Genomic DNA, 55105 nt, shown 5'->3' on the forward strand with positions numbered 1-55105 from the left:
TCGTGAATCCAGAAACGCCCGAAATACCGTTTTATCGTGCGCCTCTCAGGTCTGCTGCCGCTCACAGGATAATTCATGCAAATGAATATCGAGGGCATGAGCGTGTTTTTCCTGCCAAGCCGATCGGCGCGGCTATTTTCGCTCGGTTCCCGGACGGCCGTGTGATCGACGTTGCCAATATAGCGATTCGGAAATAAGAATTCCGTAAAGATTCGGGCAGCCTGGCCAGCGGCCAATAAGGACGACAGCCTAAAACATCCGTAAAAAAGCACCGGTATTGAATGCCGGTGCTTGCCATCCGCGACAATTGACGATCAGAAAGTGCGCGAAACGGAGAATACGACGGTGGCGCGACCTGCATCCATGCGTTTGGAACCGGTCTGGCTGCCCGTATTGTCGATATCGTTGCTGAAACAGTAGAACTCGCCGCGACCGCAATCGCCCTTGGCATTGGTGTCGATGTAGCTCAATCCGAGCAGCCAGCCGTTGATATCCTTGGTTACGCCCAGTTTCCAGTCGGTATAGCTGGCATTCGCCACCTTGCGGAAAAACAGGTGACCGACATGGGCGTTGAGGCCCCAGCCAGCGCCCAGATCAAAGTTGGTTGCGACATCCAGATAGCCCGTGCCGTCGGTTTTCTCGCCGTTGGGTCCCTTGGCGTTGAAATAGTCGGTCATGGCGTAGTAATACTTGGCCGACAGGAATTTCCAGCTGGCACCAGCATACAGTTCGCCGTTTTTCACGCGCTTGCCGTTCAGGTCGGAACCCGGATAGGCGTAGTAGATGCCGCCGATATCCAGTCCGACATCGCCGATGGAGACTTTGTAACCGCCGTAGAAGTCCATTTCCAGATTGCCGTTGGGATAGCCGGCACCGGCGTTGACGTTGGAGTTCCAGTTGCCGACATAAAGGCCGCTGCCGTGGGCGTAATCGATGCCGCCCTGGAGCGCCGGTTGGCCAAAGGTCTGGGCAATGCCGCGGAAACGGTATTGGCTGAACAGCCCCGCATTGCCGGTCAAGGCCTGTGGCGTCGTTTCAAGCGCTCCGGTTGTCGATTGAGCCAATGCCGGCAGGCTGAAACTGCCGGCCAAAGCGGCAGCGATGATGATTTTCTTCAAGAGATCTCTCCTGTCTTTTGTCTATGAGCGCCCGGCCATGGCCGGGCATGAGGGTTATCGGGTAGCAGCCAGCTTGTCGAGGGCCAGGTTGAGTTCCAGGACATTGACGCGTGGTTCGCCGAGAACGCCGAGTTGGCGGCCTTCCGTATGGCTGGCGATCAGTTCGCGGACCTGCTCTTCCGGCAGATGGCGGTGGCGGGCGATGCGCGGCGCCTGCCAGCGCGCGGCAGCAACGCTGATGTGCGGGTCGAGGCCGCTGCCGGAGGCGGTAACCAGGTCGACCGGAATGGCGGCCGTCTGGGTCGGGTCGCTCGCCTTGAGCGCTTCGATGCGATTGTTGACGGATTCTTCCAGCGCCGGATTCAGCGGCCCTTGATTGGAAGCGCCGGATGAGGCCGCGTTGAAGGGCATCGGCGCGGTCGCCGACGGCCGACCCCAGAAATGGCCGGGATCGGAAAACGCCTGTCCGATCAGGCGCGATCCGCGTGTCTTGCCATCCTGGACAATCAGGCTGCCGTTGGCCTGATCCTGAAAAGCCGTCTGCGCGATGCCGGTAATCAGCGCCGGGTAGGCTGCACCGGTCAACACCGTCAGCAGGCCGAAAACGACGAATGCGGGTTTGAGTTCCTTGAGCATTTCAGGCTCCTCCGTTAAGCGAGATTGAGGCCGACCAGGATCAGGTCGATCAGCTTGATGCCGATGAAAGGCACGATCAGGCCGCCAATGCCGTAGACCAGCAGGTTGCGGCGCAGGATGGTGGCCGCGCCGAGGGGGCGATAGGCAACACCCTTCAAGGCCAGCGGAATCAGCGCGATGATGACCAGGGCGTTGAAAATGACCGCCGACAGGATGGCCGAATCGGGCGTCGCCAGCCCCATGACGTTCAAGGTGTTGAGCGCCGGATAGGTCGAGGCGAAAGCGGCCGGGATGATGGCGAAATACTTGGCCACGTCGTTGGCGATGGAGAAGGTGGTCAGCGCGCCGCGTGTCATCAGCATCTGCTTGCCGGTCTCGACGACCTCGATCAGCTTGGTCGGGTTGGAGTCGAGGTCGACCATGTTGCCGGCCTCCTTGGCGGCCTGGGTGCCGGTATTCATGGCCACCGCGACGTCGGCCTGGGCCAGTGCCGGCGCGTCGTTGGTGCCGTCGCCGGTCATCGCCACCAGGCGGCCCTCGGCCTGGTACTGGCGGATCAGCTTGAGCTTGGCTTCGGGGGTTGCCTCGGCCAGGAAGTCGTCCACCCCGGCCTCGCCGGCGATGGCGGCGGCGGTCAGGCGGTTGTCGCCGGTGATCATCACCGTCTTGATGCCCATCCGGCGCAATTCGGCGAACCGTTCCTTGATGCCGCCCTTGACGATGTCCTTGAGCTCGACAGCCCCGAGGACCTGCGCATTTCCCTGATTGACTTCGACGACGACCAGCGGCGTCGAGCCGTGGCGGGCGATATCGTCCACCGCTTCCTGTACCTTCGCCGGCCACTGAGCGCCCAGTGCCGTGACATGGGCCTTGACCGCTTCGGCGGCACCCTTGCGGATACTCCTGCCTTGCCAGTCGATGCCACTCATGCGCGTCTGAGCGGTGAAGTGCACGAACGTCGCCCCTTCGGCCTGGATATCGCGGCCGCGCTGATGCAGCACTTCCTTGGCCAGGTGCACGATGGAGCGGCCTTCTGGTGTCTCATCGGCCAACGAGGCGTAGAGCGCGGCGTCAGCCAACTGCTTTTCGGAGAAGCCGGGGGCGGCGACGAATTTGGCCGCCTGACGGTTGCCCAGCGTGATCGTGCCGGTCTTGTCGAGCATGAGTACGTCGACATCGCCGGCCGCCTCGACGGCGCGGCCGGAGGTGGCGATGACGTTCTTGGCCATCATGCGGCTCATGCCGGCGACGCCGATGGCCGACAGCAGGCCGCCGATGGTTGTCGGTATCAGGCACACGAGCAGCGCGACCAGCACGGTCACCGTGATCGGCGAGCCGGCACCGGCAGCCTCGACGCTGAACAGCGAGAACGGCAGCAGCGTCGTCGTGGCAAGCAGGAAGGCGATGGTCAGCGCGACGAGCAGGATGGTCAGGGCGATTTCGTTCGGCGTCTTCTGGCGCTTGGCTGCTTCGACCATGCCGATCATCCGGTCGAGGAAGGTTTCGCCGGGATTGACCGAGATACGCACGACCAGCCAGTCGGACAGAACGCGGGTGCCGCCGGTGATGGAAGAAAAGTCACCGCCAGCCTCGCGGATGACCGGAGCCGATTCACCGGTGATCGCCGACTCGTCGACCGAGGCGACGCCTTCGATGACCTCGCCGTCGCCGGGGATCACCTCGCCGGACGTGACGATGACGACATCGCCTTTGCGCAGGTCTTCCGAAGGGACCGTATGCATCTTGGCGCCGTGGCGGGGCTCCTGCAGTTTCTTGGCCCAGACCGTCTTGCGCAGGCCGCGCAGCGCGGCAGCCTGGGCTTTGCCCCGGCCCTCGGCGAGCGCTTCGGCGAAGTTGGCGAAGAGCACGGTGAACCACAGCCACAGCGCGATGGCCAGGATGAAGCCGGCCGATGCCTCGCCTTTGCCGCCGAGCGCCTGGAAGAACAAGCCGGTAGTCAGCACGCTGCCCAGCCAGACCACGAACATCACCGGATTCTTGACCTGGTAGCGCGGCGACAGCCGTTTGAGGGATTCGACCGCGGCTTCGCGCAGCAGCGCCGGATCGAGCATGGATTGCGACGTTTGCATCAAATTCTCCTTAGCGGGCGCCGATCATTTGCAGGTGTTCAACGATGGGGCCCAGGGCCAATGCAGGCAGGAAGGTCAGCGCGCCGACCACGACGACGGTGCCGATCAGCAGCATGACGAAGAGCGGGCCATGCGTCGGCAGCGTCCCGGCACCCGGCCGGATGCTCTTCTTGGCAGCCAGCGAACCGGCGATGGCGAGTACCGGAACGATCAGCCAGAACCGCGAGAACAGCATGGCGAAGCCGAGCAGCGTGTTGTAGAAGGGTGTGTTGGCCGACAATCCGCCGAACGCACTGCCGTTGTTGTTGCCGGCCGACGACAGGGCGTACAGGATTTCCGAGAAGCCGTGCGCACCCGGATTGGCGATGCCGGCCCGGCCGGCATCGGCCGTAACGGCGATGGCCGTGCCGAGCAGCACCACCAGCGGCGGCACCAGGATGGCGACAGCGGCCATCTTGACCTCGAAGGCTTCGATCTTCTTGCCCAGGTATTCCGGCGTGCGGCCAATCATCAGGCCGGCGACGAAGACGGCGACCAGCGCGAAGATGATCATGCCGTAGAGCCCCGAACCGACACCCCCGAAAACCACCTCGCCCAACTGCATCATCCACATGGGTACCAGGCCGCCGAGCGGCGTGAAGGAGTCGTGCATGGCATTGACCGAACCGTTCGAGGCGGCGGTGGTCACCGTTGCCCACAGCGCCGAGTTGACGACACCGAAGCGGGTTTCCTTGCCTTCCATGTTGCCGCCGGCTTGCAGTTCCGACGCCTGGGTGTCCAGGCCCAGGCGCTCGAACAGCGGGTTGCCCGACTGCTCTGCCCAGACGCAGACGGCCAGCATGGCAACGAAGATGAGGGTCATCGCCGAAAGGATGGTCAAGCCTTGGCGCCGGTCGCCGACATAAATTCCGAAGGTGATGCACAGGGCGGCCGGAATCAGGAAAATGGCCAGCACTTCCAGGAAATTGGCCAGTGGCGTCGGATTCTCGAACGGGTGGGCCGAGTTGACGCCGAAGAAACCGCCGCCGTTGGTACCCAGCTGCTTGATGGCGATCTGCGAAGCGGCCGGACCGACTGCGATGCGCTGTTCCCCGGTCGTTGCTTTTTCCACAATCGGCAGGCCTTGCGCATCCTTCAGCGGTTGGCCGTCGTCACCCAGCTTGGGTTGCTCGAAATCGAGCTGCTCAACGAGGTGGGCGGTAGCGTGTGCGTTGAACGTCTGTACGACGCCTTGGCTGACCAGGGCTGTCGACAGCAGGATGCTCAGCGGCAACAGAACGTAGAGCGTCGAACGTACCAGATCGACCCAGAAATTGCCCAAGGCAGCGGTTTCGCGTTGCATGAAGCCGCGTGCGAGGGCAACGAGTACTGCCATGCCGGTGGCGGCGGACAGGAAATTCTGTACGCCAAGTCCGAGCATCTGGGTCAGATAGCTCATCGTCGACTCGCCGCCGTAAGACTGCCAGTTCGTGTTGGAAGCAAAACTGGCAGCGGTATTGAAGGCCAGATCGGCTGTCGTTGCCATCATGCCGTCTGGATTGAAGGGCAACACGTCTTGCAGGCGCTGCAGCGCGTATACGGCCAGGAAACCAATCAGGTTGAAGATCAGGACGGCCAATGCATAGCGTGTCCAGGACATCGAGTCGTCGCCACGCACTCCTGCCAGGCGATAGATGCCTCGCTCCAGCGGGCGCAACCAGCGTACGGGGAGCGGAATGTCGCCTTGATAGACGCGCGCCATGTAGCGGCCCAGCGGCCAGGCACAGGCAAAGAGAACGGCCAGATACAGGCCGATTTGCAGATAGCCGTTGCCAGTCATGAGAAATTCTCCGGGAAGAACAGGACGGCAATCAGATAGCCGAATACGCCAATGGCAACTGCCAGGGCGATCAGGTAGAGCGGATTCATCACTTCCTCCGAATCTTTTCAAACAGAGGGACGAGGCCGGCCGTTACAGCGAAAAACGCGACGACAAGCAGCAGGTAGAGCGGGTCCATGAAACCTCCCATAGGGACAAGTTGCGACAAGCGCTACGTTAATTTTTCGCGTGTTAAGAAAGCGCTAAAGAGGACCATCAGCGCGTTAAGCGCGCATAAAGAGCGCAGAGACGAGGGGAATTGATGACAGCGGTTTGCCGAGCCGGCATGATGGCTTGGCGGCTATGCACGATCAGCCGCAGGGCGCCGGCTTTAGCGATTTCGGGCGGCGGGCTTCGAGGCGGCAAATGCCGCTCGGGATTCAGGCTGTGGCGCGGGAAGCAAGGGGTCGATCACCGTGCCCTCTTTGGCTGGTCGGTGAGCGGAAGCGTGGTCAAATACCGGTCGTTGTGCCGGTTCCACGCAATAAAGTGAAGTATCCGGGGATGGGCCGCGGCATGGCCGTAGCAGACTCCGGAAAGACCGTCAGTCGAACATCAGACGCGGACGGCGACACCCTTGATGTTGCCGTAGGTCGTGGTCAGCGTGCGCAGGACGCTGGCGCCGGCATCGAGCAGCAGCATGAACAGGTTGCGCTCGGTGTACAGGCAGACCGGGTGGCGTATGTCGTATTTGTCGGCGAGCGGGGGGGCCAGCGGCGCAAAGCGCTGCTCGATCAGGGCATCGCCTCCGGCATAGTCCTGGCCCAGCTCCGAGTGCAGGCCGAGGACCGAGACGTAGAGCTTGCCGCCGATACGCAATTGCAGGAGCAGGCGGCGGACGGTTTGCCGGGCTTGCCCGTAGGGCAGGCCGCACAGGCCGCGGCGGACGATGATCATGTCGAAGGGTTGGCCCGGGAACACCTCGGGCAGCGCATTCAGTTCCGAGGCCATGACGGTAATCTGGTCCTTGTAGCCGGAGGCCAGGACACGGCCTTCGATTTCCTGCTGAAATGCCGGGCGGTCGACCACAAGCACCTGCGCGCCGAGGTTGGCCAGTTTGGGCGCCAGTTCGCATCGCTTGTCGGAGACGATGAGGACGGCGACGCGATGATCGATGCGCTGGCGCTTGACGCACTCTTCCAGCGCGAAGCGTTCCAGCTCGTCCGTCCCGTTGTCCCAGGGATTGGCGTTAATATGTGTTGTCATGCGTGTCGTCTCCCTCCGTTTCAATTTACCCGAATGCCGGCTTGGATGACAACGAGGATGTTATCGATCGAAAGGAAAAATCATGTTGGTTCGCTTTATCTCCAGCGAAACCGGTGAAATTCTGATGTTCGCCGAAGCGGCCAGAAGCCTGTTGCAGGTTCTCGGCAAGGAAACGACGGCCAAAGGGGCCTTTCTGCCTGACGAAATGATGGCGGCCGCCCAAACGCTGAAGGACGCGGTGAGCCGCGCCGAGGCGCCCCCCGTGGAGGATGAGGTCGATGCCGATGGGCGGAAAAAGGAGCCGGTGGTTGCGCTGGGTCAGCGCGCCTGGCCATTGATCGACATGCTGGAACGGACGGCCAAGGGGGGGCGCAAGGCCAATATCGTCTGGGAGGCACCCGCCGCTTTCTGAGCGGCTTCAGTTGTCGGCAGGGATGTCGAAGCCTTGGGCGATGCCGGTAAGCACCAGGGTGAGTTCCTGTTCGAAGCCGGCGAAATAGTCTTCCCACAGCGGGTCGTCGTCATGCAGGGCGCGTTCCAGCAGAAGGGCGATGTCCTGCAGGCCGACGGCGCCGATCGTTCCGGCCAGCCCCTTGGCGCTGTGCGCCAGCCGTTCGGCGGTGACCAGGTCGCCGCGGTCGATGGCCGCGCGCAGCGTCTGCGTTTCGTGGTGGAAGCGAGCGTGAAAATCGCGCAGGACCTTCTCATAGAGGCTCGGCTTGTTCATCAGGCGTCGCAGGCCTGCGGCCTTGTCGATACCAGGGAGGTCCGGTAGTGCGTCGGTGGCGTCTGTCATGTGAGTGGCCTCCTGGGTTGTCGTGCGGACCGGGTCCGCGTCTGACGGAATTGTGCGTGGACTAGAACAGCTCGATGTCGTCGCTCTTGTCCTTCATGTCGGCCATGAATTTGTCGACCGCCTCGTGGACGGGGACACCCTGCATGACCGCATCGAACATGGCGATTTCCTCGCGGGTGGTGTACTTGGTCTTGATCTTGTCCTGCAGGCCAACCCACTCGCCGGGATTGAAGAGGCGGCGCGGGTCGGAGACCAGGTCGCTGAGGTCGCCGAGGCTGAGGCCGACGTGGGCCAGTCGTTGAACCAGCTTGTCGTAGAACTGAAAAGCGATGATGGTTTGGTGCACCATGCCCGAAACGTGCCCGGAGACGCCGCTCAGGTTCCGCTTGGCGACACCGACTTCTCCGTCGTCGGGCAGCGTCTCGACGGTGTCGGCTATTGTCCGCATGTAGCTCGCCATGGTCGTGAACGAATCGGTCAGCACCTCGACGGAGGCATTGCTGTCCTTCATTGCCGATTCGATCTGGACGGCCGCCAATTCGAGCATCAGCACGGTTTCCCGGACCTGGCTCCAGTTGAGGTCCGGCATATGGGCGCTGGTGCCTCTCGGTTGGCTACTTTCCTTTGTCATTTTTTCCCCCTTGCGTCGGCAAAACTATAGCGCAATTCACGAGGGGCGATCTATTAACACATAGTGTTTGCGTACCGACTCGAGGACTTCGAATGTTCCCGTGAATCCGGACGGAATAACGCAGGCCTCTCCAGGCCCGAATTCGGCGGCGTTTCCCGCATCGTCGGAAATGCGTAACCGGCCTTCGATGACGCAGAAAAATTCATCTTTTCCGGGGGCGAAGGCGATGTTCCAGGCGCCAGGTTCGCAGGCCCAGATACCGGCCGAGAGGTCGCCATTGGCGCTCAGGAAATGTTCCCAGGTGGTGCGTTGAGGATTCCCGCGGACCAGCCGGTCCGGACGGGGATGGTCGTGGCTGGGGTCGGGGGTTTGGGCGGCGAAAATAGCCAACTTCGCGGTCGGTTGCGGCATGTCATTTCTTCTTTCGTTTGTCGGCTTTTTGGCGCCAACGGGCGAGGTCGGCCTCGGTGGGTTCGCTGAAGCGGCCACCGCCGGCGTTGGCCATGTAGATGACCGCCCGGGCGACCTCGGCGTCGCTCAAGGCCGGATTGCCGCCTTTGGCGGGCATCTTGCGGATACCGGCAAGCGCGCTCGGCACCAGGTCGTTCAATCCTTCGCGGACCAGTTTTCCCCAGCGCTTGGTGTCGCCGAATACCGGGGCCTTGTCCTTGCCGCTGCCGTGGCATTCCTGGCAGGTGCTTTCATAAACCTCGGCTCCCGTCTTCTCCGCGGCGAATGCCGGGAGTGACAGCGCAGCCAGCAGGATCAAGCTTGGGCGCATCGCTTACCTTTCAACAGATGGAGGCGACATGTTAATTTGCCGCGATAATTCGTGCATGAAAACCATCCTGCCGCTCGTAGTCCTGGCTCTTTCAACGACCGTCGCCGCCGCGCCGCTGGTGGCCGTCGATGTCGGCCATGGCATCCAGGACAGCGGCGCGATCAGCGCCCGGGGGCGCACGGAGTTCGCGTTCAATCGCGATTTCGCCGGCCTGCTGGCGACGACCCTGCGGCAGCGGGAACTCGGCGTCCGGGAGGTCAATTTCGACGGCCGGATCGGCAGCCTGCATGCCCGGCCGCAGGCCGCCGAGGGCAGCGATTTCTTCATTTCCATCCATCACGATTCGATCGGCGAAGCCTGGCTGCTCGACTGGGAATGGGAAGGCAAGCCGCAGCGCTATACCGAGGTCAAGCGCGGCTACGGCATTTTCGTCTCGGCGCAGAATCCCGATCCGGCAACGAGTTTGCGCTGTGCGTCGGCCATCGGCGCGATGATGCGGCGTGCCGGCTTCGAGCCCTCCACCTGGCACGCCCGCAAGCACCAGCCAGCCGATGCGGAAAACGGTGTTTGGTACTACGACAATCTGGTCGTGCTGTACCGGACCGGCTTGCCCGCCGTATTGTTCGAGGCCGGTGTGATCAAGCATCGCGACGAGGAGCTGGAGTTGCTCGATCCCGTACGCCAGGCGCGCATGGCCGATGCCGTGGCGACCGGTATTGCTGCCTGCCTCTACGTCAAGGCCGCCGACTAGGCGGACGGTTCATAGAAAGATCGGTTCCGGCGTCAGCGCGACACCGAATTTTTCCCTGACCGACGCCTGCACGGCAGCCATGGTCTGCTTGACGTCGTGGCCGGTGGCGCCGCCGTGATTCACCAGCACCAGTGCCTGTTTCTCATACATGCCAACCGGGCCGAGCGACCGGCCCTTCCAGCCGGCCTGTTCGATCAGCCAGCCGGCAGCCAGCTTGACGCGGCCGTCGGGCTGCGGGTAGCAGGGCAGGCCGGGATGGGCGGCCTTCAGCGCGTCGGCCTGGGCGGCGGCGACCACGGGGTTGTGGAAGAAACTCCCTGCGTTCGGCATGTGGGCCGGATCGGGCAGCTTGCGCTGCCGAACGGCGATGACGGCATCGGCGATGTCGCGTGCAGTCGGTTCGGCGATGTCGCGGGCAGCCAGTTCCTGCGCCACGTCCGCATAACGGCAGTTGGGCTGCCAGGCTTTGGGCAGCCGGAACAGGACCGAGGTGATCGCCATCCGTCCGCTCAGATGCCAGCCTTCCTGCTTGAACCGGCTGTCGCGATAGCCGAAGCGACAGTCGTCGCGGTTGAAGCCGACGAAGGCCTGACGCTCGAAATCCCAGGCCGTCACGGACTGCAGCCGTTCGCCGACTTCCAGTCCGTAAGCACCGATATTCTGGATCGGCGCCGCGCCGACCGTACCCGGGATCAGGCTGAGGTTTTCCAGCCCCGGCCAGCCCTGGGCCAGGGTCCATTGCACGAAATCGTGCCAGTTCTCGCCAGCCCCGGCTTCGACGTAAACGGCTTCGGCATCTTCCCCGACCAAGTGTTTTCCGGGGATCGCCATGTGCAGGACCAGCCGGTCGACATCGCCGCTCAGCACCAGGTTGCTGCCGCCGCCGAGGATGAAACGCGGCCCCGACGCGAGGGCCGGGTCGCGCAGGGCATCGGCATTGGCAATGCGGGCGAAGCGAGCCGCCCGCCCCGGCAGGGCCAGGGTGTTGAGCGGTCCGAGTTCGCGCTGGGTCTGCAGGGTCACAGCAACGGGGCCAGCCAGTATTCGGCATCCTTGATCGACAGGCCTTTGCGTTTTGCCCAGTCTTCGAGCTGGTCGCGGCCGATCTTGGGAATGGCGAAGTAGCTGGCTGCCGGGTGGCCGATGTAGAAGCCGGACACCGCCGCTGCCGGCGTCATGGCGCAGGACTCGGTGAGGTTCATTCCGGCGTTGGCCGGGGCATCGAGCAGGGCGAACAGCTCGCGCTTGGCGGTGTGATCCGGGCAGGCCGGGTAGCCGGGGGCGGGGCGGATGCCCTGGTATGCCTCGGCGACCAGCGCGTCGTTGTCGAATGACTCGTCGGCGGCATAGCCCCAATAGTCGGTGCGCACCCGCATGTGCAGCCACTCGGCGGCGGCTTCGGCCAGGCGGTCGGCCAAGGCCTTGAGCATGATTGCCGAGTAGTCGTCGTGGGCCGCCTCGAATTCGGCGACCCTGGCCTCGATGCCGAGGCCCGCGGTGACAGCGAAGGCGCCGACATAATCGCGTTCGCCGACGTAATCGGCGAGGGCGACGTTGTAGCGGCCTTTCGGCTGCTTGTGCTGCTGGCGCAGGCCGACCCACCGGGCGATTTCCTGCGTGCGGCTCTCGTCTCCGTAGATCACGATGTCCTCGTTTTCGCCCCGGGCCGGATAGAGACCGAACACGGCGCGGGCGTGGAGCCAGTCCTCGCTGATGATCCGGCCGAGCATGTCCTTGGCGTCGGCGAACAGCTGGCGGGCGGTTTCGCCGACCGTTTCGTTGTCGAGGATGGCCGGGTAGCGGCCGGCCAGATCCCAGCTCTGGAAGAAGGGCGACCAGTCGATGAACAGCGACAGGGTCTCGAGGTCGAGATCGAGGGTGTGCAGGCCCAATGCCTTGGGGGCGACCGCGGTGAAATCCGCGCCGGGTACGAAGCGATTGGCGCGGGCTTCATCCAGCGTCACCAGCGTGGCGCCTTTGCGGCCGGCGTGTTCGGCACGCACGGTTTCGTATTCGGCGGCGATTTCGGCGACATAAGCCGCCTTTTGCTCGACGGACAGCAGTTTGGTGGCGACGCCGACGGCGCGCGAGGCATCCGGCACGTAGACCACCGGGCTGTCGGTGTTGGTGGCGATCTTGATCGCCGTGTGGGCGCGGCTGGTCGTGGCGCCGCCGATGAGCAGCGGCTGGCTCATGCCCTGGCGCTTCATCTCGGCCGCGACGTGGGCCATTTCCTCGAGCGACGGGGTGATCAGGCCGGACAGGCCGATGATGTCCACGCGATGTTCGAGCGCCGCCTTCAGGATGTTGTCGCAGGAGACCATGACGCCGAGGTCGACGATGTCGTAGCCGTTGCAGCCGAGGACGACGCCGACGATGTTCTTGCCGATGTCGTGCACGTCGCCCTTGACGGTGGCCATCAGGATCTTGCCCTTGGAGCCGAGGCCGGTGCGGGATTTCTCGGCTTCGATGAAGGGCAGCAGATGGGCGACCGCCTGTTTCATGACGCGGGCCGATTTGACCACCTGCGGCAGGAACATCTTGCCGGCGCCGAACAGGTCACCGACGTGGTTCATGCCGGCCATCAGCGGGCCTTCGATGACGGCGAGCGGCGGTTTGCCCTCGCTTTCCAGCTTGGCGCGCACTTCCTCGGTATCGGCCACGACGAAGTCGGTGATGCCCTTGATCAGCGCGTGCTCCAAGCGCTTTTCGACGGACTGCTCGCGCCAGCTCAGGTCGGGGCCGCTGTCCTTGGCCTTGCCTTCCTTGACGGTCTGGGCGAAATCGACCAGCGCCTCGCCGGCGCCCGGGTGGCGGTTGAGCACCACGTCCTCGACCTTGCCGCGCAATTCCGGCTCCAGGTCGTCATAGACGCCGAGCATGCCGGCGTTGACGATGCCCATGGTCATGCCGTTCTGGATGGCGTGGTAGAGGAAGACGGTGTGGATTGCCTCGCGCACTGGGTCGTTGCCGCGGAAGCTGAACGAGACGTTGGAGACGCCGCCGGAAATGTGGGCGTGCGGCAGGTTCTGCTTGATCCAGCGCACCGACTCGATGAAATCGACCGCGTAGTTGTCGTGTTCCGGGATGCCGGTGGCGATGGCGAAGATGTTCGGATCGAAGATGATGTCTTCGGCCGGGAAGCCGATGCCGGTCAGCAGTTCGTAGGCCTTGCCGCAAATCTCGGTCTTGCGCGCATAGGTGTCGGCCTGGCCCTTCTCGTCGAAGGCCATGACGATCACCGCGGCGCCGTAGCGGCGGGCGAGCTTGGCCTGTTCCAGGAACTTGGCTTCGCCTTCCTTCATCGAGATCGAATTGACGATGCCCTTGCCCTGGATGCACTTCAGGCCGGCCTCGATGACCTCCCATTTCGACGAGTCGATCATGATCGGCACGCGCGAAATGTCCGGTTCGGAGGCGATCAGCTTGAGGAACTTGTCCATCGCGGCGAGCGAATCGAGCATCGCCTCGTCCATGTTGATGTCGATGACCTGCGCGCCATTCTCGACCTGCTGGCGGGCGACGGCCAGCGCGTCGTCGAAGCGGCCTTCGAGGATCATGCGGGCGAAAGCCTTGGAGCCGGTGACGTTGGTCCGTTCGCCGACGTTGACGTACAGCGACTCGTGCGTGACGTTGAAGGCCTCCAGCCCGGACAGGCGCAGCGCCGGTTCGATCTGCGGAAGCGGGCGCGGCGCGACCGGCGCGACGCGGCGGGCGATGGCGGCGATGTGCTCCGGCGAGGTGCCGCAGCAGCCGCCGACGATATTGACGATGCCGGCCTTGGCCCAGCTCTCGATCTCGTCGGCCAGCATGTCGGCGGTTTCGTCGTAGCCGCCGAAGGCGTTCGGCAGGCCGGCGTTCGGGTGGGCCGAGACGTAGCAGTCGCAGACGCGGGACAGTTCCTCGACGTACTGACGCAGTTCCTTGGCGCCGAGCGCGCAGTTTAGGCCGAAGGACAGCGGCTGGACATGGCGCAGCGAGTTCCAGAAGGCCTCGGCGGTCTGGCCGGACAGCGTGCGCCCGGAGGCGTCGGTAATGGTGCCGGAAATCATCACCGGCCAGCGGCGGCCGGCGGCATCGAAGAATTGTTCGATGGCGAACAGCGCGGCCTTGGCGTTCAGCGTGTCGAAGACGGTTTCGACGAGCAGGATGTCGGCGCCGCCATCGGTCAGGCCGCGGATGGCCTCGACGTAGTCGGTCACCAGTTCGTCGAAGGACACGTTGCGGTAGCCGGGGTCGTTGACGTCCGGCGAGATCGACGCGGTGCGGCTGGTCGGACCGAGCACGCCGGCGACGAAGCGCGGCTTGGCCGGGTTGGCGGCGGTGAATTCGTCGCACAGCCGGCGGGCCAGCGCGGCGCCTTCCTTGTTCAACTCGTAGACGATGCTTTCCAGCTTGTAATCGGCCTGCGACACGGCGGTCGAGTTGAAGGTGCAGGTTTCGAGGATGTCGGCGCCGGCTTCCAGGTATTCGCGGTGAATGCCGCCGATGATGTCGGGGCGGGTCAGCACCAGCAGGTCGTTGTTGCCCTTCAGGTCATGCGCGTGATCGGCGAAGCGCGTGCCCCGGTAGTCCGCTTCCTGCAGGCCGTGGCGCTGGATCATGGTGCCCATGGCGCCGTCGAGGACGAGCAGGCGTTGCTGGAGCAGGGTGGAGAGTTCGGACGTACGATCGGGCTGCATGGATCACCTCGGCAAAGCGGTTTGTTACCAGAATTCGCACCGGGGGCTCCGCAATAGCAAACGGCGCCACAAACCGGGACTAGGAGAAACTAGGGGTTTGCGAGCGCCGTTGATCGTTGCCGAGCCTGGCCCCTTGAATGGAAGGGTCGCAGCGCTCCTCGGCAGAGGTGCTAGTTTACCGGGGGCGGCCCGGACTGCCAAGTGTATTGATTTTGGAGACGTTTTCACCGGCAGGGCCGGCGTCCCGTGCTGTCTTCCCGCCAGGGCGGCGACGGCGGAAATGTCCCTAGCCCTTGACGGCGACACGCTTGGAGGTTTTCTTGACCCCGCCGTTGTCGGTATCGAAATGCACCATGAAGTAGGTTTCGTCCATCGGCGGCATGCCTTCGATACGCCACTCCCAGATTTCCTCGCGCAGGTTGTTGAAGGTCTGCTTGCTGCCCGGTGCGCCGAGCAGGCGACGGATGTCGTCCTTGCTCATGCCGACGCGGACCCTGGCGTAATTGGCATCGTTGAGCACCTGCTCGACCTGGGTGACCACGTGGTCCTGGCCAAAGGTGATCATGTAGCAACTGCTGCCGTTCGGCTGCCGGGCGTATTCCCAGGTTGCCGTGCCATCGTCGTTCCAGTGGATGAAGCCGGGCTCGCCCATGCGCGAGCGGACATCGGCCTGCGTCGTGACGCCCGGCTTGATCTCCTTTAGGTTGACGAAGTCGCAGGCCGGTAGTGCGGCGGCGATGATGGCCGAGGCGGCGGCGGATATCCAGGCGGGCAGTTTCATGCGAACTCCGGTCGATGGGGAAAGGCAAGTTTACGCCCGGGCGGGCTCTCTTTCATAATATCCATCCCCACTAATTTTCGGATATGCCGATGCAGCACCTCGATCCCCGGGCCGCCTACGAATTTCTGCAGCAGGATGCGCAAGCCGTCCTGATCGACTGTCGGGCGGAAACCGAGTTCATGTATGTCGGTTTTCCAGTCGGAGCCGAGCATGTGGCCTGGCAAGAGGGGCCGGATTGGGAAATCGACCCGCAGTTTGCCGCCAAGGTGGCGCGGGTGGTGAAAGGCGATCTGGCACGGCCGGTCCTGCTCATCTGCCGCAGCGGCAATCGTTCGGTCGATGCCGGGCAGGCGCTGGAAGCGGCCGGGTTTACGCAGGTGATCAACGTGCTCGAAGGGTTCGAAGGCCCGCTCGATGAGAATTACCATCGCGGCACGCTGGGCGGCTGGCGTTTTCGCGGCCTACCGTGGTACCAGACGTAAGCGCTGGTGGAGCAGGGCGGCGCTGCCGCCGACCAGCATCAGGCCGGCCATGCCGAGCGACAGCGTCAGCGTCGAACCCCACAGGGCCGGGGCGATCAGTGCCGCGGTGATGCCGTTGAAGCCTGACTGGAAGAAGGTCTGGCACGAGGCGGCCAGTCCGCGCTGAGCGGGGAAGGGATCGAGCGCGAAGAGACTCAGACAGGGCATGGCCAGCGACATGCCCAGCGTGTAGAGAAAAATGGGCAGGACGCTCCACGGCAGCCCCGGTGGCAGCGCAATATTGAGCAGCAGGTTGATGCCGGCGGCGCTGCCCATCACGGCATAGCCGATGGCGATGGTGCGCGACAGCTGCACCTTGCCGGCCAGGCGGCCGGAAAGCCACGAACCGCCGATCAGTCCGGCCATGGCCGGGCCGAACAGCCAGAGAAAGCCGGTTTCCGGCACCCCGAGGTGGGTCATCAGAAAGACCGGGGCGGACAGGATATAGATGAAGAAGCCGCTGAAGTTGAGCGCCAGTGCCGCGCAGGCGGTCAGGAAGGCCGGCGAGGTCATAACCTTCCAGTAGGTGCTGGCCAGGTAGGCCGGGCGCAGGGATTGGCGTTTTTCCGGCGGCAGCGTTTCCGGCATCAGTTTCCAGCAGGCCAGCCACAGAACGCCGGTGGCGAGCACCAGAAACGCGAAGACCGAGCGCCAGCCGAACAGAGTCTGCAGCCAGCCGCCGATGACCGGGGCGACGGCGGGGGCCAGCGCGAACATCATGGTGATCTGCGACATCAGGCGCTGGGCCTCGGCGCCGTCGAACAGGTCGCGGACGATGGCCCGGCTGATGACGATGCCTGCCCCGGCGGTGACGCCCTGCATAGCCCGCCAGAACCACAGCTGTTCGATGCGGGTGGCCAGCATGCAGCCGGCCGAGGCGACGGCGAACAGGCCGACGGCGACCAGGATGACCTTGCGCCGTCCGAAGCGGTCGGAAATGGCGCCGTGCCACAAGGTCATCAGGGCGAAGGAGAACAGGTAGGCCGACAGGGTCTGCTGCACTTCCAGCGGCGTCGCCTGAAGCTTTTCGCCGATCTCGTGGAAGGAGGGCAGGTAGGTGTCGATGGAAAAGGGACCGAGCGCCGACAGCGAAGCCAGCAGGGTGGCGATGCCCCGGGTGCTGCGCCGGTTGCCCTCAGCCACGGGCAAAGCGCCGGTACTGGATGGCCTCGGCAATGTGTGGCGCGCGGATATCGTCGCTGCCGGCCAGGTCGGCAATGGTGCGGGCGACCTTGAGTACGCGGTGCCAGGCGCGGGCCGACAGGTCGAGTTGCGCCGTGGCTTGCTTGAGCAGTTTGCCGCCCGCCTCGTCCGGCTGACAGCAGGCGTCGATTTCCCGGGTGTCGAGCCGGGCATTGGGCTTGGCCTGGCGGGCCGTTTGCCGGGCCAGGGCGGCTTCGACCCGCGAACGCACTGCCGCCGAGGATTCCCCTGCTCCCCGTTCGGCAAGTGTTTCGGCGGGCAGGGCGGGCACCTCGATGATCAGGTCGATGCGGTCGAGGAAGGGACCGGAAAGCTTGCCACGGTAGCGGGAAACCTGATCCGGGGTGCAGCGGCATTTGTGGTTGCCATGGCCCAAAAAACCGCAGGGACACGGATTCATCGCCGCGATCAGCTGGAATTCGGCTGGAAATTCGGCGCGCCGGGCGGCGCGGGCAATGTGGATACGCCCGGTTTCGAGCGGTTCGCGCAGGGTCTCGATTACCTTGCGGTCGAATTCCGGCAGTTCGTCCAGAAAAAGAATGCCCTGATGCGCCAGGCTGATTTCGCCGGGGCGCGGCGGATTGCCGCCACCAACCAGGGCGACGGCCGAAGCGGTGTGGTGCGGCTGGCGGTAGGGACGAACGCCGAAGGCCTCGGGGCGGAACTGGCCGACCAGCGACAGGACGGCCGCCGAGCTTTTGGCCGCTTCGTTGTCGAGATCCGGCATCAGTCCGGGCAGGCGGGCGGCGAGCATCGACTTGCCCGAACCGGGTGGTCCGAGCATGAGGAGCGAATGTCCGCCGGCTGCGGCGATTTCGAGGGCCCGCTTGGCCTGGGCTTGTCCGCGCACATCGGCGAGGTCGGGAACGGGCGGGCGGTTGGTCGGGCCGCTTGCCGATTCGGCCACGGGCAGATGCTCGCGATCGGCGAGGTGAGCGCAGACGCCGAGCAGCGAACGGGCCGCCAGGATGCGGGCCGAGCCGATGAGGGCCGCTTCGCGGGCGCTTTCCTCGGGCAGGATGAAGGATTTGCCGTCCTCCCGGGTTTGCAGCGCCATGGCCAGCGCACCGCGGATCGGGCGCAGTTCGCCGGATAGCGACAACTCGCCGGCGAATTCGTAAGCGCCCAGGGCGCCGGCCGGAAGCTGCCCGCTGGCGGCGAGGATGCCGAGTGCGATGGGCAGGTCGAAGCGCCCGGATTCCTTGGGCAGGTCGGCCGGCGCAAGATTGACGGTGATGCGCTTGCTGGGGAATTCGAAGCCGGAGTTGACGATGGCGGCGCGCACCCGGTCGCGCGCTTCCTTGACTTCGGTATCGGGCAGGCCGACCAACGTAAAGCTGGGCAAGCCGCTGGCCAGATGGGCCTCGACGATGACCGGCGGGGCGTTCAGGCCATCCAGTCCGCGACTGTGGGCGATGGCCAGCGCCATGCGGCTTGCTTTACTGGCCGGAGCGGGCTTTTTCCAGCGCGTCGACGCGCGCTTCGAGCGCCTGCAGTTTCTCGCGGGTGCGGGCCAGAACCTGGGCCTGGATGTCGAATTCCTCGCGGGTGACCAGATCGAGCTTGGCAAAGAAGCCGCTCATCATGGCCTTGGCATTCTTTTCAATGTCCCGGGCGGGGGTGTTGGCCAGCAGGGCGCTCATTTTGGCGCCGAAATTTTCAAGAGTCTTGGGGTCGAGCATGGGTGTCCTCCGTGGCCAAGCAGTTTATCACAGGGGGATGACGTCCCTTTTTCGATCGTCGCTCGGGCTTGGTGCGTAACACACTGTAACTGCACGGTTTTGGTGCGCCATTTTGGTGCCTTACCTGGGTTATGGGGCTGAACCTTTTGATTTCTATCAAAAATATTGCCTGGCACGCGTCCTGCTATTGCTGTCTCGAACAATTCCATCTTTGCATTAACCAATCCGTAGGAGAGAAACCATGAAGCAGTCCCTGATCGCCCTGGCCCTCGTCGGCGCCTTCACCGCTCCAGTCTTTGCCGAGGAAGCCGCTGCTCCGGCTGCCGAAACGCCGGCGCTGACAGGCAACATGACCATCGCTTCCAGCTACCGCTTCCGCGGCATCGACCAGACCTTCGGCAAGCCGGCCATCCAGGGTGGCATCGATTACTCGCATGCGGCGACCGGCCTGTACATCGGTAACTGGAACTCGACCATTTCGTCGGGTGCCGGCTATCCGGAAGGCAACGTCGAAATGGACTTCTACGGCGGCTGGAAGACGACCTTCGCCGAAGATTTCGGTGTCGACGTCGGCGCCCTTTACTACCGTTACCCGGGTTCCCGCGCCCGTCCGCTGTCCGGCACCAATGCCAAGCATCCGTCGGCCAACGCCAGCGGCACCGTCGACAACCTCGAGCTGTACGTTGCCGGTAGCTGGAAATTCCTGACCCTGAAGTACTCCTATGCGGTCAGCGATTACTTCGACCTGCCGGAATCCAAGGGCACCAGCTATCTCGAATTCAACGGCAACTACGATCTGGGTAGCGGCTGGGGGGTCAACGGTCACGTCGGCCACCTGTTCGCCAAGGACTACAAGTACGCCTCCGCCAGCCTGACCGGCTCCGACAGCATCAGCTACACCGACTGGAAGTTCGGCGTGACCAAGGATCTGAGCGGCTGGGTGGTCGGTCTTTCCTATGTCGGCACCAACGCCAAGGGCAGCTGCAACAAGGGGGAATTCTATTGCTTCACCAACTCCCTGAATGAGTCGGGCAACACCGGTTCGAAGGCCAAGGATGCAGGCCGCGGTATTGCCGTTCTGTCCGTGACCAAGACTTTCTAAGCAGTCCTAAAACCCCCCGCCAGTGCACCGGCCGGCGCCGGCGGGGGAAAACAGATTTCAACCTAACTGGGGAACTTTCATCATGAAATTCGTTACCGCCATCATCAAGCCGTTCAAGCTTGACGAAGTGCGTGAAGCACTGTCCGCCATCGGCGTGCAGGGCATCACGGTCACTGAAGTGAAGGGTTTCGGCCGGCAAAAAGGGCATACCGAGCTGTATCGGGGCGCCGAATATGTCGTCGATTTCCTGCCCAAGGTGAAGATCGAAGCCGCCGTCAAGGACGAGCAGCTCGATCAGGTCATCGAGGCCATCGAGAAGTCGGCCTCCACCGGCAAGATCGGCGACGGCAAGATTTTCGTCTTCGACGTTGAACAGGTCATTCGTATCCGTACCGGCGAAACCGGTACCGACGCCCTCTAAGGAGCCCCACCATGAAACGCGTATTCGCATTGCTGGCCCTGGTCGGCGCCGTTGCATTCGGCGCACCGGCATGGGCTGAGGAAAAAGCAGCGGCACCGGTTGCCGCAGCCGCAGAAGCCGCTCCGGCCGGTATGGCGGGCATGGCTGCTGCCGCGCCGGCTGCTGCCGAAGCCGCCGCCCCTGCTCCCGCTGCCGCCCCGGTTCCGCCGAACAAGGGCGACAACGCCTGGGTCATGATCAGCGCCGCGCTGGTCATCCTGATGTCGATCCCCGGCCTGGCACTGTTCTACGGCGGCCTGGTCCGTACCAAGAACATGCTGTCGGTGCTGATGCAGGTTTTCGTCACCTTCTCGCTGATCTCGGTTCTCTGGGTGGTCTATGGCTACTCGGCCGCCTTCACCGAGGGCAACGAATTCTTCGGCGTGCTCGACAAGATGTTCCTGAAGGGCGTGACCGTCGATTCCGTGGCCGCGACCTTCTCCAAGGGCGTCAATATCTCCGAACTGGCCTACGTCGTCTTCCAGGGTGCCTTCGCCGCCATCACCTGCGGCCTGATCGTCGGTGCCTTCGCCGAACGTGCCAAGTTCGCCGCCATCCTGGTCTTCATGGTGATCTGGTTCACCCTGTCCTACATCCCGATGGCCCACATGGTCTGGTACTGGGCGGGTCCGGACGCCTATGTCGATGCCGCTGCCGGTGAATTGGCAGGCAAGACCGCCGGCTTCCTGTTCCAGAAGGGTGCCCTCGACTTCGCGGGCGGTACCGTGGTGCACATCAACGCTGCGATCGCCGGTCTGGTCGGTGCCTACATGGTCGGCAAGCGTACCGGCCTGGGCAATGTTGCCATGGCGCCGCACTCGCTGACCTTCACCATGATCGGTGCCTCGCTGCTGTGGTTCGGCTGGTTCGGCTTCAACGCCGGCTCCGCCCTCGAAGCCTCCGGTGCTGCCGCGCTGGCCATGGTCAACACCTGGGTCGCCACCTCCGCCGCCGCTCTATCCTGGATGTTTGCCGAATGGATCCTCAAGGGCAAGCCCTCCATGCTGGGTGCCGCTTCCGGTGCAGTCGCCGGTCTGGTTGCCATCACGCCTGCTGCCGGTTTCGTCGGCATCATGGGGGCGATCGTCCTCGGCCTGCTGGCCGGTGTGGTCTGCCTGTGGGGCGTCAATGGCCTGAAGAAGCTGCTCGGTGCCGATGACTCGCTCGACGTGTTCGGCGTCCATGGCGTCGGCGGCATTCTCGGTGCCATCCTGACCGGTGTCTTCGCCGACCCGGCCCTCGGTGGTACCGGGGTGTACGACTACGTCGCCAACGCTGTCGCTCCCTACGACATGACTGCCCAGGTCATCAGCCAGCTGTGGGGCGTGGGTACGGTCGTCGTGTGGTCCGGCGTGGTCTCGATCGTCGCCTACAAGCTGGTCGATATCGTGATCGGTCTGCGTGTGCCGGAAGAAGAAGAGCGTGAAGGCCTGGACCTCACCTCGCACGGCGAAAGCGCCTACCACCACTAAGCAACGAAATTACCGTCTCTCTCCCTTTGGGCACCTTCGGGTGCCCATTTTTTATGTGGTGGCAGGCGACGGGCAGACGCGATTGCGGCCGTTTGCCTTGGCTGTGTACAGCTCGGCATCGGCACGCCGGGTGACGATGTCGAGATTGTCGTCGCCCGGCTGGCAGGCGCATACGCCGGCGCTGATCGACAGGGTGCGTGTGCCGTCGGCGCCCTGGACCTTGATCTGAGCGACCGTCGTGCGGATGCGTTCCGCGACGAGAATGGCTCCGGCCAGGTCAGTTCCCGGCAGCAGCAGGCGGAATTCGTCGCCGCCGGCCCGCGCGAAAATGTCCTGTTCGCGCAGGTTGACCTGCACCGCTTCGACAAACGAACGCAGGGCTTCATCGCCGGCGGCATGGCCGAGCAGGTCATTGATCTGCTTGAAATCGTCGAGGTCGATGACCACCAGCGACAGATCGCCGCCCTGGCGGCAGAAACGCCGGTATTCCTGTCCGGCCAGCTCGTAGAAGGTGCGCAGGTTGTGGATGCCGGTCAGGAAGTCGGTCGACGCGGCAATCTTCAGTCGCTTCTCCAGCAGCTTGCGGTCGCTGATATCGAGCATCGTTCCGGAAATGCCGTCCGCTTCGCCGTTTGCCGCGTAGAAAACCGACTTGTAGAAAATCACGTCGTGATAGCTGCCGTCGGCAAAGCGCACCTGGGCTTCGTAGGTTTGCTTGCCTCCCGCGGACATCAGATCCTGGTCGGCCTTTTCGTAGATTTGGGCCAGTTCGGCCGGGGCTACGTCGAAAACCGTCGCGCCGACGATGGCCTCGCGGGGAAGCCCGATATAGTCCTCGAATGCCTTGTTGCAGGCGATGTAGCGCCCATGGCGATCCTTGATGAACAGGGGGCTGGGCAGCATGTCGACGGCCGTCTGCATGCGCAGGTAAAGCGCGGCTTCGCTGGCTTCGCGCCCGGCTTCGGAGCGCGGGTTCTGGCGCCGCTCGAGACGGGCGACAATCAGTTCCAGACGTTCGATATCGTCGATGGCGCAGCAGTCGGCGGCATCGTCGGCCATGATCTTGCGCGCCAGGTCCATGTCGAACGGATCGAGCAGGATGATGTGCGGAAAAGCCCTGGGGCAGAGCGGATGCAGGCGGGTTCGCCAATCGGCATAAGCGGCTTCGCCGTCGACGGCGACCATGACGGCCAGCACGCCAGCCGGAGTATGGCACTCGCCGGCAAGAAGCGGATTGACGGGCTCTATGCCGGACAGCGGAGGAATCCGGCCGCTACGCTCCTGGCGCAGGTCGACGAACAGCAAACGGGGAGGTACGAGGGTAATCATGTCGAACCTCTCCGCCCTGGCACTTCTAGCGGAAGACCACCGTCTTGTTGCCGTGCACCAGGACACGGTCTTCAAGGTGGTAGCGCAGCCCCCGCGCCAGTACGGTCTTCTCGATATCCTTGCCGTAACGAACCATGTCTTCCGGCGAATCGGAGTGATCGATACGGATCACGTCCTGTTCGATGATCGGGCCGGCATCGAGTTCGCTCGTCACGTAGTGGCAGGTGGCGCCGATCAGCTTGACGCCGCGCGTGTAGGCCTGGTGGTAGGGCTTGGCACCGGCGAAGCTGGGCAGGAAGCTGTGGTGGATGTTGATGATGCGGCCGGCCAGCGCGTCGCACAGCTCGGGCGACAGGATCTGCATGTAGCGGGCCAGCACCATGGTGTCGGCGCGCACGTCGTCGAAGATGCGGGCGATTTCCGCGTAGGCGGCCTGTTTGTTGTCCGGTGTGACCGGTACGTGGATGAACGGGATGCCATGCCACTCGACGAAGCCGCGGAAGGTATCGTGGTTGGAGATGACGCAGGGAATCTCGATGTCCAGTTCCTTGGCCTGCCAGCGGGCCAGCAGGTCGTACAGACAGTGCTCCTGCCGGGAGACCAGCACGACGACCCGTTTCTTGATCGCGCTGTCGTTGATCGTCCAGGTCATCGACAGCGGCTCGGCGACTTCGCTGCGGAAACGCTCGCGGAATTCGGCGAGCAGGAAGGGCAGCGAATCGGCCTTGATCTCGATACGCATGAAATAGCGACCGGTCAGCGCATCGGCGTGGAAGCTCGACTCGAGTATCCAGCCGCCATTCTGGGCAATGAAGCCGGAAACGCGGGCGATGATGCCCACCTGGTCGGGGCAGGAAGCGGTCAGGGTGTAGAAACGGTCGCGATGCATGGTTTTTTGGCTATTGGGATCGAGCTGTCAGGAGTTAGAGCTGGTTTTTTCTAGGCAACCCGACCCCGGGTAATTAGGCAACTTTCGCAAACGCTTTGTCGATTTCCGTGCGCAGGTCGTCGTAATTGAACACGACCGGGAACTGCGGGAATTCGCGGATGACGTTTTCCGGCGGGTGGAAGAGGATGCCGCCGTGGGCTTCGCCGAGCATGGCCGTGTCGTTGTACGAATCGCCGGCGGCGACGATGGTGAACTTCAGTTCCTTGAAGCGCTTGACCGCTTCGCGCTTCTGGTCCGGCATGCGCAGGTGGTAATTGACCAGCATGCCGGCGGCGTCGGCTTCCAGCGAATGGCAGAACAGCGTCGGCCAGCCCAGCTGTCGCATCAGCGGGTGGGCGAATTCGTAAAAGGTGTCGGACAGGATGACGACCTGGTAATCCTCGCGCAGCTTGTCGAGGAAGGCGCGGGCACCCTGCATCGGACCCATTTCGCCGATCACCTTCTGGATGTCCGGCAGGCCGAGCTTGTGCTCGCGCAGGATGTTCAACCGATAGGTCATCAGCTTGTCGTAGTCCGGCTCATCGCGGGTGGTGCGCATCAGTTCGGGAATACCCGTGCGCTTGGAGAATTCGATCCAGATTTCAGGGACGAGGACCCCTTCGAGGTCAAGACAGACGATTTGCACGGTTGGCTCCAGGCGACAGATACGGAAAAACGGAAATTTTACCCGAATGTGCAGGGTTTTTCGCCGAAAAAGCGGAATGCTGCGATTGCCGCTGGTCTGCCGATGCGACCGGGAGGAGGCCGTCTGCCAGCGTGGATGCCATCAATTTGGCATAGATTTGAGTAGTTCTTTGGGAGTATTTTGGTGTCATCGTTCGGATGATTTTGACATGGATCAAAAGCTGACGGCGGGCATCTGACCAAATAGCCCCTTGTTGACTGGCGCGGTAAAGGAGCTATCTGTGCTGATTACCCAAGCGATCGACTTGAAGTCTTTCCTGGCTGGCATCGAGCCGTATGCAGGACTCGGTGCGGAAGATCTTGCGCGACTCGTTGATGCGGCTCGTGTCGTGCATCTTGAGCGTGGCATGCCGCTCTTCGAGCAGGGGCAACCCTGCGCGGGGGTTCATATTGTGCTTTCGGGGCAGATCAAGCTTGCCTTCTATTCTCCGCACGGCGCCGAAAAAATCATCGCCATCGCGACCAATCGGCAGGGCGTTGGCGAGGAATGTCTGTCCCTCGGGCAGGATTACCCGTTTCATGCCGATGCGTTGGTCGATTCGACACTGATCTTTCTGCCTCGGCTGGCCCTGATCGACTGCCTCGAGAACAGCCGGCATTTCGTGCAGCGACTGATGAAATGCATCGCCGAAAAATTCCACCACCTGCTCCTGGATGTCGAAGCCGCCTCGCTTCTCACCGGCAGCGAGCGTGTCGTCGAATACCTGATGCGCGATCTGGATGGCGTGGCCCAGGGCCCGGCCGTAGTCGAGCTGAACATGGCGAAATCGGTCATTGCCTCGCGCCTGAGCCTGACCCAGGAGCACTTTTCCCGCTTGTTGCGGCAGTTGAGCGACAGCGGAATGATCGCCGTCGAGGGACGGCAGATCCAGATTCCGGACGTTTGTCGCATGCGCCAGTACCTGGCTTCCGGCGAAGGGCACGCCGTCAACCGACTGGGCCGCTCGGCCGGCCGCGGCAGGGCGACCTCGGAACTGCTGGGGGCGGTTGCCTGCTGAAACGGCAGGCGGGCCGGCGTCAGTCGGGCTGGGGCAGTTGCTCCAGCGCCTCGTGCACTTCCAGCCAGCGCAGTTCAGCTTCCTCGATCTGCTCGCCGAGCAGGCCGGCCTGCTTGTGCATTTCCTCGCTCTTCGCCCGGTCGACTGAGGTGTAGAAGTCGGGATCGGCGAATTGCGCGTCGAGCGCCGCCTTTTCCTCGTTCCACTTGGCCAGCTTGCGCTCCAGTTGCTCGATTTCCTTGAGCAGCGGTCGGCGCTGGGCAAGCACCGCCTGCCGGTTGGCCTTGGCTTCGGCGCGCTGGTTGAGACGTTCCGCCTTCTCGGCGGCGACATCGGGTTCCGGCGCCTTTTCGGCGCTGCGCTGGGCGGCCAGCCAGGCGGCGTAGTCGTCGAGGTCGCCATCGAATTCAGTGACCTTGCCATCGGCGACGAGCAGCAGCTCATCGGCGCAGGTGCGCAGCAGGTGGCGGTCGTGCGACACGAAGACCATGCCGCCCTCGAAATCCTGCATGGCGAAGGTCAGTGCCTCGCGCATTTCGAGGTCGAGGTGGTTGGTCGGCTCGTCGAGCAGCAGCAGGTTGGGCTTGGTGCGAATGAGCAGGGCCAGCGCCAGCCGCGTCTTTTCGCCGCCGGAGAAGGGCTCGATGGCGCGCGTTGCCATATCGCCACGGAAATCGAAGCCGCCGAGGTAGTCGCGCAATTCCTGTTCCGGTGTCAGCGGTTCGAGGCGGTTCATGTGCTGCAGCGGGGATTCGTCCGGGCGCAGCTGTTCGAGCTGGTGCTGCGCGAAGTAACCGATGTTCAGTGCCTTGGCTTCCTTGCGCTCGCCGCCTTGCTGCGAATTTTGCAAATACGCGGCACCGGCCAGCAGCTTGATCAGCGTCGACTTGCCGGCGCCATTGCGGCCGAGCAAGCCAATACGGCAGCCGGGGCGCAGCACCATGCCGATGCGGTCGAGAATTTTCCGTTCGCCATAGCCGGCCGAGGCGTTTTCGACAACCAGCAGCGGGTCGGGCAGGGCGGCAGGTTGGCGGAAGCTGAAATGGAAGGGGGAGTCGACGTGGGCGGCGGCGACGATTTCCATGCGCTCCAGCATCTTGACCCGGCTTTGTGCCTGGCGCGCCTTGGTGGCCTTGGCCTTGAAGCGCTCGACAAAGCGCGTCAGGTGGGCGATTTCGCGCTGTTGCGCCTCGTAGCTCGCCTGCTGGGTGGCCAGGCGGGCGGCGCGGGCGCGCTCATAGTCGGAATAGCCGCCGGTGGTCAGGTTCAGGCGCTGCAGGTCAATGGCGATGATCTGGCCGACCACGGCGTCGAGGAAGTCGCGGTCGTGCGAGATAAGCAGCAGGGTGGCCGGCGTGTTCTTCAGCCAGCTCTCCAGCCAGAACACGGCGTCGAGGTCGAGGTGGTTGGTCGGCTCGTCGAGCAGCAGCAGGTCGGCGCGGCAGGACAGGGCGCGCGCCAGGTTGAGGCGGACCCGCCAGCCGCCGGAGAAGTCGGCCACCGGACGCTGGAAATCGGTATCGGAAAAGCCCAGGCCGTGCAGCACCTCGGCGACGCGGGCCTTGGCCGAATAGCCGCCGATCTCGCCGTAGCGGGCATGCAGGTGGCCGATGGCCTCGCCGTCGCCCTTGGCTTCCGCTTCGACCAGCTCGCGTTCGATGTGGCGCAGCTCGGTATCGCCGTCGAGCACGAAGTCGATGGCGGCATCCGGCAGGGCCGGGGTTTCCTGGGCGACGCGGGCGATGTGCCAGCTGGCCGGGATATCGACATCGCCGGCTTCGGCGTGCAGTTCGTTGGCGAGCAGCGCGAACAGGCTGGACTTGCCGCAGCCGTTGGCGCCGACGACGCCGACTTTCCAGCCGGGGTGGATCTGGACGGAGGCGTCGACAACCAGCGGGCGGCCGGCGCGGGCGAAGGTGACTTGGCGTAGGGCGATCATGAGGGGGGCGATTATAAGCCGTGGGAGCCGGAGGCTGCTGCGGGTGCCTTCGGGACGGCTGGAAAGCATCTGCCAGACGCTGATTCGAAAACCGGAAAACTCACGAAAATTCCATAGCTTGCAAGCGGTTCTTCGATTTTTACTGCGTTTGCGCAATGCATTACGCCAGCCTGCTAGAATCTCCTGCATGATCAAGCAGATTCGCACCGAACAGCTCTTGCCGGGCATGTACATCCACGACCTGAATTGTGGCTGGCTCGATCATCCCTTCATGTCCAACACATTCTTCGTGCGGGACCAGGCGACCTGCGACAAGATCGTCAATCTCGGCATTCGCGAGCTGTACATCGACACCGTCAAGGGCGCCGATGTGTTCACCGCCCGGACGCAGACCGAGGTCAATGCCGAACTCGAGCGGCGGCTGCAGGAGATTGCCCAGAAACAGGCCGACAAGCCGGTCGTCGTCGAACTCCGGGACGAAGCGGCGCGCGCCCGCCGCCTGCACGGCGAGGCCAACAAACTGGCCCGCCTGGTGCTGGACGACGTGCGTCTCGGGCAGCCGATCCGCATGGAGCGGGTCGAGCCCCTGGTCGACAGCATGGTGGAATCGCTCTTCCGCCATCAGGACGCCCTGCTGCCGCTGGCTCGTCTGAAAAACCTCGATGACTACAATTTCGAGCATTCGGTCGGCGTCGCTGCGTTGCTCATCGCTTTCGGCCGGGCCATGAAACAGCCCAAGGAGGTCATTCAGGAGCTGGCGCTCGGCGGCCTGCTGCACGACATCGGCAAAGCCAATGTGCCGGAATCCATCCTCAACAAGCCGTCCAAGCTGACCGACGACGAGTTCGCCAAAATGAAATCGCACGTCAATGAAAGCCTGCGCCTGATCGACGGCGTGCCGGGCGTCGGCAAGATTGCCCGCCAGGTCATTGCCGAGCATCACGAGCGCATCGATGGCAGCGGCTACCCGAACCGGCTGCAGGGCAGGGATATTTCGCTGTATGGCCAGATGGCGGCCATCGCCGATGTTTACGACGCGATGACCTCCGACAAGGTCTACAACCGCGGCATGCCGCCGACCCAGGCGCTGAAGAAGCTGCTCGAGTGGAGCAAGCACCACTTCGATCCGCAACTGGTGCAAACCTTCATCCGCGCCATCGGCATCTATCCAACCGGCGCGCTGGTCAGGCTGGAAAGCAACCGCCTGGGGGTCGTCATCGAGCAAAACGAAGGGAAGCTGCTCGAGCCGGTGGTTCGCGTCTTCTATCACGCCGGGAAGCAGCACTACCTGCCCCCGGAAATTGTCGATCTGGGCAAGGTGCAGGACCGGATCGCCAGTTGCGAGAGTTTCGAAAAATGGAAAATCGATCCCCATCAGTGGTTGCCGGCCTGATCGCCGCGCTCTTCCTGCCGTGGGCGGCGCTGGCAGATACCGGCGGCGATGCCGCCCGGCAGGCCGACTGGGATGCCCGTCTGGACAAGGCATCGGCCCTGATTGCCGAAAGCAGGGCCAAGGCCGATGCGGCGCAGCAGTTGATGGACGAGCGCACGGCAGCCTGCAGCAAGAAATTTTTGGTCAACGCCTGCCGCGACGAGGCGCGCAAGGAATACCAGAAGTCGACGCACGAAGCGCACCGCCTGGAAAGCGAAGGCAAGGCCATCGAGCGCGCGGTGAAAAAAGAGCAGATCGCCGAGCGCGACCGGCAGCGTGCCGAGGAGGCACCGCAGCGTGCCGCCGACCTGCAGGCACGCGAGGACGAAACCGAGGCTGCCCGCCAGGCGACCGCCGCGAAGATCGAGGCGACCCAGGCCGACAAGGCCCGCAAGGCCGCGGAGGGCGAGCAGCGCAAGGCCGCCGAGGCCGAGAAACTTCGCCAGAAGCGCGAGGCGCACGAACGCAAAGTCGCCGAAAAGATGCGCCAGGCCGAGCAGCGCGAGCAGGAGAGGGCTAAAAAGTAGCCCGCCCCCGGCCATGATCCGCAAGATTCCCATCGACCAGCTGCTCCCCGGCATGTATGTCGTGGATCTGCACAAGCGCTGGCTCGATCATTCGATCTGGATCAGGCGCTTCAAGGTGCGCGACGACGATCACATCTGGAAGCTCAAGGACGAAGGGATCGTCGAGGTCAGTATCGATACCGCCAAGGGCATCGACCTGCCGCCGTCGCCGATTGCCCGCATCAACGCCGTCGAAAAACGCATCCGCTCGCTGGCCGAGATCAAGGCCGAAATACCGCATACCGTCTCGCTGGGCGAGGAACGCCGGCGGGCGACCAAGCTGCTGCGCGAGGCGAGCAACACGGTGAGCGGCCTGATGCTGTCCGCCAAGGCCGGCCTCAGCGTCGATGCCGCGCAACTCGAGCCGGTCGTGTCGAAAATGCTTGAATCGGTGACGCGCAATCCCGATGCCCTGGCGCCCCTGTCCCGCTTGAAGAGCGAAGACGCCTATGCCTCCGAGCATGCCGTCGCCACCGCCGCCCTGATCATCGCGTTCGGCCGTCAGCAGGGCCTGCCCGAACCGGAGATCGAAAAGCTCGCCCTCGGCACCATGGTCAAGGATGTTGGCCACGCCGCCATCGATGCCCGGCTGATCACCAAGCCCGGCGTACTGTCGCAGGCCGAGTTCTCCATCGTCCAGGGGCATGTCGAAGAAGGCCTCGCCGTGCTGGAAGCCACCTCGCGCCTCCCGGAAACCTCGGTTGCCGTGGTGCTCGAACATCACGAGCGCTACAACGGCTGCGGCTACCCCTACCGCATGGCCGGCGACGAAATCTCGCTCGCCGGGCGCATGGCCGCCATCGTCGATACCTACGACGCGATGACCTCGGCCCGGCCCTACCGCGCCGCGATGTCGCCGTCGCTTGCGCTGCGCCAGCTCTACGAAGAGGGCGGCAAGCAATACGACCCTACGCTGGTCGCCGCCTTCGTCAAGACCGTGGGCATCTTCCCCGTCGGTACGCTGGTTCTGCTCGAAAGCGGCCATCTCGCCGTCGTCGAGCAACTGAACCCGGACAACATGCTGACGCCCGTCGTGCTGGTCATCTACCACACCGGCCGCCAGCAATACCTCACGACGCCGGCCCAGGTCGACCTCTCGCGCAAGGTCGGTAACCACTACGGCCAGATCGTTCGCGCCGAAAGCTACGAGCGCTGGGGCATCAGCGCCTTGCGCTGGCAACCTGCCTGATGAGCTGACGGATCGGCGCCGGTACCCCGGCATCGGCGGCCCGGGCGAGATCCACCCACTCCAGTCCCGGCTCGCCCAGGCCGGCAGTGCCGGCAACAGTGCACAACACCGGCTCCAGCGTCAGGCGAAAGTGCGTGAAGGTGTGCTTGAAGGGCGGCAGGGCCTGCTGTTCTCCGAGTGTCAGGCCGAAGCGGGCCGCCACGCCGGCCGGGTCGCCCTCCGGCGGCACCAGCAGACCGCCCCACAGGCCGCTCGGCGGGCGGCGTTCGAGCAGCAGCCGGTCGCCGTCGGTCAGCAGCACGAAGGTGGCGCTCCGTTCCGGAATCGCTGCCCGCGGCTTGCTCGCCGGCAGTTCGCCCTGCCGGCCTTCGCGCCGGGCCACGCAATCCGCCGCCACGGGGCATTCTCCGCAGCGTGGCCGGCTGCGGGTGCACAGGGTCGCGCCGAGATCCATCAAGCCCTGCGTGTAGCGCTCGATGTCGCCCGCCGGCAGCAGGCTTTCCGCCAGCGCCCACAACTGCCGGTGGATCGCCGCCTGACCCGGAAATCCCGCGATGCCGAATTGACGGCACAACACCCGCTTGACGTTGCCGTCGAGAATCGCCGCCCGCTGCCCGAAGGCAAAAGCCGCAACGGCAGCTGCTGTCGACCGGCCGATGCCCGGCAGTTCCGCCAGTTCGTCGGCGTTGGCCGGAAACTTGCCGCCGAAGCGCGTCGCAACCTGCTGCGCGCACCGATGCAGGTTGCGTGCGCGAGCGTAATAACCGAGGCCCGCCCAATGCTCGATCACTACTTCGATCGGAGCCGCCGCCAGCGCCTCGACGGTCGGAAAACGTTCCAGAAAACGCAGGTAATAGGGGATGACCGTACTGACCTGCGTCTGCTGCAGCATGATCTCGGAAAGCCAGATCCGGTAAGCATCGCGGGTATTTTGCCAGGGCAGGTCGTGGCGTCCGGACACCTTCTGCCAGGCGATCAACTGTTCGGTAAAGCGATGGGTGGCGGTCAAATTCTGCCTCGACTCAGGCTACGGGAGCACGGATAATACGGCCTTTTTCCCCCGGCCCCCCCGTTCCACCCGATGACCCAAGCCCAATCCGATAGCCGCGCCCTGCGCAATGCCCTTGGTCGTTTCGCCACCGGCGTTGCCGTCGTCACGGCCATCGACCCGGACGGCCATCCCATCGGCCTGACCATCAATTCCTTCTCGGCGGTCTCGCTCGACCCGGCGCTCGTCCTCTGGTGCCTCGACAACAATTCGCACAGCCTGGCCGCCTTCCAGAAAGCCAGCCATCACGCCATCAGCATCCTGTCGGCCGATCAGGAAAACCTCTCCAACCGCTTCGCCACCTGGCCGGCCGACCGCTTTGCCGGCCTGCCCTGGCAAGCCGGTCTTGGCGGCGCTCCGGTCTTTCCCGGCTGCTGCGCCACCTTTGAGGTGGCCAACGAAGTTGCCCATGCCGGGGGCGACCACACCATTTTTATCGGCCGTGTCGAACGCTTCGCCGAAACCCCGAATCTAGCGCCGCTGCTTTTCCATGCCGGCCGCTACGGCCGCCTCGTCGCCGGTCAGGAGTGATTGAACCGCCGGCCTTCTGCGCTTAGAATGCAGCCTCTTGCCCAGAGCGGGCGTCGTATAATGGTAATACCCAAGCTTCCCAAGCTTGTGCCGTGGGTTCGATTCCCATCGCCCGCTCCAGCTGTTTCCAAAAAGCCAACCAACAGCGGTTGGCTTTTTTGTTGCGTGCGATTGCGGCTGCGCCGGGCATGTCCTTGGTCCTTTCCGCCAAGGGCCGATTCGCGTCTTGCATTGACCGATGCCGAGGCATTCGTATAGTGCTTGGTGATCGAACCGGACCAATGGAGACAACATGCACAAGCACGATCAGCTATATATCGACGGCCGCTGGGTAAGCCCCGCATCGCCCCGGCGAATCGAAGTCATCAACCCGTATACCGAGCAGCCGGTGGGGTATGTCCCGGATGCCGACGAGGCCGATGCAGACAGCGCGGTCGAGGCGGCGCGACGCGCCTTCCCGGCGTGGTCGGCAAGCTCGCTCGACGAGCGGGTTGCGCTGCTGAAACGCTGCCACGAAATTTTCGCCGCAAAGAGCGATGCCTTCGCCGCCACTCTGGTGGCGGAAGTGGGCATGCCGGCCAAGCTCACCCGGCGCATCCAGGTCGGTTTGCCGATGCAGCAGTTCGGCATTTTCGCCGATCTCCTGCCAACGGCCCTGGCGGAAAGGCAGATCGGCCATTCGCGGGTGCTGCGCGAGCCGATCGGGGTCGTCGCCTGCATTACGCCGTGGAACTACCCGCTGCACCAGATCGTCGCCAAGGTGGTGCCGGCGATTGCGGCCGGATGCACGGTGGTCTTGAAGCCTTCCGAGGTCGCTCCCTTGAACGCCTTCCTGCTCGCCGAGGTGTTCGACGAGGCGGGTTTGCCGCCCGGGGTCTTCAATCTGGTGACGGGCTACGGCGTGTCGGTCGGCCAGCGGCTGGCCTCGCATCCGGATGTCGACATGGTTTCCTTTACGGGCTCGACGACGGCTGGTCGTGCCATCGGCAAGGCGGCCAGCGAGTCGATCAAGCGTGTCGCCCTCGAACTCGGCGGCAAATCGGCCTCCGTCGTGCTCGACGATGCCGACCTGCCGGCGGCGGTGCGGGCAACCGTCAGTTCCTGCTTCCTCAATTCCGGCCAGACCTGCACGGCGCTGACCCGCCTGGTGGTGCCGCAGGGGCGCTATGAAGAGGCCGCCCGTCTGGCGGTCGAGGCTGCGGCGCGCTTCACGCTCGGCGACCCGAATGATGATGCGACGCGGATGGGGCCGCTGGTCTCGCGGCAACAGCGGGAGCGGGTACATTCGTTTATTCAACGGGGCATCGCCGCGGGGGCCGAGTTGCTGCTGGGCGGCGTGACGGGGGAGGCGCTTCCGGCGAGCGGCTATTTCTGCCTGCCGACCGTATTCGGGCGGGTCACCCCGGGCAGCGTGCTCGATCAGGAGGAGGTATTCGGCCCCGTGCTGTCGATACTCACCTATCCGGATGGCGACGACAATGCGGCGCTGGCCATCGCGAATGGCACGATCTACGGCCTGGCCGGCGCGGTCTGGTCACAGGATCCGGTGCGGGCCGCCGGCGTTGCCGGCAGGATGCGCGCCGGACAGGTCGATATCAATGGGGCCGCGTTCAATATCCGGGCGCCGTTCGGCGGCTATCGGCAGTCCGGAAACGGCCGGGAGATGGGAGTGTACGGCATCGAAGAGTTCACCGAGCTGAAGGCGATCCAGATGCCGGCAACGTAAGCCAGCACGCGGGCCTTCGTGGATAAGGCCGCGATGAGTGCCGAGCAACGGATGATGGGATTGGGGACGCCCCTTCCCCTTCCTAATCCGCCATGCAGGTGGGGAAATTGCTCTTCACGTCTGGGCGGGCACCCCGGTCGATGGGAATACATGATCCCTGAAGGTTATGCATTGGCGCCTTCGGCGCTATCCCACCGCGCCAGGGCGTGCCCCTGACGGTCAACGCAACGGTCGAACTCAAGCCGGACTGAGCGGCGATTCGCTTCGCCGCATCGGCGTCGAACACGTCGGTATTTTCCCTAGCCGTCTTGTGGAGATCGTTGGGGCGAACAAGTGTTGCCATTTTTCCCTGTATCAGACCTTCTGGCTGGAATTTTGATAAATGACTATGACCTAAGTTGTAGAGACAGCTGTGCTGATGAATGACAAAATCGCAATTGCTGTATTTCTATGTCAAATAAACAATAAAGGGGTAGATGTATGAAAAAAGCGCTGATCGCCATCGCGATTGCCACTTCGCTCAGTGGTTGTGCAACGATCATCGGCAGCACCACGCAGCCGCTGACCATCAAGAGCACGCCGGAAGGGGCAAATGTTGTCGTCATCAATCGTGCCGGCGAAAAGATTCACTCCGGGGTGGCACCGATGACCGTTACGTTGAATCGCGGTGCCGGATACTTCAAGCCGGAGATTTATACGATCAAATTCGACAAGGAGGGGTATGAGTCGAAGGAAGTAGTCGTCACCGGCCAGGTCAATGGTTGGTACTTTGGCAACATCATTTTTGGCGGCCTGATCATCGGCATGCTGATCGTCGATCCGAACACCGGCGCAATGTATTCGCTGTCGAGCGACAAGGTGGAGGAGGCGCTGGTTGCCGTCGGTGCCAAAACCTCCAAGGTAGACAACGCGCTGACCATTGTTTCGGTTGCCGATGTGCCCGCCGAGTTGATGAAATCGGCGCGTCGCATCAACTGAGGCACGGTTTTTCAGGAGGGCGGGCAAGCTTGCCCGCCTTTTTTTCGCCTGCCTTCTCAGGAAAGCGCCGCGTGTTCCAGCAGTTCGTCGATGAAGGCCCTGGCCGGGAGGGAAAGCACCTTGCGTCTGAGGTGCACGATGGACCATGGTTGCTGCAGCGGGAAGCCGGCGACATCGAGGATGCGCAGCCCTTCCGCTTGCGGATTCTCGCCGACCACGTGGCGGGAGAGGATGGCGAGGCCCATGCCGCTGACGACCAGGTCGCGGATGGCTTCGTTGCTGCCGAGCGATAGCTTGATGTTCAGGGTATGCCCGTTCTGGGCGAGGTGGCGGTCAACGGCCCGCCGCGTGCCGGAGCCGGCTTCGCGCATCAGGAAGGGGTAGGGCGTCAGATCGGCCAGTGTCAGCGCGCCGGCGGGCAAGGGGTAGCCGGCGGGGGCGACGACGACGAGAGGATTGTCGAGGAAGGGCGTGGCGACGACGTCGAGCTCTTCGGGTGGGAAGGACATGATGTAGAGATCGTCCTCGTTGGCGCGCAGGCGCTCGACGATGCGGGCGCGGTTGGCGACCTCGAGTTCGATGTCGATGTCCGGATAGCGTTGGCAGAATGCGCCCAGCATGCGCGGCAGAAAATACTTGGCGGTGGTGACGAGGGCGACGCGCAGGCGGCCTTTGCGGAGGCCTTTCAGCGCGTCGATGGCTGATTCGAAGCGGCTCCAGCTGTCGTCCAGTTCGCGGGCCGTCTGCAGCAGTTCCTGGCCGGCGGCGGTGAGCTGGATGTCGCGCCCGGTTTGTTCGAACAGCGGCAGGCCGACGAGATCGGCGATTTGCCGGATCTGGATGGATACGGCCGGTTGCGTCAGGTGCAGGGCTTCCGCTGCACGCGAGAAGCTGCCGAAGCGGGCGACCGTGGCGAAAGTTTCCAGCTGGCGAAAGGTCAGATGTCGGCGCGACATATAAGTTTTTATAAATGGCTATGGCTATAAAGTTTAATTGGATTTAATGGGTTTGCGATGGGATAGTTCGCGCCGTTTCGATTTCCGGTGAGTGCGATGCCTTTTGAACCCGTGATCCTCTTTTTCCTGCTCGGCGTGCTCGCCGGGCTGGCGCGTTCCGATCTCAAGATACCGGCGGTGCTCTACGAATCCCTGAGCATCTTCCTGCTGCTTGCCATCGGCCTCAAGGGCGGCGTCGAGCTGGCCCGCCAGTCGCTGTCCGAACTGCTGCTGCCGGCGCTGGTGGTCGTGGGTATCGGTGCCCTGCTGCCCCTGATCGCCTTTCCCGTCCTGCAGCGCCTAGGCAGGCTGTCGCGCGCCGATGCCGCGTCGGTCGCGGCGCATTACGGCTCGGTCAGCGTCGTCACCTTTGCCGTCGGTGCCGCCTATCTGGCCAATATGGGCCAGGAATACGAGGGGTACATGGTGGTCTTCCTCGTCCTGCTCGAATTCCCGGCGCTGATGATCGGCGTCTGGCTGGCCAAGCGCGGCCAGGGCGATTCGAACATGGGCAAAGTCCTGCACGAGGTATTCGCCGGCAAGAGCATCGTGTTGTTGGTGGGAGGGCTGCTCATCGGCTGGATGGCCGGAAGCGACGGCCTGAAGCCGCTCGACAACGTGTTTTTCGACCTGTTCAAGGGATTGCTGGCGATCTTCCTGCTCGAAATGGGGCTGGTTGCGGCCGGCCGGATCGGCGACCTCAAGCGGGCCGGCGCCTTCCTGCTCGGCTTTGCCGTCGCCATGCCGCTGTTCGCCGGCGCCCTCGGCGCCCTCACCGCCAGCCTGCTTGGCCTGAGTGTCGGCGGTGCCGCACTGCTTGCCACGCTGTACGCCAGCGCCTCCTACATCGCGGCACCGGCGGCCATGCGCATCGCCGTGCCCGAGGCCAACCCGGCCCTGTCCATCGGCGCGGCGCTGGGCATTACCTTCCCGTTCAACCTGGTGATCGGGATTCCGACCTATTACTGGCTGGCGAGCCGGCTTGAAGGAGTGGTGTGATGGCTGCGAGCTATACCCGGCGAACCCTGCTGACCGTCGTCTGCGAATCGTCCATCGAGGCCCGTGTGGTGGCCGATGCCAAACGTCTCGGCGCCCACGGTTACACCGCCAGTGAAGCACGCGGCGGCGGCCAGCACGGCGAGCGGGATGGCGGCTGGCCGATGAGCGGCAACGTGCGCATCGACATCCTGTGCGAAGCGGCCGTGGCCGACGCCATTGCGGCGCATCTGCAGGGCACCTACTTTGCGGCCTATGCGATGGTCTGCTACCTGAGCGATGTATCGGTGCTGCGCTCGAACAAGTTCTGACGCGCCTGCCTGCTCGCCTGTCAGCCGAGCAGCTTGCGCTGATTCAGGTATTTTTCGAGGATTTCCAGCCGCGTCAGCGGGTCGTCGAGTTCGAGAAGTTTCTGCTTGGCGAGGTTTTGGATGGGCAGCACTTCGGTGATCCGGTAGCCGACCCATTCGGCGTTGTCGAATCGGTGCGGTTCCGGAATGCGTTCCGTCCCGAGGTCGCTGACGATGCGCTGGAGCAGCGGCAGCAGGCGTTCGCGCTCCTGCGGCAGCGGGGTCGGCGGAGATTCCGCGAGCAGTTCGACCGTGCCTTCGAGCAGATTGTTGGCCCCGATGCTGGTTTCGATGATGCGAAAGCGCCGGCCGCCGAGCGCGTCGATCAGCAGGATGCCGAGCTGCTCCATTTCCCATCGGCCGACGGTGGCCAAGGTGCCGACGGCGTGAGGGACGGCGGCCGCGCCGACTTCGCCGCCCTTGTCGATCAGGCAGATGCCGAACGGCGTGTTGGCCTTCATGCAGGCGGCGGCCATGTCGAGATAGCGTTGCTCGAAAATCTTGAGCGGCTGCAGGCCGCCGGGGAAGAGCACGGTATTGAGCGGGAACAGCGGGATGCGCAGGGTTTCGACCGAGGTGCCGCCGGGCGAGCGGACAAAATCGAACCAGCCCATGTCAGCGCGCCTCGCCCCAGCGCTGCATCAGGGTATGCGGCACGGCGACCTGGTCGAGCACGCGGGCGACGACGAAATCGACAATGTCCTGCACGCTTTGCGGATGCTGGTAGAAACCGGGGCTGGGCGGCAGGATGACGGCGCCGGCGCGGGAGAGGCGCAGCATGTTGTCGAGATGAATGGCCGAGAACGGCGTTTCGCGCGGCACCAGTATCAGCTTGCGGCCTTCTTTCAGCACGACGTCGGCGGCGCGCTCGATCAGGTTGTCGGCCAGGCCCTGGGCAACGGCGGCCAGCGTGCCCATCGAGCAGGGGCAGACGATCATGGCATCGGGCGGATTGGAGCCGGAGGCGACCGGCGCGAACCATTCCTCGCGCCCATACACCGCCAGGTTTTCCGGATCGGCGGAAGGAAAGCGGGCGAGCAGGGCGGCCCTGGCATCGGCCGGGCGCGACGGCAGATCGACATCCATTTCCTGCTTGGCGACGACCTGGGCGGCCTGCGAGTACAGGAGCTGTACCTTGCAGCCGGCGGCGAGCAGGCAGTCGAGCAGGCGCAGCCCGTAGGGCATGCCGGAGGCGCCGGTCAGCGCGAGGCAGATGGTCTTAGGCATCGGCAGAATCCGAAGGAGGAGTTTCAGCCAGCAGTTTAGCCGCGATCAGGCCGTTCATGGTGCCGAAGACGAGCGCTGCGCCGGCAAATACCGGCGTGAGCAGGAAGACGCCATCGTGCGGAATCAGCCAGGCCCGGGCGAGCAGCAACTGGCCGCCGATGTGGGCGAAGGCGGCGAGGATGGACAGGCTGACCGGGCCGAACCAGCGGGGCGGCAGATGGCGGGCCACGCCGAGGGTGAGCAGGCTGAGCGTGGTCCCGGTCAGCGACAGAAAGAAGCCGGGGGCAAGGAAATAGCCGAGCAGCAGGCTGCCGGCCAGGACGCGCAGGGCGCTGACCCAGACCGCCGTGGCCCACCCGTAGCGGGCGAGCACCACCAGAGTGACGATATTGGCCAAGCCTGGCTTGACGCCGGGCAGCGGCGAGGGAATGGCCGCATCGACCAGCGACAGGCCGACGGCGGCAGTGGCCAGCCAGGCGACGCGGCGGTCTTCCGCGGTGACCGCGAGCTGCGTCACCGCCGGGCCTGCCGGCAGCGAGTCGGCGGGAGCGGCCCCGCTGTCAGTAACTGATCGAGTCATAAACCCGGGTTCGTCCGGCGATTTGCACGCTGACCCGGTTGGGGGCGCAGATGGCGATTTCGCCGGGGCGCATCAGCCAGCCCTGCCTGACGCAATACTGGCGGGGGCCGGGGTCCGCAACGACGCGGGCGCGTCCCGGCTCGACGGCGATCAGCGTGGTGCCGAGCGGCCCGCTGACGGCGAACTGCTTGCTGGCCTTGAGATCGACTTCGGCAAAAATGCGTCCTTCCTGACGGATGATGGCCCGGTCGGCAAGGCCGCCTTGCCAGAAAACCGGGATGCTGGCGCCGACCAGCGCGGCGCTGCCGAGAACGACCAGCCAGTCGCCGGGCCGGATCAGGGCCAGCCAGGACTTCATTTCCGGATTTAGTTGCCGGCCAGCGTGCGATGGCGGACCAGCACGCGGACGCGGTCGGCGAATTCGCGGGCCAGCCATTCGGCGATGTAGACCGAGCGGTGCTGGCCGCCTGTACAGCCGATGGCCACCGTCAGGTAATTGCGGTTGTCGCGGATGAAGCTGGGCAGCCAGGTGGCGACGAAGCGGTGGATGTCCTCGCGCATCAGCACGACTTCGGCCTGGCCTTCGAGAAAATCGATGACCGGCCGGTCGCGCCCGGTGAGCGGCCGCAGGTCGGGGTCGTAGTGCGGGTTGGGCAGGCAGCGCACGTCGAAGACGAAGTCGGCGTCGAGCGGTATGCCGTGCTTGAAGCCGAAGGATTCGAACATCAGGGTCAGGCCCAGGCCGGGGGCCGCCTCGATGAACTGGCGGACCCACTCGCGCAGGCCGTTGGCCTTCATGCCGCTGGTGTCGATACGATGGCCGAGGCCGGAAATCGGCTCGAGCAGCTCGCGCTCGGCGCGGATGGCTTCGATCAGCGTTTGGTCGGCGGTGGCCAGCGGGTGGCGGCGGCGCGATTCCGAATAGCGCTTGAGCAGCGTTTCCTCGGTCGAATGCAGGAACAGGAAGGTGACATTGAGGTCGCCGGCCTTCAGCTTCTCGAGCTTTTCCGGCAACAGGTCGATGCCGTGGGCGGCCCGCGCATCAATGGCGACGGCGACCTTGTGGACGCCGTCTTCCTGCAGCATGCGGGTGAGCACGGTCAGCATCACCACCGGCAAGTTGTCGACGCAGTAGTAGCCCGAGTCTTCCAGCAGGTTCAGGGCGACCGACTTGCCCGAACCGGACAAGCCGCTAATGAGAATGAGTTCCATGGACGGGAGCATAATCAAGGCGGCGCGCGGCAGCAACCCACGGCATAATATTGGGTCGGCAATCCGGTTGTCCGGCCCGACATGCGAGGAATTCCGATGGCGAACAAGCCATCCGTGGCATGCGGCCGACTTTGCCGGTTCAACGATAAAAGCAGGAGACGATCATGCCCCCGACCCTACCGCTGCTCAAACTGCCCTTCCTGTCCGAACTGACGGCCCTGCGCCGCGATATCCACGCCCATCCCGAGCTGGCTTTCGACGAGCACCGGACGGCCGACATCGTCGCCCGCGAGCTGGAACGCTGCGGGCTGGAGGTGCATCGTGGCATCGCCAGAACCGGTGTCGTCGGCGTGCTGCGCGCCGGTACGTCGACCCGCATGATCGGCCTGCGTGCCGACATGGACGCCCTGCCGCTGGCCGAACTGAACGAGTTCCCGCATCACTCGAAGCACCAGGGAAAGATGCACGCCTGCGGCCACGACGGGCACACCGCCATGCTGCTCGGCGCGGCTCGCTACCTGGCCGGTGCCCCTGATTTCGACGGCATCGCCGTGTTCATCTTCCAGCCAGCCGAGGAGTCGGAGGGCGGGGCGGCGGTGATGATCGAGGATGGCCTGTTCGAGCGCTTTCCGGTCGAGGCGGTGTTCGGCCTGCACAACTGGCCGGGTATTCCTGTCGGTGAGATGATGGCGATGCCGGGGCCGGTGATGGCCGGCACCTGCGCCTTCGAAATCACCGTGCGCGGCCATGGCTGCCATGCCGCCATGCCGCACCAGGGTGTCGATTCCATTGTCGCCGGCGCGCAACTGGTGCAGGCCCTGCAGACGGTGACCAGCCGGACGCTGCACCCCTGCGAATCGGCCGTGGTCAGCGTCACGCAATTCCATGGCGGCGAGGCGTGGAACATCATTCCGGAAGAGGTGGTGCTGCGCGGCACGATCCGCAGCTTCAAGCCGGAAATCCAGGAAACGGTGGAACGGGCTATCGAACGTTTATGCAGTGGCGTGGCGGCGGCCAACGGGGCGCAGATCGGCGTCGTTTTCGACCACCGCTATCCGCCGACGGTCAACAGCGCCGCCGAGGCAAGATTCTGCCAGCAGGTGGCGGCCGAGGTGTTCGGTGCCGACAAGGTGCTGACCGACATTCTGCCGTCGATGGGGGCCGAGGACTTTGCCTACATGCTCAACGAGAAGCCCGGCTGCTACGTCTGGCTGGGCAACGGACCGGGCACCGGCGGCTGCACGCTGCACAACCCGCACTACGACTTCAACGACGAGCTGCTGACCCTCGGCGCCAGCTACTGGGTGCACCTTGTCCGTCGCTGGCTGGCGGCGGCCTGAGAGCCGTCTTGCCCGCCTTGCCGTAAGCGGCGCTAGCCGGCGACAAACATCCCGTTCTCCAGACGGAGGGCGTTGACCAGCAGCAATTCGCGCTCGACCTTGGCCACCAGGGCGTCGGGCGTCATGCCCAGGAAGCGGGTGTTGACGTCGACGGCGAAGGGCAGGCTGAAAACGAAGTCGGCGAACCGCTCGCGCGGAATGCTGCGCCTTTCCAGCATGGCGAAGGAAACACCGACCTTGATGGCATGCCAGGCCAGTTGCTCGATATTGTTCTCGAATTGGGCGATGCGCCGGAAGGCCCGCTCGAACGCGGCATCGACGGCATCGAACGGGCTTCCGTGGCCGGGAATGACGATGTCGATGGGCAGGCGAGAGAGCATTTCCAGCGTCTGCCGGGTGTGGAGCAGGCCGTCGGCCTCGCCGAACAGTTCGGGAAAGATCACGCCGAAGCCGTTTTCCCACAGCGCGTCGCCGGAGATCAGGATGCGCTTTTCCGGGCAGTAATAGGCCAGCGCCTCCATGTCGTGGCCGGGCACGGCGAGCGCCTGCCAGTTCAACCCGCCCATGTCGATTTCGGCGCCGGCACTGATCAGGCTGTCATGCTGGAAGCGGGCACTCTGCTGGCCGAGCGGGGAGAGCAGCAGGGCATCGACGTCCCAGTCGGCGATGGCCGCGTGCAGGCCGGCGGGGACGATGATTTCGCAATCGTAGGCCGCCTTCAGTGCGGCATTGCCGCCAATATGGTCGGAATGCGAGTGCGTATTCACCAGGCGGGCCAGTTGCCGGCCGGCCAGGGCATGGTCCACCAGATCGACCGTCTGTTCGGCATGGGTGACGTAGCCGCTGTCGACCAGCGTTGCCCGTTCGCCTTCGAAAAACAGGATGTTGTTGGCCGACAGCCAGCCGCGCTCGAGGACGAGCAGGCTGTCGGGGAGGGCGGGCTTCATGCCGGGGAGTCCGGGTCGCCGGCCGGTTTTTGCGCTTCCCGCGAGACGGGAACGATTTCGATGGCGACGTCGGGACCGCCCAGCGGGGGGCGGCCGCAACCCATGCAGACGCCGGTTTCGGGGTCGGACATGCAGACGCCGACGCATGGGTAGAGGTCTTCGTATTGGTTGGTCATGATCGGTGCTGTTCGTTGTCGGGGCGGCCGGTTTCCAGCTCGTTTTCCAGGCGGCGGCAGGCGACGGCGGCGAGGATGCGGGTCCGCGTCGTGTCGTCGCCGCGCGACCACACGGTGATTTCGTCGATGGTTCGGAAGCAGCCGACGCACAGGCCGCTGGCGGCATCCATCTTGCAGATGTTGATGCAGGGGGATTGGATCATGGGAATCAAGACAGCGGTCGATCGATGCTTCCGCACTCAGATGAGCATGAAGCGGTGTTCTTGGTCGCGGACCATCTCGACGGCTTCGAGGGCCTCGTCGCGACTGATCCGGGCCAGCATGGCGAGGTGTAGACGGCGGTCGCGGGCGGTCAGTTCCGGGAAGTTCAGGGTATGGACGCTGCTGTCGCCGGTCGATTCGTCGCGGATGATGCCCAGCCGGTCGACGGTGACCGTCACCGGTGTCAGGTGCAAGGCGGGCTCCGGTGCCTGCAGGTAATCGGCCAGTGCGGCGATCAGGTGAGCGGGCATCAGCGCTTCGTTGTTCTCCCGCAGCCGGGCATCGAGATCGGCCAGGTGGCGGGTGTGCACCTGATACTCGTGGCCGCCGCTGCTGCCGCGCAGCACCGTCAGGTGGGCGCGCTCGACCGAGGCGTCGGCACGCAGTCCTTCCCGTTCATGGCGCAAGGCCTCGAGATGCGAATGGAAGGTGTGCAGCAGGCTTTCGAAGGCCTTGCAGCGCAGGCCGTGCAGGGTGGTCGCCAGCTGGCAGTTCGGTTCGATCAGCGTTTGCCCCGAAAAATAGAGCACCCGTTGCGGTACGTCGTTGCGAATGACATCGCCTTGCTGCTCCATGCCCAGCTGCTTCTTTTGCTGGCGCCGGGCGGCGAACATGGCATAGAAATGGTCGCTTTCCCAGCTGCAAGGTTCGGCCAGGAAGTCGCGCACCGCCTGGCTGCGGCCGAGCATCTGGTCGATATCGTCGGCTGTGGCGAACAGCGAATGGACCAGCGGATCGTTGGCGAAGGCGTGGCGGTTGATGTCCAGCGGCCCCGGCAGGGCGGCGACTAGGCCGTCGCAATAGCCGAGGGCATGCCGGACCGGGCCGCCCAGATGCTTTTCGAAGCCCGGGGCGAAGCGAAGCAGCGGATCGACCATCTCGGCGACCCGTTCCAGGGCCTGAAGGACGCTCCGTTCCAGCGGCGGCTCGGGCTTGAGGAAATTGGCGACGGCGGAAAGAAGGCTCACTAGGGCATGCTGGCACAAAGAGCCCGGCCGGCCTTGGCTCCGTTCGGGCGGTTGATCGCGGTGGAAATCCAGTCACCGATAGTCGCCAGTTTAGCCAGATCGATGCCGGTTTCAATGCCCAATCCGTCGAGCAGATAGACCACGTCTTCCGTCGCGACGTTGCCGGAGGCACCCTTGGCATACGGGCAGCCGCCCAGGCCGGCGACCGAGGCGTCGAAGACGGCCATGCCGGCTTGTAGCGAGGCGTGGATGTTGGCGATGGCCATGCCGTAGGTGTCGTGGTAGTGGCCGGCGAGCCTGTCGATGGGCACGACCTTGGCGCAGGCCTCGATCATGCGGCGGACCGAGGCCGGGTTGCCGACTCCGATGGTGTCGCCGAGCGATACCTCGTAGCAGCCCATGTCGAACAGCGTCTTGGCCACATCGGCCACCTGTTCAGGGGCGATGGCGCCTTCGTAGGGGCAGCCGACGACGCAGGAAACATAGCCGCGAACCGGGATTTCCAGCGCCGAAGCGGCGGAAACGACCGGTTCGAAGCGCTTCAGGCTCTCGGCGATGGAGCAATTGATGTTTTTACGCGAAAAACTCTCCGATGCGGCGCCAAAAATGGCGACCTCGTCGGCTCCAGCCTGCACGGCGCCGTCAAATCCCTGCAAATTTGGCGTCAGCGCGGTGTAGCGGGTTTGCGGATGGCGCTTGATGCCCTTCAGGACGGCGGCGTTGTCGCCCATCTGCGGTACCCACTTGGGCGACACGAACGACGTGGCTTCGATAACGCGCACGCCGGCGTCGGCCAGGCGTTCGATCAGTTCGATCTTGATCTCGGTCGGGACAACCTGTTTTTCATTCTGCAGGCCGTCGCGCGGGCCGACTTCGACGATTTTGACGCGGGCGGGTAGGGTCATGGTGCGGACAATCCGGTTCAGTGGGAGGCGGCTGCACCGATCGCGACGATCAGCAGCAGGGGAACGGCCACGAGGACGAGTACGCCGTCGGCGGCCAGGGTGATGGGGGTGAGCAGCAGCTTGCCGGCCGTCGATGCGGCCTTGGAGCCGGCCGATTTTTCGGCGGAAATGGTGATCGTGTACGTCTTGCGCAGTTTCTGCGATGCCGTGGTGGCCTGGATACCATTCGCGGCATAGCGGGTGCCGCTCAGGCTGCCGTTGTAGCTGAGCATGCCCGAGGGGGACGCCTTGAATCCGGCGGCGAGGGCCTTGTCCTTCTGTTCCTGAGTGGCATCCTTGCCGAGCTGCAGGAAATAAGTGCCGGAAATGTGCTGCTTGGCATCGACCATGAAGGTCCGGAAATTGGCTTGCACGACGTCGCGCAGTTCGGACTGCAGGAGCAGCCTGAGGGGCTCCGGTGCATCGAACAGGTAGTGGTGTTCCTTGCCGATGACGGCAAGCGTCTTGCCATCGGCCGAGAGCAATACCGAGTCGACGTTCTCCGTGTAGGTTTCGCGGTCGCCACCCGACATCACGGCAGCGGTGATGCAGCCCATCGACATCGGGATGGCGGCGGCGCCGCCAAGGAGGATCAGAGCCCTGCGCGTGGTATTCATGGTCGAGCGAACCGTCCGGAACAGGAAAACGTCATTCTATGCCTCGGCCATGACGGACGGTGAGGGCTGCCTCAGGCATGCTGCCCTTCCTCGAGCTTGAGTTCGTCCTTCATGGCCTGGCGGATCATGAACTTCTGGATCTTGCCGGTGATGGTCATCGGGAAGTTTTCAACGAAGCGCAGGTAGCGGGGCACCTTGTAGTGGGCGATCTGGCCCTGGCAGAAGTCGCGGATTTCCTGTTCGCTGCAGCTCTGTCCTGCCTTGAGGATGATCCAGGCGCAAAGCTCCTCTCCGTACTTGGGGTCGGGGATGCCGACGACCTGCACGTCCTGGATTTTCGGGTGGCGGTAGAGGAATTCCTCGATTTCGCGCGGGTAGATGTTCTCGCCACCCCGGATCACCATGTCTTTGAGGCGACCGACGATGTTGCAGTAGCCCCCGTCGTCGATCACGGCCAGATCGCCGGTGTGCATCCAGCCGCTGCGGTCGATGGCTTCGGCGGTCTTGGCTTCGTCACCCCAGTAGCCGAGCATCACCGAATAGCCGCGGGTCAGCAGTTCGCCGGGCTGGCCGCGCGGCACGATGCGGCCATCGGTATCGACGATCTTGACCTCGACATGCGGATGGATGCGGCCGACGGTGGATACTCGCCGGTCCAGCGGGTCGTCGGTGGAACTCTGGAAGGACACGGGCGAGGTCTCGGTCATGCCGTAGGCAATGGTCACCTGCTCCATGTGCATCTCATTGATCACCCGCTTCATGACCTCGATCGGGCAGGGGCTGCCAGCCATGATGCCGGTGCGCAGCGCGGACAGGTCGAAGGTCTTGAAGTCCGGATGATCGAGGGCGGCGATGAACATGGTCGGTACGCCGTGCAGGGCCGTGCATTTTTCCTCGGAGACCGCCTGCAAGGTACTCAGCGGGTCGAAGCCTTCGGCCGGGATGACCATCGTGGCGCCGTGGGTAACGGCAGCGAGGTTGCCGAGCACCATGCCGAAGCAGTGGTAAAAGGGTACCGGGATGCACAGGCGGTCGTCTGGTGTCAGGCGCATGGCCTCGCCAACGAAGAAGCCGTTGTTCAGCACGTTGTGGTGAGTCAGCGTCGCCCCTTTCGGCGCGCCGGTGGTGCCCGAGGTGAACTGGATATTGATGGCATCGTCGAACTGCAATCGCCGGCCGATATCCGCCAGTTCGTTGAGTTCGGAACGGTTGGCCGGGTGGGTCAGTTCGCCGAAATTGAGCATGCCGGGCGTTTTTTCCTCGCCGAGCCGGACGACCCACTGCAGGGCGGGCAGGCGCTCGCTCTTCAGCTGGCCGGGTTGGCAGTTGGCCAGTTCCGGCGCCAGATCCTGCACCATGGCGAGGTAGTCGCTGCTCTTGAAGCTTGGCGCCAGGATCAGCGCCTTGCAGCCGACCTTGTTCAGCGCGTATTCCAGTTCGGAACGGCGGTAGGCCGGATTGATATTCACCTGGACGAGGCCGGCCTTGGCCGTGGCGAATTGCGTGAGCACCCACTCGACGTTGTTCTGCGACCAGATGCCGATGCGGTCACCGGGTTGCAGGCCGAGTCGGCGCAGGCCGCAGGCCAGGTTGTCGACGGCTTCCTTCAACTGGCCGTAGGTCATGCGCTGGTTCTGGTGGCGGACGACGAGCGCCTCGCGCTCGCCGAAACGCCGGCAGATTGCATCGAAATGATCGCCGATGGTTTCGCCGATCAGGGGCTTTTCGCTCGCCCCGTGGACGTAGCTGTTCTGTTCTTGCATGGTGTCTCCTCCAACTCTCTTGCGGAGTGGTGTGGTTGCAGCAATGAAAACCCCCGGCGGATGCCGGGGGGATGATCAGTTCGCTGTTTCGAATTCGACCAGCGGCGCACCGTCGCTGACCTGTTCGCCAGCGGCGTAGCAGAAGGCCTTGACGACGCCGGCGGCCGGCGCGGTGATGGTATGTTCCATCTTCATCGCCTCGAGGATCAGCAGCGGCGTGCCTTTCTCGACGGTCTGTCCGGGCTGGGCGAGCAGGGCGACGACCTTGCCGGGCATCGGTGCAGTCAGGCCGCCGCCGTGGCTGTCGCCGGCATCGACGCGGTGCAGCGGATCGTCGCGCAGCAGGGTGTAGGTGTTGCCCTGCAGGAAGACGCTGCGCTTGTCGTCTACCGCCACGACGCTCGCCATCAGGCGGCGGTCGTCGAGCTCGACGGCGAAGCGGTCGCCGTCGAGCTTCTTGCCGCGGGCGATGGTGGTCTGGCCGGCCAGGGTGATCTGCCACTGGTCGCCCTGGTAGCGGACATGGGCATCGACCAAGGTGTCACCATCCCGGAAGCTGATGGTGCGTGCCGACGACAGGTTCATGCGCCAGCCATCGCGGGCATGCCACGGCGACCAGGGATCGCCGCTGTTTTTGGCTGCCAGCTTGGCTTCGTGCTGTTCCCAGAGCAGTTCGCCAACGGTGGCGACAAGCAGGGCATCGCGCGGAATGGCCTGGGCCTCGGGGAAGAGGAATTCCTTCTGGCGTTCGATCAGGCCGGTGTCGAGGTCGGCGCCGGCGAAGGCCGGGCAGGCGACGAGGCGGGACAGGAAATCGATATTGGTGGTCAGGCCGGCCACCTGGTAGTCGGCCAGCGCCTTGCGCATGCGGGCAAGGGCGCCGTCGCGGGTTTCGTCCCAGACGATCAGCTTGGCAATCATCGGGTCGTAGAAGGGGGTGATTTCATCGCCTTCCTCGACCCCGGTATCGACGCGCACGTTGATCGACTCAACCGGCGGGGCGAGGCGGATCAGCTTGCCGGTGGCGGGCAGGAAGCCCTTGTTGGCGTCCTCGGCGTAGATGCGGGCTTCCAGCGCATGGCCTCGGATGGCCAGCTGCTCCTGACGCAGCGGTAGCGGCTGCCCGGCGGCGACGCGCAACTGCCATTCGACCAGATCCTGCCCCGTGATCATTTCGGTGACCGGGTGTTCGACCTGCAGGCGGGTGTTCATCTCCATGAAGTAGAAGGTGCCGTCCTGCATGGCGATGAACTCGACCGTGCCGGCGCCGACATAACCGACGGCCTTGGCTGCGGCGACGGCAGCTTCGCCCATCTGCCGGCGGCGTTCTTCCGGCATGCCGGGGGCGGGCGCTTCTTCCAGCACCTTCTGGTGGCGGCGCTGAACCGAGCAGTCGCGCTCGAACAGGTAGACGCAATTGCCGAGCGTGTCGGCGAAGACCTGGATCTCGATGTGGCGCGGCTTGGTGATGTATTTCTCGATCAGCACATGGTCGTCGCCGAAGCTGGAGATGGCTTCACGCTTGCAGGAAGCCAGCGCATCCGGGAAATCTGCCGATTTCTCGACCAGGCGCATACCCTTGCCGCCACCGCCGGCAGCGGCCTTGATCAGCACTGGGTAGCCGATGCCGTCGGCCTCCTTGTGCAGCAGTTCCGGGGTCTGGTCGTCGCCGTGGTAGCCCGGGGTCAGCGGCACGTTGGCGGCGCCCATCAGCTTCTTGGCTTCGGACTTGGAGCCCATGGCGCGGATCGCGGAAGCCGGCGGGCCGATGAAGATGATGCCGTTGGCGGCGAGGGCCTCGGCGAATTCGTCGTTCTCGGACAGGAAGCCGTAGCCGGGATGCACGGCCTGGGCGCCGGTGCGCTTGCAGGCATCGATGATCTTGTCGGCGACCAGGTAGGACTCGCGGGCGGCAGCCGGGCCGAGCAGCACGGCTTCGTCGGCCAGGCGGACGTGGCGGGCATTGGCATCGGCTTCGGAATAGACGGCAACGGTGCGGATGCCCATGCGGCGGGCGGTCTTGATAACGCGGCAGGCGATTTCTCCGCGGTTGGCAATCAGAATCTTGGTAAACATCGGCTTACTCCCCCATCCAGTTCGGCTGGCGTTTGTCGAGGAAGGCGGAAATGCCTTCGCGCGCTTCCGGCGTGGCGCGCAGGTGCGCGATGCGGTGTGCGGTGTCCTCGACGATGGTGTCGTTGATCGGCTGGTTGTTGACCGCCCGGATCAGCGCCTTGGCGGCCGCTTGGGCCGCCGGACCGCCGACGAGCAGCGCCTCGACGATTTCCTGCACCTTGGCGTCGAGTTGTTCTGGTTCGACGGTTTCATGGACGAGGCCAATCTCGCGGGCGCGGGCAGCGTCGATGCGTTCGGCCGACTGGAAGTAGCGGTAGGCCTGGCGGGCGCCGATGGCGCGCAGCACGTAAGGGGAAATGGCCGACGGGATGATGCCGAACTTGACCTCGGAGGTGGCGAACACCGCCCTGGTCGAGGCAACGGCGATGTCGCAGGCCGAGGCGAGGCCCATGCCGCCGCCCAGCGCGGCGCCCTGGACGCGGGCGATGGTCGGCTTCTTCATCTCGGCGATGGTACGCAGCATCTTGGCCAACGCCCGTGCATCGTTGAGGTTCTCGTCGATGCCGTTGTTGGCGGCCCGGCGCATCCAGTTGAGGTCGGCCCCGGCCGAGAAACTCTTGCCGCGGCCAGCCAGCACGACGGCGCGGATATCGGCATCGTCGTCGAGCGCCATGAAGGCGGCAGTCAGTTCGGTGATCAGGGTTTCGTCAAAGGCGTTGTGCAGGTCGGGACGGTTCATCCAGACCGTGGCCACCGGCCCGTTGAGTTGAATTTCCAGCGTGGTAAACATGTCTCGCTCCAATTATTGTTGTCGGGCTCGGATCAAACCGGCCATCGCCGGGTTGCCGGCTTTTTCCAGTGCCGCGATCAGGCTGGCCCGGTTTTCGGCCGGCTGGTTCTGGCTGACCTTCCACTTGCCGAGCAGGCGGGTGACGGTGATTTCGATGCCGACAATGGCGCCGAGCATCTTCTCGATGTAGTCGGCGGGGGCATCGCTGACCGCCCAGGGCTGCGGAAAATCCGTTTCGTGCACCGCGGTCAACGCGGAAACCTGCTTGAGCACCCAGGCCGGGTCGTCGATCACGGTCAGTTCGCCATAGGCGTGCACTGCGGCGTAGTTCCAGGTCGGCACCACCTTGCCGTGCTCGGCCTTGGTGGCGTAGCCGGACGGGCTGATGTAGCTCTCGTTGCCATGAAACACCACCAGCACCTCCCCGGATGACTGCTCCGGCTTCCACAGCGGATTGGCGCGGGCGACATGGCCCTGCAACTTGCCGCAGGGTTCCGCATCGCTTAGCAGCAACGGGATGTGGTTGGCGTTCAGTCCGTCCGGGCCGTGGCTGATCAGCGTGGCCAGCGGATTGGCCCGCATCAGCGCATGCATCTCGGCAACGTCGTCCTCGGCGAAATGTTTGGGCAGGTACATGGCCTTACATCCGGAAGATGCCGAACTTGGTGTCTTCGGCCGGCGCGTTCATCGATGCCGACAGGCCCAGACCCAACACGCGGCGGGTGTCGGCCGGATCGATGATGCCGTCGTCCCACAGGCGCGCCGAGGCGTAGTAGGGGTGACCCTGCGTCTCGTACTGCTCGCGGATCGGTGCCTTGAAGGCCGCTTCTTCCTCGGCGCTCCACGTCTTCCCGGCGGCTTCCATGCCGTCGCGCTTGACCGTGGCCAGCACGCCGGCCGCCTGTTCGCCACCCATGACCGAGATGCGGGCATTCGGCCACATCCACAGGAAGCGCGGCGAGTAGGCGCGGCCGCACATGCCGTAGTTGCCGGCGCCGAACGAGCCGCCGATGACGACGGTGAATTTTGGTACCTTGGCGGTGGCGACGGCGGTCACCATCTTGGCGCCATCGCGGGCGATGCCGCCGTTTTCGTACTTGCGGCCGACCATGAAGCCGGTGATGTTCTGCAGGAAGACGAGCGGAATGCCGCGCTGGGCGCACAGTTCGATGAAGTGGGCACCTTTCAGTGCGGATTCCGAGAACAGAATGCCGTTGTTGGCGACGATGCCGACCGGATAGCCCCAGATGCGGGCGAAACCGCAGACCAGCGTGGTGCCGTAACGTGCCTTGAATTCGTCGAAATCGGAGTCGTCGACGATGCGGGCGATGATTTCGCGTACGTCGAAGGGCTTCTTGGAATCTGTCGGGATGACGCCGTACAGTTCCTGCGTCGGGTAGCGCGGTTCGAGCGGCGGGGTCAGCGTCACCGGCGGCGCCTTCTTCCAGTTGAGGTCCTTGATGATGCGGCGGGCGATGGCCAGCGCGTGGGCATCGTTCTCGGCGAGATGATCGACGACGCCGGAAATGCGCGTATGCACGTCGGCGCCGCCGAGGTCTTCGGCCGAGACCACTTCACCGGTCGCCGCCTTCACCAGCGGCGGGCCGCCGAGGAAGATGGTGCCCTGGTTTTTGACGATGATCGACTCGTCGCACATGGCCGGCACGTAGGCGCCGCCGGCGGTGCAGGAGCCGAGCACGGCGGCGATCTGCGGGATGCCTTGCGCCGACAGGTTGGCCTGATTGAAGAAGATGCGCCCGAAGTGTTCCTTGTCCGGGAAGACCTCGTCCTGCAGAGGCAGGAAGGCGCCGCCGGAATCGACCAGATAGACGCAGGGCAGGCGGTTTTCCAGGGCAATTTCCTGGGCGCGCAGGTGCTTCTTGACGGTCAGCGGGTAGTAGGTGCCGCCCTTTACCGTCGCATCGTTGGCGACGATCATGCACTCGACACCCTCGACGCGGCCGATGCCGGCGATCACCGACGCTGCCGGTACGTCGCCGCCGTACATGCCATACGCCGCGAATTGCCCTATCTCGAGGAAGGGCGTGCCGGGATCGAGCAGGCCATTGACGCGCTCGCGGGGCAGCAGCTTGCCGCGCGCCAGGTGCTTCTGGCGGGCCGCCTCGGGGCCGCCGAGGGCGATCTTGTCGACCTTGTCATGCAGGTCGGCAACGACCGTCTCCATGGCCGCCGCATTGGCCTGGAAATCGGCCGACCGCGGATTCAGTTGGGTTTTCAGGGTAGTCATGTCTCCTCGCTTCTTTTATGTGTGCGTTACCTGAATGGAAAATTGGGGGGAAGCGCTACAACTGCTTGTCCTCTTTCAGCCATTTGCTGACCGGTTCCGGCCGGTAGGCCGTCATCTGCTCGAGCAGGCTGTTGATATCGGTGTCGGCCAGGGCCATGGCGCGGTTCTGGGGACGCAGGAAGCCGTCGTCGACGGCACGGTCGAACATCGCCAGCAGCGGGTCGTAGAAGCCGTTCACATTGAGCAGCCCCATCGGTTTGACGTGAAAGCCCAACTGGCCCCAGGTGAGAATCTCGCAGAATTCCTCGAAGGTGCCGAAGCCACCGGGCAGGGCGATGAAACCATCGGACAGCTCGGCCATTCGTGCCTTCCGGGTGTGCATCGAATCGACCACTTCGATCCGCGTCAGCGCCCGGTGATCGACATTGCGCCCGGCGACTTCCTTGCCCATCAAGGCTTCCGGAATGACGCCGATGACCGTGCCGCCGGCCTCCAGGCAGGCATCGGCAACGGCGCCCATCAGGCCGATGTTGCCGGCACCGTAGACCAGTTCGATGCCGCGTGCGGCCAGCAGTCGGCCCAGATGTTCGGCTTCGGCCCGGTAGACCGGATTGTTGCCGGCATTCGAGCCGCAGAAGACGCAGAGGCGTTTCATGGCGACCTCAGAATCCGCCGGTTTCCAGCCAGCGTTCGATCTGCGGCAAACGGTCGGCCCCAAAGAAGGCCTCGCCGTCGATGATGACGTGCGGTGAGCCGAAGACACCCGCTGCCAACGCGGCATCGACCTCATCCTTCAGGAGAGCCTTGACCTCGGGGGTTTGCAGCGCCGTGGCCAGTTGCTGGCGATCGACGCCCAGGCCGGCGGCGATGTCGAGCACCGTGTCGGGCGAGGAAATGTCCAGGTCGTCCACGAAAAAAGCGCGATAGACGGCATGGGCGAAGCGGCGGGCCAGAGCGCAGTCCTGGCCGTGCAGCCAGTAGTAGGCGCGGGCGGCATTCTGGGTCGGTAGCGGGAAGCGGCTCGGCGGGTTGTAGGGAATGCCCATGAAGCGTGCCGAGCGGTGGAAGTCGTGCATCATGTACGTGCCCTTGCTCGACACGCCGTCGGCCGGCGGACGCGATCCGGTCGCCTGGAAGATGACGCCGAGCAGGACCGGATGCCAGCGCACCTTGCGGCCATGCCTGGCGGCGACAGCGTCGATTTTCTCCGCCATCAGGTAGCCGTAGGGGCTGGAAAAATCGAACCAGAAATCGATCGGGCTCTTGTCGCTATCGGTCATGCCTTGTCTCCTTGTTTCTCTGTCGGTTGCGGTCGCCGGGGTTTCTTCGGGTCCCGGTCGACCGCGGGGTTGGGGCTTACTCGGCGGCGATGCTGCGGCCGATCACCAGGCGCTGGATGTCGTTGGCGCCTTCGTAAATCTGCGAAATCCGCACGTCGCGGTAGATGCGCTCGACCGGGAAGTCGCTCGTGTAGCCGACGCCGCCGTGGATCTGGATGGCATCGGAGGCGATCTTCTCGGCGGCTTCCGAGGCGAACATCTTGGCCATCGAGGCTTCCTTGAGGCAGGGCTTGCCGGCGTCCTTCAACTGGGCGGCGCGCCAGACCATCAGGCGGGCGGCATCGAGCAGCGTGTTCATGTCGGCCAGGCGGAAATTGACGGCCTGGTGCTCGATGATCGGCTGGCCGAAGGTGACGCGCTCCTTGGCGTAACGGACGGCGGCCTCGAAGGCGGCGCGGGCCATGCCGATGCTCTGGGCAGCGATGCCGATACGGCCGGCTTCGAGGTTGGAGAGGGCGATCTTGTAGCCTTCGCCTTCCTTGCCGAGCAGGGCGGAGGCCGGCACGCGGCAGTTCTCGAGAATGATCTGCACGGTATCGGAAGCGTGCTGACCCATCTTGTCCTCGGTGCGGCCGACGATGAAGCCTGGCGTGGCGGTCGGGATCAGGAAGCAGGAAATGCCCTTCTTGCTGGCGGCCTTGTCGGTCACGGCGAAGACGATGGCCATGTGGGCATGCTTGCCGGTGGTGATGAACTGCTTGACGCCGTTCAGTACGAAATGGTCGCCGTCACGGTCGGCGCGGGTGGTGATGGCGGCGGCGTCGGAGCCGGTGTGCGGCTCGGTCAGGCAGAAGCAGCCCCATTTCTCGCCGCGGGCGAGCGGCTTCAGCCATTCTTCTTTTTGCGCATCGGTACCGTATTTCTGCGTGATGCCGCAGGCCAGCGAGTTCTGCACCGAAACGATGGTCGAGGTGGCGCCATCGCCGGCGGCGATTTCTTCCAGGGTCAGAACGAGCGACATGTAGTCCATGCCGGCGCCGTCCCATTCCTCGGGCACGCACATGCCCATGGCACCGAGTTCGCCCAGTTCCTTCAGGGCTTCGGCCGGGAAAGTGTGGTGCTTGTCCCATTCGGCGGCGAAGGGGGCGAGGCGCTCCTGCGCGAAGGCGCGCATTGAGTCGCGGATCATTTCTTGT

At 64.2% G+C, this 55105-nt stretch carries 57 protein-coding genes, 1 tRNA gene and 1 riboswitch (1 of these 59 running past the window's edge); of the genes, 17 read left to right on the forward strand and 41 right to left on the reverse strand.

Translation table 11 applies throughout. The features are described from left to right. Positions 1-314: 314 nt before the first annotated feature. From F1002_RS08080 to F1002_RS08105, 6 genes are all read right to left on the reverse strand, one after another. Positions 315-1118 (reverse strand): TorF family putative porin, encoded by an 804-nt coding sequence (locus tag F1002_RS08080; RefSeq protein ID WP_150428497.1) that lies wholly within the window; start codon positions 1116-1118, stop codon positions 315-317. Positions 1119-1172: 54 nt separating this feature from the next. Further along, complete coding sequence (gene kdpC, locus F1002_RS08085) at positions 1173-1754, reverse strand: potassium-transporting ATPase subunit KdpC (protein ID WP_150428498.1); 582 nt, start codon at positions 1752-1754, stop codon at positions 1173-1175. A gap of 14 nt (positions 1755-1768) precedes the next feature. Continuing rightward, positions 1769-3844, reverse strand: a complete 2076-nt coding sequence (gene kdpB / locus F1002_RS08090; RefSeq protein ID WP_150428499.1) for a potassium-transporting ATPase subunit KdpB — start codon at positions 3842-3844, stop codon at positions 1769-1771. 10 nt (positions 3845-3854) lie between these two features. After that, positions 3855-5663 carry a potassium-transporting ATPase subunit KdpA gene (gene kdpA, locus F1002_RS08095; RefSeq protein WP_150428500.1) on the reverse strand — a complete coding sequence of 603 codons (1809 nt, stop codon included), beginning with the start codon at positions 5661-5663 and terminating at the stop codon, positions 3855-3857. Further along, positions 5660-5752 carry a potassium-transporting ATPase subunit F gene (locus F1002_RS08100; protein ID WP_150428501.1) on the reverse strand — a complete coding sequence of 31 codons (93 nt, stop codon included), beginning with the start codon at positions 5750-5752 and terminating at the stop codon, positions 5660-5662. Before F1002_RS08100 ends, kdpA begins: the two co-directional genes overlap by 4 nt. A 505-nt stretch (positions 5753-6257) precedes the next feature. Beyond that, positions 6258-6908, reverse strand: a complete 651-nt coding sequence (locus F1002_RS08105) for a hypothetical protein (protein ID WP_150428502.1) — start codon at positions 6906-6908, stop codon at positions 6258-6260. An 82-nt stretch (positions 6909-6990) separates the two neighbouring features. On the opposite strand from F1002_RS08105, the gene F1002_RS08110 reads away from it, so the two are divergent. Then, complete coding sequence (locus F1002_RS08110; protein ID WP_150428503.1) at positions 6991-7320, forward strand: DUF1840 domain-containing protein; 330 nt, start codon at positions 6991-6993, stop codon at positions 7318-7320. A 6-nt stretch (positions 7321-7326) separates the two neighbouring features. On the opposite strand, the gene F1002_RS08115 is transcribed toward F1002_RS08110, so the two are convergent. From F1002_RS08115 to F1002_RS08130, 4 genes are all read right to left on the reverse strand, one after another. Continuing rightward, entirely contained in the window at positions 7327-7704 is a 378-nt protein-coding gene (locus tag F1002_RS08115) for an Hpt domain-containing protein (protein ID WP_150428504.1), read from the reverse strand. A gap of 61 nt (positions 7705-7765) precedes the next feature. Continuing rightward, complete coding sequence (locus F1002_RS08120) at positions 7766-8335, reverse strand: hypothetical protein (protein WP_191090340.1); 570 nt, start codon at positions 8333-8335, stop codon at positions 7766-7768. Positions 8336-8371: 36 nt separating this feature from the next. Further along, the gene (locus F1002_RS08125; protein ID WP_150428506.1) at positions 8372-8746 is read right to left on the reverse strand and encodes a cupin domain-containing protein; all 375 of its coding nucleotides are present in this window, start codon (positions 8744-8746) and stop codon (positions 8372-8374) included. A 1-nt stretch (position 8747) separates the two neighbouring features. Next, positions 8748-9116 carry a cytochrome c5 family protein gene (locus F1002_RS08130; RefSeq protein ID WP_150428507.1) on the reverse strand — a complete coding sequence of 123 codons (369 nt, stop codon included), beginning with the start codon at positions 9114-9116 and terminating at the stop codon, positions 8748-8750. A gap of 55 nt (positions 9117-9171) precedes the next feature. Between F1002_RS08130 and F1002_RS08135 the strand changes: the two genes are divergently transcribed. After that, positions 9172-9867 carry an N-acetylmuramoyl-L-alanine amidase gene (locus F1002_RS08135; protein WP_150428508.1) on the forward strand — a complete coding sequence of 232 codons (696 nt, stop codon included), beginning with the start codon at positions 9172-9174 and terminating at the stop codon, positions 9865-9867. A gap of 9 nt (positions 9868-9876) precedes the next feature. On the opposite strand, the gene murB is transcribed toward F1002_RS08135, so the two are convergent. From murB to bamE, 3 genes are all read right to left on the reverse strand, one after another. Next, positions 9877-10890, reverse strand: a complete 1014-nt coding sequence (murB, locus tag F1002_RS08140; protein ID WP_150428509.1) for a UDP-N-acetylmuramate dehydrogenase — start codon at positions 10888-10890, stop codon at positions 9877-9879. Further along, positions 10887-14549, reverse strand: coding sequence for a methionine synthase (metH, locus tag F1002_RS08145; protein WP_150428510.1), 3663 nt, complete (start codon positions 14547-14549; stop codon positions 10887-10889). Before metH ends, murB begins: the two co-directional genes overlap by 4 nt. A 94-nt stretch (positions 14550-14643) precedes the next feature. Next, positions 14644-14715, reverse strand: a riboswitch (S-adenosyl-L-homocysteine riboswitch). Positions 14716-14835: 120 nt separating this feature from the next. Then, positions 14836-15330 (reverse strand): outer membrane protein assembly factor BamE, encoded by a 495-nt coding sequence (bamE, locus tag F1002_RS08150; RefSeq protein WP_150428511.1) that lies wholly within the window; start codon positions 15328-15330, stop codon positions 14836-14838. 89 nt (positions 15331-15419) lie between these two features. Between bamE and F1002_RS08155 the strand changes: the two genes are divergently transcribed. Continuing rightward, positions 15420-15812, forward strand: a complete 393-nt coding sequence (locus F1002_RS08155) for a rhodanese-like domain-containing protein (protein ID WP_150428512.1) — start codon at positions 15420-15422, stop codon at positions 15810-15812. Here F1002_RS08155 and F1002_RS08160 read toward each other — a convergent pair. From F1002_RS08160 to F1002_RS08170, 3 genes are read right to left on the reverse strand one after another with little or no spacing between them, the layout of a single operon-like run. Continuing rightward, positions 15792-16994, reverse strand: a complete 1203-nt coding sequence (locus F1002_RS08160; protein ID WP_150428513.1) for a multidrug effflux MFS transporter — start codon at positions 16992-16994, stop codon at positions 15792-15794. The genes F1002_RS08155 and F1002_RS08160 overlap by 21 nt on opposite strands. After that, positions 16987-18483: a YifB family Mg chelatase-like AAA ATPase gene (locus tag F1002_RS08165; RefSeq protein ID WP_150428514.1), complete on the reverse strand. Its 1497-nt coding sequence runs from the start codon at positions 18481-18483 to the stop codon at positions 16987-16989. The genes F1002_RS08160 and F1002_RS08165 overlap by 8 nt, the downstream gene beginning before the upstream one ends. A 10-nt stretch (positions 18484-18493) precedes the next feature. Continuing rightward, positions 18494-18736, reverse strand: coding sequence for an accessory factor UbiK family protein (locus F1002_RS08170; RefSeq protein ID WP_150428515.1), 243 nt, complete (start codon positions 18734-18736; stop codon positions 18494-18496). A gap of 241 nt (positions 18737-18977) precedes the next feature. On the opposite strand from F1002_RS08170, the gene F1002_RS08175 reads away from it, so the two are divergent. The 3 genes from F1002_RS08175 (at position 18978) to F1002_RS08185 (ending at position 21770) form a co-directional block, all read left to right on the forward strand. Beyond that, complete coding sequence (locus F1002_RS08175) at positions 18978-19838, forward strand: TorF family putative porin (RefSeq protein ID WP_150428516.1); 861 nt, start codon at positions 18978-18980, stop codon at positions 19836-19838. Positions 19839-19920: 82 nt separating this feature from the next. Then, entirely contained in the window at positions 19921-20259 is a 339-nt protein-coding gene (gene glnK / locus F1002_RS08180; RefSeq protein ID WP_027456934.1) for a P-II family nitrogen regulator, read from the forward strand. An 11-nt stretch (positions 20260-20270) separates the two neighbouring features. After that, positions 20271-21770: an ammonium transporter gene (locus F1002_RS08185; RefSeq protein ID WP_150428517.1), complete on the forward strand. Its 1500-nt coding sequence runs from the start codon at positions 20271-20273 to the stop codon at positions 21768-21770. A gap of 51 nt (positions 21771-21821) precedes the next feature. On the opposite strand, the gene F1002_RS08190 is transcribed toward F1002_RS08185, so the two are convergent. The 3 genes from F1002_RS08190 to thrH form a co-directional block, all read right to left on the reverse strand. Continuing rightward, the gene (locus F1002_RS08190) at positions 21822-23099 is read right to left on the reverse strand and encodes a GGDEF domain-containing protein (RefSeq protein WP_150428518.1); all 1278 of its coding nucleotides are present in this window, start codon (positions 23097-23099) and stop codon (positions 21822-21824) included. 25 nt (positions 23100-23124) lie between these two features. Next, entirely contained in the window at positions 23125-23988 is an 864-nt protein-coding gene (gene purU / locus F1002_RS08195) for a formyltetrahydrofolate deformylase (protein ID WP_150428519.1), read from the reverse strand. Positions 23989-24061: 73 nt separating this feature from the next. Next, the gene (gene thrH / locus F1002_RS08200; RefSeq protein WP_150428520.1) at positions 24062-24673 is read right to left on the reverse strand and encodes a bifunctional phosphoserine phosphatase/homoserine phosphotransferase ThrH; all 612 of its coding nucleotides are present in this window, start codon (positions 24671-24673) and stop codon (positions 24062-24064) included. 280 nt (positions 24674-24953) lie between these two features. Here thrH and F1002_RS08205 point away from each other — a divergent pair, with 280 nt between their 5' ends. Next, on the forward strand, positions 24954-25730 hold the full coding sequence (locus F1002_RS08205; RefSeq protein ID WP_150428521.1) for a Crp/Fnr family transcriptional regulator: 777 nt from the start codon (positions 24954-24956) through the stop codon (positions 25728-25730). A 19-nt stretch (positions 25731-25749) separates the two neighbouring features. On the opposite strand, the gene F1002_RS08210 is transcribed toward F1002_RS08205, so the two are convergent. Further along, positions 25750-27669 (reverse strand): ATP-binding cassette domain-containing protein, encoded by a 1920-nt coding sequence (locus tag F1002_RS08210; protein ID WP_150428522.1) that lies wholly within the window; start codon positions 27667-27669, stop codon positions 25750-25752. A gap of 187 nt (positions 27670-27856) precedes the next feature. Here F1002_RS08210 and F1002_RS08215 point away from each other — a divergent pair, with 187 nt between their 5' ends. Genes F1002_RS08215 through F1002_RS08225 form a run of 3 tightly spaced genes read left to right on the forward strand, consistent with a single transcriptional unit; the run spans position 27857 to position 30856 of the window. Then, entirely contained in the window at positions 27857-29062 is a 1206-nt protein-coding gene (locus F1002_RS08215) for an HD-GYP domain-containing protein (RefSeq protein WP_150428523.1), read from the forward strand. Further along, a complete protein-coding gene (locus F1002_RS08220) occupies positions 29026-29628 on the forward strand; it encodes a hypothetical protein (protein ID WP_150428524.1) in 603 nt (200 codons plus the stop codon). The genes F1002_RS08215 and F1002_RS08220 overlap by 37 nt, the downstream gene beginning before the upstream one ends. A gap of 13 nt (positions 29629-29641) precedes the next feature. Then, on the forward strand, positions 29642-30856 hold the full coding sequence (locus tag F1002_RS08225; RefSeq protein WP_150428525.1) for an HD-GYP domain-containing protein: 1215 nt from the start codon (positions 29642-29644) through the stop codon (positions 30854-30856). Here the strand turns inward: F1002_RS08225 and mutY are convergent. Further along, the gene (mutY, locus tag F1002_RS08230) at positions 30828-31865 is read right to left on the reverse strand and encodes an A/G-specific adenine glycosylase (RefSeq protein ID WP_150428526.1); all 1038 of its coding nucleotides are present in this window, start codon (positions 31863-31865) and stop codon (positions 30828-30830) included. The two genes, F1002_RS08225 and mutY, sit on opposite strands and share 29 nt — an antisense overlap. A 72-nt stretch (positions 31866-31937) precedes the next feature. On the opposite strand from mutY, the gene F1002_RS08235 reads away from it, so the two are divergent. From F1002_RS08235 to F1002_RS08250, 4 genes are all read left to right on the forward strand, one after another. Further along, positions 31938-32435 carry a flavin reductase family protein gene (locus tag F1002_RS08235; protein WP_150428527.1) on the forward strand — a complete coding sequence of 166 codons (498 nt, stop codon included), beginning with the start codon at positions 31938-31940 and terminating at the stop codon, positions 32433-32435. A 46-nt stretch (positions 32436-32481) separates the two neighbouring features. Then, a tRNA-Gly gene (locus tag F1002_RS08240) sits at positions 32482-32555 on the forward strand. A gap of 172 nt (positions 32556-32727) precedes the next feature. Then, a complete protein-coding gene (locus F1002_RS08245) occupies positions 32728-34161 on the forward strand; it encodes an aldehyde dehydrogenase family protein (RefSeq protein WP_150428528.1) in 1434 nt (477 codons plus the stop codon). Positions 34162-34641: 480 nt separating this feature from the next. Next, complete coding sequence (locus F1002_RS08250; protein ID WP_150428529.1) at positions 34642-35139, forward strand: hypothetical protein; 498 nt, start codon at positions 34642-34644, stop codon at positions 35137-35139. A 56-nt stretch (positions 35140-35195) separates the two neighbouring features. Here F1002_RS08250 and F1002_RS08255 read toward each other — a convergent pair whose 3' ends face one another. Beyond that, entirely contained in the window at positions 35196-36095 is a 900-nt protein-coding gene (locus tag F1002_RS08255; RefSeq protein ID WP_150428530.1) for a LysR family transcriptional regulator, read from the reverse strand. 96 nt (positions 36096-36191) lie between these two features. Between F1002_RS08255 and F1002_RS08260 the strand changes: the two genes are divergently transcribed. Together F1002_RS08260 and F1002_RS08265 are read left to right on the forward strand one after the other, a co-directional pair. Continuing rightward, complete coding sequence (locus tag F1002_RS08260) at positions 36192-37133, forward strand: sodium-dependent bicarbonate transport family permease (protein WP_150428531.1); 942 nt, start codon at positions 36192-36194, stop codon at positions 37131-37133. Next, positions 37133-37441 (forward strand): transcriptional regulator, encoded by a 309-nt coding sequence (locus F1002_RS08265; protein ID WP_150428532.1) that lies wholly within the window; start codon positions 37133-37135, stop codon positions 37439-37441. Before F1002_RS08260 ends, F1002_RS08265 begins: the two co-directional genes overlap by 1 nt. A 20-nt stretch (positions 37442-37461) precedes the next feature. Here F1002_RS08265 and F1002_RS08270 read toward each other — a convergent pair whose 3' ends face one another. From F1002_RS08270 to rapZ, 5 genes are read right to left on the reverse strand one after another with little or no spacing between them, the layout of a single operon-like run. Then, positions 37462-38094: an LON peptidase substrate-binding domain-containing protein gene (locus tag F1002_RS08270; RefSeq protein ID WP_150428533.1), complete on the reverse strand. Its 633-nt coding sequence runs from the start codon at positions 38092-38094 to the stop codon at positions 37462-37464. Between the two features lies 1 nt (position 38095). Beyond that, entirely contained in the window at positions 38096-38707 is a 612-nt protein-coding gene (locus tag F1002_RS08275; RefSeq protein ID WP_191090341.1) for a flavin prenyltransferase UbiX, read from the reverse strand. Next, positions 38700-39287 carry a Gx transporter family protein gene (locus F1002_RS08280; RefSeq protein WP_191090342.1) on the reverse strand — a complete coding sequence of 196 codons (588 nt, stop codon included), beginning with the start codon at positions 39285-39287 and terminating at the stop codon, positions 38700-38702. Before F1002_RS08280 ends, F1002_RS08275 begins: the two co-directional genes overlap by 8 nt. Then, positions 39268-39645: a NusG domain II-containing protein gene (locus F1002_RS08285; RefSeq protein ID WP_150428535.1), complete on the reverse strand. Its 378-nt coding sequence runs from the start codon at positions 39643-39645 to the stop codon at positions 39268-39270. The genes F1002_RS08280 and F1002_RS08285 overlap by 20 nt, the downstream gene beginning before the upstream one ends. A gap of 8 nt (positions 39646-39653) precedes the next feature. Next, entirely contained in the window at positions 39654-40499 is an 846-nt protein-coding gene (gene rapZ / locus F1002_RS08290) for an RNase adapter RapZ (RefSeq protein WP_150428536.1), read from the reverse strand. A gap of 164 nt (positions 40500-40663) precedes the next feature. Between rapZ and F1002_RS08295 the strand changes: the two genes are divergently transcribed. Further along, on the forward strand, positions 40664-41839 hold the full coding sequence (locus tag F1002_RS08295; protein WP_150428537.1) for a M20 aminoacylase family protein: 1176 nt from the start codon (positions 40664-40666) through the stop codon (positions 41837-41839). A 32-nt stretch (positions 41840-41871) separates the two neighbouring features. On the opposite strand, the gene F1002_RS08300 is transcribed toward F1002_RS08295, so the two are convergent. The 14 genes from F1002_RS08300 to F1002_RS08365 all read right to left on the reverse strand — a co-directional run. After that, on the reverse strand, positions 41872-42786 hold the full coding sequence (locus F1002_RS08300) for an MBL fold metallo-hydrolase (protein ID WP_150428538.1): 915 nt from the start codon (positions 42784-42786) through the stop codon (positions 41872-41874). After that, positions 42783-42962: a DUF1289 domain-containing protein gene (locus tag F1002_RS08305; protein WP_150428539.1), complete on the reverse strand. Its 180-nt coding sequence runs from the start codon at positions 42960-42962 to the stop codon at positions 42783-42785. Before F1002_RS08305 ends, F1002_RS08300 begins: the two co-directional genes overlap by 4 nt. Further along, on the reverse strand, positions 42959-43165 hold the full coding sequence (locus F1002_RS08310; protein WP_150428540.1) for a DUF1289 domain-containing protein: 207 nt from the start codon (positions 43163-43165) through the stop codon (positions 42959-42961). Before F1002_RS08310 ends, F1002_RS08305 begins: the two co-directional genes overlap by 4 nt. Before the next feature lie 36 nt (positions 43166-43201). Further along, positions 43202-44191 (reverse strand): hypothetical protein, encoded by a 990-nt coding sequence (locus F1002_RS08315; protein ID WP_150428541.1) that lies wholly within the window; start codon positions 44189-44191, stop codon positions 43202-43204. After that, entirely contained in the window at positions 44191-45096 is a 906-nt protein-coding gene (locus F1002_RS08320; protein ID WP_150428542.1) for a hydroxymethylglutaryl-CoA lyase, read from the reverse strand. Before F1002_RS08320 ends, F1002_RS08315 begins: the two co-directional genes overlap by 1 nt. A 17-nt stretch (positions 45097-45113) precedes the next feature. Continuing rightward, on the reverse strand, positions 45114-45752 hold the full coding sequence (locus F1002_RS08325; RefSeq protein WP_150428543.1) for a hypothetical protein: 639 nt from the start codon (positions 45750-45752) through the stop codon (positions 45114-45116). A gap of 71 nt (positions 45753-45823) precedes the next feature. Then, complete coding sequence (locus F1002_RS08330; protein ID WP_150428544.1) at positions 45824-47515, reverse strand: AMP-binding protein; 1692 nt, start codon at positions 47513-47515, stop codon at positions 45824-45826. Positions 47516-47590: 75 nt separating this feature from the next. Beyond that, positions 47591-49591, reverse strand: coding sequence for an acetyl/propionyl/methylcrotonyl-CoA carboxylase subunit alpha (locus F1002_RS08335; protein WP_150428545.1), 2001 nt, complete (start codon positions 49589-49591; stop codon positions 47591-47593). Positions 49592-49595: 4 nt separating this feature from the next. Next, positions 49596-50381 (reverse strand): enoyl-CoA hydratase/isomerase family protein, encoded by a 786-nt coding sequence (locus F1002_RS08340; RefSeq protein ID WP_150428546.1) that lies wholly within the window; start codon positions 50379-50381, stop codon positions 49596-49598. A gap of 12 nt (positions 50382-50393) precedes the next feature. After that, positions 50394-51017, reverse strand: coding sequence for an FMN-binding negative transcriptional regulator (locus tag F1002_RS08345; RefSeq protein ID WP_150428547.1), 624 nt, complete (start codon positions 51015-51017; stop codon positions 50394-50396). A 4-nt stretch (positions 51018-51021) separates the two neighbouring features. Then, complete coding sequence (locus tag F1002_RS08350; protein ID WP_150428548.1) at positions 51022-52629, reverse strand: carboxyl transferase domain-containing protein; 1608 nt, start codon at positions 52627-52629, stop codon at positions 51022-51024. Positions 52630-52684: 55 nt separating this feature from the next. Next, positions 52685-53284, reverse strand: a complete 600-nt coding sequence (locus tag F1002_RS08355) for a TIGR00730 family Rossman fold protein (protein WP_150428549.1) — start codon at positions 53282-53284, stop codon at positions 52685-52687. Positions 53285-53291: 7 nt separating this feature from the next. Then, a complete protein-coding gene (locus F1002_RS08360; RefSeq protein WP_150428550.1) occupies positions 53292-53909 on the reverse strand; it encodes a 2-hydroxychromene-2-carboxylate isomerase in 618 nt (205 codons plus the stop codon). A 76-nt stretch (positions 53910-53985) separates the two neighbouring features. Beyond that, positions 53986-55105: the 3' portion of an acyl-CoA dehydrogenase gene (locus F1002_RS08365; RefSeq protein ID WP_150428551.1), read on the reverse strand. Its footprint extends 17 nt past the window's final position; the window shows 1120 of its 1137 coding nt (coding positions 18-1137); its start codon lies beyond the right edge, outside the window — the gene reads right to left on this strand; its stop codon occupies positions 53986-53988.

Origin of the sequence: Dechloromonas sp. CZR5, from assembly GCF_008711155.1 — a bacterium.
Lineage (GTDB): Bacteria > Pseudomonadota > Gammaproteobacteria > Burkholderiales > Rhodocyclaceae > Azonexus.

Excerpts from the sequence above, each read along its gene's own strand:
- F1002_RS08225 (WP_150428525.1), top strand. The coding sequence starts at position 29,642 with ATGATCCGCAAGATTCCCATCGACCAGCTGCTCCCCGGCATGTATGTC.
- F1002_RS08255 (WP_150428530.1), bottom strand. The coding sequence starts at position 36,095 with ATGTCGCGCCGACATCTGACCTTTCGCCAGCTGGAAACTTTCGCCACG.
- F1002_RS08235 (WP_150428527.1), top strand. The coding sequence starts at position 31,938 with ATGACCCAAGCCCAATCCGATAGCCGCGCCCTGCGCAATGCCCTTGGT.
- F1002_RS08330 (WP_150428544.1), bottom strand. The coding sequence starts at position 47,515 with ATGCAAGAACAGAACAGCTACGTCCACGGGGCGAGCGAAAAGCCCCTG.
- F1002_RS08285 (WP_150428535.1), bottom strand. The coding sequence starts at position 39,645 with ATGAAGTCCTGGCTGGCCCTGATCCGGCCCGGCGACTGGCTGGTCGTT.
- F1002_RS08345 (WP_150428547.1), bottom strand. The coding sequence starts at position 51,017 with ATGTACCTGCCCAAACATTTCGCCGAGGACGACGTTGCCGAGATGCAT.
- F1002_RS08340 (WP_150428546.1), bottom strand. The coding sequence starts at position 50,381 with ATGTTTACCACGCTGGAAATTCAACTCAACGGGCCGGTGGCCACGGTC.
- F1002_RS08300 (WP_150428538.1), bottom strand. The coding sequence starts at position 42,786 with ATGAAGCCCGCCCTCCCCGACAGCCTGCTCGTCCTCGAGCGCGGCTGG.
- bamE (WP_150428511.1), bottom strand. The coding sequence starts at position 15,330 with ATGAAACTGCCCGCCTGGATATCCGCCGCCGCCTCGGCCATCATCGCC.
- F1002_RS08165 (WP_150428514.1), bottom strand. The coding sequence starts at position 18,483 with ATGGCGCTGGCCATCGCCCACAGTCGCGGACTGGATGGCCTGAACGCC.
- glnK (WP_027456934.1), top strand. The coding sequence starts at position 19,921 with ATGAAATTCGTTACCGCCATCATCAAGCCGTTCAAGCTTGACGAAGTG.
- F1002_RS08135 (WP_150428508.1), top strand. The coding sequence starts at position 9,172 with ATGAAAACCATCCTGCCGCTCGTAGTCCTGGCTCTTTCAACGACCGTC.
- F1002_RS08310 (WP_150428540.1), bottom strand. The coding sequence starts at position 43,165 with ATGATCCAATCCCCCTGCATCAACATCTGCAAGATGGATGCCGCCAGC.
- F1002_RS08130 (WP_150428507.1), bottom strand. The coding sequence starts at position 9,116 with ATGCGCCCAAGCTTGATCCTGCTGGCTGCGCTGTCACTCCCGGCATTC.
- F1002_RS08275 (WP_191090341.1), bottom strand. The coding sequence starts at position 38,707 with ATGCCTAAGACCATCTGCCTCGCGCTGACCGGCGCCTCCGGCATGCCC.
- F1002_RS08265 (WP_150428532.1), top strand. The coding sequence starts at position 37,133 with ATGGCTGCGAGCTATACCCGGCGAACCCTGCTGACCGTCGTCTGCGAA.
- F1002_RS08270 (WP_150428533.1), bottom strand. The coding sequence starts at position 38,094 with ATGGGCTGGTTCGATTTTGTCCGCTCGCCCGGCGGCACCTCGGTCGAA.
- F1002_RS08320 (WP_150428542.1), bottom strand. The coding sequence starts at position 45,096 with ATGACCCTACCCGCCCGCGTCAAAATCGTCGAAGTCGGCCCGCGCGAC.
- F1002_RS08210 (WP_150428522.1), bottom strand. The coding sequence starts at position 27,669 with ATGATCGCCCTACGCCAAGTCACCTTCGCCCGCGCCGGCCGCCCGCTG.
- F1002_RS08360 (WP_150428550.1), bottom strand. The coding sequence starts at position 53,909 with ATGACCGATAGCGACAAGAGCCCGATCGATTTCTGGTTCGATTTTTCC.
- F1002_RS08125 (WP_150428506.1), bottom strand. The coding sequence starts at position 8,746 with ATGCCGCAACCGACCGCGAAGTTGGCTATTTTCGCCGCCCAAACCCCC.
- F1002_RS08185 (WP_150428517.1), top strand. The coding sequence starts at position 20,271 with ATGAAACGCGTATTCGCATTGCTGGCCCTGGTCGGCGCCGTTGCATTC.
- kdpC (WP_150428498.1), bottom strand. The coding sequence starts at position 1,754 with ATGCTCAAGGAACTCAAACCCGCATTCGTCGTTTTCGGCCTGCTGACG.
- F1002_RS08120 (WP_191090340.1), bottom strand. The coding sequence starts at position 8,335 with ATGACAAAGGAAAGTAGCCAACCGAGAGGCACCAGCGCCCATATGCCG.
- F1002_RS08335 (WP_150428545.1), bottom strand. The coding sequence starts at position 49,591 with ATGTTTACCAAGATTCTGATTGCCAACCGCGGAGAAATCGCCTGCCGC.
- F1002_RS08175 (WP_150428516.1), top strand. The coding sequence starts at position 18,978 with ATGAAGCAGTCCCTGATCGCCCTGGCCCTCGTCGGCGCCTTCACCGCT.
- F1002_RS08295 (WP_150428537.1), top strand. The coding sequence starts at position 40,664 with ATGCCCCCGACCCTACCGCTGCTCAAACTGCCCTTCCTGTCCGAACTG.
- metH (WP_150428510.1), bottom strand. The coding sequence starts at position 14,549 with ATGCAGCCCGATCGTACGTCCGAACTCTCCACCCTGCTCCAGCAACGC.
- F1002_RS08110 (WP_150428503.1), top strand. The coding sequence starts at position 6,991 with ATGTTGGTTCGCTTTATCTCCAGCGAAACCGGTGAAATTCTGATGTTC.
- F1002_RS08325 (WP_150428543.1), bottom strand. The coding sequence starts at position 45,752 with ATGAATACCACGCGCAGGGCTCTGATCCTCCTTGGCGGCGCCGCCGCC.
- F1002_RS08155 (WP_150428512.1), top strand. The coding sequence starts at position 15,420 with ATGCAGCACCTCGATCCCCGGGCCGCCTACGAATTTCTGCAGCAGGAT.
- kdpB (WP_150428499.1), bottom strand. The coding sequence starts at position 3,844 with ATGCAAACGTCGCAATCCATGCTCGATCCGGCGCTGCTGCGCGAAGCC.
- F1002_RS08260 (WP_150428531.1), top strand. The coding sequence starts at position 36,192 with ATGCCTTTTGAACCCGTGATCCTCTTTTTCCTGCTCGGCGTGCTCGCC.
- F1002_RS08305 (WP_150428539.1), bottom strand. The coding sequence starts at position 42,962 with ATGACCAACCAATACGAAGACCTCTACCCATGCGTCGGCGTCTGCATG.
- F1002_RS08190 (WP_150428518.1), bottom strand. The coding sequence starts at position 23,099 with ATGATTACCCTCGTACCTCCCCGTTTGCTGTTCGTCGACCTGCGCCAG.
- F1002_RS08280 (WP_191090342.1), bottom strand. The coding sequence starts at position 39,287 with ATGACTCGATCAGTTACTGACAGCGGGGCCGCTCCCGCCGACTCGCTG.
- F1002_RS08350 (WP_150428548.1), bottom strand. The coding sequence starts at position 52,629 with ATGACTACCCTGAAAACCCAACTGAATCCGCGGTCGGCCGATTTCCAG.
- F1002_RS08250 (WP_150428529.1), top strand. The coding sequence starts at position 34,642 with ATGAAAAAAGCGCTGATCGCCATCGCGATTGCCACTTCGCTCAGTGGT.
- F1002_RS08245 (WP_150428528.1), top strand. The coding sequence starts at position 32,728 with ATGCACAAGCACGATCAGCTATATATCGACGGCCGCTGGGTAAGCCCC.
- F1002_RS08115 (WP_150428504.1), bottom strand. The coding sequence starts at position 7,704 with ATGACAGACGCCACCGACGCACTACCGGACCTCCCTGGTATCGACAAG.
- F1002_RS08215 (WP_150428523.1), top strand. The coding sequence starts at position 27,857 with ATGATCAAGCAGATTCGCACCGAACAGCTCTTGCCGGGCATGTACATC.
- rapZ (WP_150428536.1), bottom strand. The coding sequence starts at position 40,499 with ATGGAACTCATTCTCATTAGCGGCTTGTCCGGTTCGGGCAAGTCGGTC.
- F1002_RS08220 (WP_150428524.1), top strand. The coding sequence starts at position 29,026 with ATGGAAAATCGATCCCCATCAGTGGTTGCCGGCCTGATCGCCGCGCTC.
- F1002_RS08170 (WP_150428515.1), bottom strand. The coding sequence starts at position 18,736 with ATGCTCGACCCCAAGACTCTTGAAAATTTCGGCGCCAAAATGAGCGCC.
- kdpA (WP_150428500.1), bottom strand. The coding sequence starts at position 5,663 with ATGACTGGCAACGGCTATCTGCAAATCGGCCTGTATCTGGCCGTTCTC.
- F1002_RS08355 (WP_150428549.1), bottom strand. The coding sequence starts at position 53,284 with ATGAAACGCCTCTGCGTCTTCTGCGGCTCGAATGCCGGCAACAATCCG.
- F1002_RS08105 (WP_150428502.1), bottom strand. The coding sequence starts at position 6,908 with ATGACAACACATATTAACGCCAATCCCTGGGACAACGGGACGGACGAG.
- purU (WP_150428519.1), bottom strand. The coding sequence starts at position 23,988 with ATGCATCGCGACCGTTTCTACACCCTGACCGCTTCCTGCCCCGACCAG.
- F1002_RS08100 (WP_150428501.1), bottom strand. The coding sequence starts at position 5,752 with ATGAATCCGCTCTACCTGATCGCCCTGGCAGTTGCCATTGGCGTATTC.